The sequence below is a fragment of the Micromonospora sp. NPDC048930 genome (assembly GCF_043197935.1).
GTDB lineage: Bacteria > Actinomycetota > Actinomycetes > Mycobacteriales > Micromonosporaceae > Micromonospora.
In genome coordinates this window covers 1-55892 of record NZ_JBICUB010000005.1, presented here as the reverse complement: position 1 = coordinate 55892, position 55892 = coordinate 1, and the positions used below count along the sequence as shown (strand labels likewise).

Below are 55892 nucleotides of genomic sequence, written 5' to 3'. Positions count from 1 at the left end.
CGTCGGCACGTCGAGCTGGGAATCCCCGGCAGCCGGCGACGGAAAGCCGAACAGCACGTAACGCTGCGGGTCGGTAACCCAGAATTCGAAGGACTTGCCGAACTGGCCGGGAAATGCGGCGGCGTAGGAGACCCGTTCGGCCTTCGCTCCGGTCAACCCGGAGAGGAAGGGGCCGAGCGCCACCAGGCCACCGACCGCGGCCGACCCCGGTGCCGCGAGGCTTCGGCGCAGGGCCAGCGGTCCCGGCAACAGGGGAAGCAAGCCCAGCGCGAGTACGCCGGCCAGGAGGATGTCGTAGGTGTGGCTCATGATCAGGCCGGCGCTGGAGAGGCCCGCGAGCAGACCCATCCGGACGGGGTGCGGGCCCCGCACGGCCAGGGCGATGAGCAGCGCGATGCCCACCGCCATGCAGGGACCCGTCAGCTGGGTGATCCGACCGACGATGGCGGAGAACCAGAACGGGCCGACGAGCGCCGGGGCGGCTGCGGCGCAGGCAGCGACGACCGGCCCGCCGCGCAGGGCGCGGACCGCGGCGTAGACGCCGGCGACCAGCGCGAGTGGCCCGACCAGCACCGACCAGGTGGTCATGGCCGCACTGACGTGGCCGCCCGACAGTTGCGCCGCCTGAGCCCACAGGACGTTGGTGGCGACCGGGTAGAACTCGCAGGTCGGGATCGAATCGATGGACGAGCTGCAGGCCGACGAGATCGTGGCGCTGCCGGTCTCCAGGATGCGGCGGCTGAAGTAACCGTGATGCATGGCGTCCCAGCCGGCCGGCGCGACGAGCCTGCCGAGCATCAGCCAGCCGAAGCCCACATTGATGACGGCGGGAATCGTGATGCCGATGACATCGGCCCGCCGGGGCCGGACGGAAGGCAGCCGGAAGCGTCCCAGGCGGGAGCGGTCCTCGCCGTGTTCGTCGCCGACCAGGCCGCGGGCGACGAGCCGGGAGGCGAGGATCGCCGCCCCGGCCAGGATCACCTCCGCGACGAGGACCGCCATCGCGCTGTGGGGCAGGCCGAGCGCCGGTAGCCATCCCATCGCCATGCTCGCCAGCCCGAGGGTCAGCGCGGGAGCCGCCGTCCAGGCGGCCCAGCGGTAGCGGCCCGGCGGCAGGACGAAGCCGAGCAGCGCCCCAGGGACGACGGCGACGACCAGGGCGACGACACCCGCCAGCATGAAGGTCCTTCCCGGGCCCGCGACGGCCTCATGGCGTCCTGGGCCTCGGCAGTCGAGGCGACTCTGATCTTGCAAAGACAGCCTTCGTACGGTACCGGCCGCCGATCGGCACCGACGACCGCGCGACCCCGTTCAGCCGCGGCTGCTCCAGCCGTAGGCGCAACTCGCGTCCGCAACCGCGGCCGGAGCCCGGTTACTGCCCGGTCCGCCGAACATGGACGGCCGAAAGGTCGTTGCTGATCGATGTCGCAGCCGGTTTCATCTTCCTACCGTCCGCACACGTCGGCGGACGGGCACGGGGAAGGACAACCACTGTGAATCGTGCCCGGCCACATCGTGGCCTCACCGCCGCGCTCGCGTTGACGCTGGGCGTCACCGGGCTCGCGGTCATCAGCACCGGCGGTACCGCCCTCGCGGCACCTCACTACGCGAGCAGCACCCGGACCCAGCTCGGCTGGACCGACTCCGCCACCCCGAAGACGGCGTACGACGAGGCGGACCACCCGCGGGACAACCTGCCGATCGGCACCTGGCCGGACGCCACCGGGGTGCCGCACACCTCGCGGATCTACGCCACCTTCGACCTGTCCGCCTTCAAGGACAAGAAAATCTACGACGGAAAGGTCTACGTCCAGGAGGTCGAGGCGGCCGACTGCACCAAGAAGGCGTTCGAGATCTGGCGTACGGAGCCGGTCGACGGGACGCCCACCTGGCAGCACCCGCCGAAGCCGCTCGCCAAGCTGGACGAGAAGCTGACCGCCAGCCAGTACTGCCCGGGCGGCACCCCCGCCTTCGACGTGGCGTCGGCCGTCCGGGACGCCGTGGCCGAAGGGCAGAGCCGGATCACGTTCGAGATCCGGGTGCCGGAGCGGTACGAGACCGATCCCGCCTACGCCCGCCGGTTCTACTGGTACTACGGCGTCCGGCTCTCGGTGCAGTACAACTCGGTGCCCAGGATCGACAACACCAACCTCTACAACGGCGGCTTCGCCTGCGGCCAGGCCACGCCGTACCGCCGGCTGGGCGGCCTGGCCGACATCCTCCAGGCGCTCGGTCGGGACGCCGACGAGTACGACCAGGGCAACCTGCACACCGAGGTCGCGATCTGGCCGGCGAACGACCCGTCGGCCCGGCAGGTCTTCCAGGGGTCGGAGGGCAGCAACGAGCGGGTCGGCACCGTCAAGCTGCCGAGCGGCACGCTGGTCGACGACACCTCGTACACCTGGCAGGCCCGGATCTCCGACGGCACGGACAGCTCCGAGTGGTCGAAGAAGTGCTCCTTCACCTACGACGCCACGGACCCGTCGATCCCGACGGTCACCTCGCCGAACTATCCGCGCGGCGGTGACGCCCCGGTGGGCGAGCCCGGCATCTTCACCTTCTCCGGAAACGGCGACCCAGACGTCGCCGGCTTCCAATACGGCTGGAACGGCCTGGGGATCTCGGGGATCTGCTCCATCTACGGCGACGTCGGGCAGTACGTCTGCGGCGATCCGCTGGAGCACGCGGTACGCGCCGACGACAACGGCATCGCCACCCTCTCGCTCAGCCCGCCGCGGGTCGGTTGGCAGGCCCTGACGGTCCGTTCGATCGACCTGGCCGGCAACGTGTCGGACACCACCACGTACGAGGTCATCGCCGGGCCGAGCGACCCACGAGTGGAGGTCGTGGGGCCGGAGCCGGAGTGGAACAAGGAGGTGACGCTGAAGTTCACCCCGTACGCCGGGGTCTCCGGGGTCACCGAGTACGAATACACCGTGGACGGCGGGGAGACGAAGCTCCTCAAGGCCGACGCGGACGGCACCGCCCGGTTGACCTTCACCGCCACGAACGTGGACGGGGCGCAGGTCACGGTACGCAGCCACAGCGCCAACGGCTTCGTATCCACCGAGGGCAACTGGATGACCGTCTTCTACCCGTGGCCCGGCGTGAAGTCGGACGTCTACTACTACCCCGAGGACGGCCACGCGGTGGGTGGCGTGGGGGTAGAGGGCACGTTCACCTTCTCGCCCCCGGCCGGCTGGGCCGATGTCGCGGCGTACCGCTACTCCTTCCTCGACGGCGGTGACCTGACCGAGGTGGCGGCCGGCGCCGGCGGCCGGGCGACCATCACCTGGACACCGACCACCAGCGGGTACGTCACGCTGACGGTCTACGCCGTCCGGGCCGACGGCACCATGAGTGACTACGCCAACTGGTACTGGTTCGAGGTCGCCTGACGGGTTCGACACGGGGAGGGCCGGCGGTGTGCGCCGGCCCTCCCCGTCGCGCTTCCCGGCTCAGTCGTGCAGCTCGGTGCGGGCGACCTCGGCGAACGCCGCGGTCAGGTAGCCGGCCAGCGGTCGACCGGTGACGGCCAGCAGGTCGGCGACGAGCAACGGGGCGTGCCGGGCGATCGCGGCCGGATCGGGCGGCGCGTCGTCGTCGCCGGGGTCGTACACGCCCAGGGCGCTGGCCAGCAGCACCAGCAGCACGTGCGGGTCGACGTCCGGCCACCAGGCGGCGGTGGACCGGACACAGCGCTCCAGCACCTGGCGGACGTCGTCACCGGCCAGCCCGTCCGGGTGGGTCTCCTCCAGCAGCAGCCGCACCACCCCGCCAAGCACCAGGCCGGAGCGGTCGGCGGCGGTCAGCCGCGCCACGGTCGGCGGGTAAGCCTCGGCGTCCCGCGCGCCGGCGGCGGTCACCGCCTCCGTGGCAGCCTCGGCGATCTCCCGGGCGGATGCGGGCAGGTGTCGCCAGGTCGTCGTCACCGCGCCAGCATGGCAGACAGGGTGTGCTTGGTCACCCGGCGGCTCTGCCGAGCGCATAACCGCCGGTAATCCGCTCGCGGGTCGTCGTACCCGGCGCAGAGAATCCAGCCATGCTGCGCCGCGCCCTACCCACCCGCCCCGAAGCCCGTCGGATCCTGCTCGGCACCCTGCTGTCGGCCGTCGGGCGCGGCCTCACCCTGCCGTTCCTCTTCATCTACCTCACCGACGTCCGCGGCCTGTCGGACAACCAGGCCGGCCTGGTGATCGGCTGGTTCGGCGCGGTGACGCTCGCCCTGTCCCCGCTGGGCGGCACGCTGATCGACCGGTTCGGCGCCCGTCGGGTGGTGCTGCCCTGCCTGGCGATCGAGGCGATCGGCACGGCCTCGCTCGGGCTGGTCCACTCGGTCGGCACGGCCTTCGCGGTCAGCACGGTCATCGCGATCGGCAGTTCGGCGATCTGGTCCGGCCAGAACACGATCCTCGCCTCGCTGACCGGCGACGAGGAGCGACAGCGGGTGTTCGGCCTGAACTTCGCCCTGCTCAACCTCGGCATCGGGACGGGCGGGCTGATCTCCGGCGCGGTGGTCGACGTGGCCCGTCCGGTCACCTTCCAGGCCATCTATCTGCTGGACGCGCTGAGCTACCTGACGCCGGGCCTGATCCTGCTGACCCTGCCGCACGTCGGGCACCGGCTGGCGCAGGCCCGGGAGGCGGGCGCCGCGCGGGCGGGCGGGGGCTACCTCACCGTGCTGCGGGACCGGCCGTTCCGGCGCCTGGTGATCTTCGGCCTGGTGCTCACCACCTGCGGGTACGCGCAGATCGAGGTGGGTTTCGCGGCGTACTCGGTGCGGGTGGTGGAGGTGACGCCCCGGGTGGTGGCCTGGGCGCTGGCCGGCAACACGGTGATGATCGTGCTCTCCCAGCTGCTGGTGATCCGCCGGATGGAGGGGCGCAGCCGGACCGGGGCGCTCGCCGCGGTGGGCGCGGTTTTCGCCACCGCCTGGCTGGTCCTCGGCGCGGCCGGCGTGATCGGGACGGGCAACGCGCTGCTCGCCGCGCTCGGCGTGGTGGCCTGCTCGGCGATCTTCGGCTTCGGCGAGACGATGCTGTCGCCGGTCATGCCGGCGTTGACCAACGCCCTCGCCACCGACGAGCTGCGGGGCCGTTACAACGCAATGAGCTCGATGATCTTCGGGATCAGCGGGATCATCGGCCCGGTCACCGCCGGCCCGCTGATCGGCGCGGCGCACGGCCGGCTCTGGGTGGCGGTCGTGGTGGGTGGCTGCCTGACCGCCTCGGTGCTGGCCCTGTCGCTGCGCCGGCTGCTCACCGCCGCCCAGGACGGCCGCCCCACCCCGGCCCCCGTCCCGGACCCGCAACCCGTCACCGCCTGACCGCCTCCCGCTGCCGGGGAAGCCACTACATCCATGTTCGAGCGCGGTCCTGGCGGCACGGCGGCGGGCAGGGCGGGGTCCGGGAGACGCGAACGAGCCCCGGAGCGGATGCTCCGGGGCCCGTGGTCGTACCGGGTCCGCGTCAGGCGGCGGGGACCTCGGCGGTGGTCTGGATCCGGTCCAGCGCCGGCGCGGAGACCGGCGACTTCTCGGTCAGGTACGCGGTGAAGGCGTCCAGGTCGATCATGCCGGTGACCACGTTGGTGCCACCGGTGAGGACCTTGAAGCCGTCACCACCGCCGGAGAGGAAGTTGTTCACCGTGACCCGGTAGCTCGCGGTGTCGGTGACCGGGGTGCCGTTGATGGTGAGGCTGCCCCGGACCACCCGGGTGCCGCTGCACGGCGCGTCGGCGGCTGCGGTGGTGCCGTTGGTGTCGACGACGTAGTGCACGGTCGAGGACGCGTACAGCACGCGGGCGACGGTGAACTGCTGCTCCAGCATGCAGTAGAGCTGGGCACCGGTCAGGTCCAGGGTCACCAGGTTGTTGGCGAACGGCTGGACGGCGAACGCCTCGGCGTAGGTGACCGGGCCGGCGTCGAGGTCGGCGCGGACACCACCGGGGTTCATGAACGCGGCGACCGCGTTCTGCTCGTTGTCCGTGGCCGCGAGCTGGGCGTCGGCGATCAGGTTGCCCAGCGGCGACTCACCGGTCTGGTACGTCGGCTTGCCGTTGGCGTCGACCCCGGTCTGGTACAGGTTCTCCTGGGTCTTGGTGATCGCGGCCGTGGTCTCGCCGACCACCTTGTCGGCGACCGGGCCGAGCTCGGTCTTGTAGTGGGTGATCAGGTCGTTGGTTGGCTCGTCCGGCTTGACGTCCCGGGTGACCACGACGTTGTTCGCGGCGGCGCGGATCACGTCACCGGTGCGCCGGTCGACCTGCAGGTCGATGTCGGTGACCAGGCGGCCGAAGGAGCTGGCGCTGGTGACCAGCTTGCCGTTGATGTTGCAGTTGTACGCGGCGTGGGTGTGCCCGCTGACGATCACGTCGATGGCCGGGTCCATCCGGTTGGCGATGTCGACGATCGGGCCGCTGAATCCGACGCAGTCGTTGATGCCGCCGCCGTTCTGCACGCCACCCTCGTGCAGCAGCACGACGATGGCCTGCACGCCCTGGGCCTGCAGGATGCGGGCGTACTTGTTGGCGGTGTCCGCCTCGTCGGCGAAGGACAGCCCGGCGACGCCCTGCTGGCTGACGATCTGCGGGGTGCCCTCCAGGGTCATCCCGATGAAGCCGACCTTGACCCCGTCGACCTTCTTGATGCCGTACGGCGGCAGCAGCGGCTGGCCGGTGGCGGTCTTGAAGGCGTTCGCCGAGAGGTACTGGAACTTGGCGCCCTCGAACGGGGTGCCGTCGGCGCAGCCGTCCACCGGGTGGCAGCCGCCGTTCTGCATCCGCAGCAGCTCAGTGGCGCCCTCGTCGAACTCGTGGTTGCCGACGCTGGTGAACTCGAGCCCGACGAGGTTCATCTCCTCGATGGTGGGCTCGTCGTGGAAGGCCGCGGAGAGCAGCGGGGAGGCGCCGATCAGGTCACCGGCGGCGACCGTGATGGTGCGCTCCCGCTCCTCCTCGGTGGTGCCGCGCAGCTTGTCGAGGTGGGCGGCCAGGTACGCCGCGCCACCGGCGGGCTGCCCGGCGATGGTGCCGCTGGAGCCGGTCGGCGGCTCCAGGTTGCCGTGGAAGTCGTTGATGGCGAGCAGCTTGACGTCGACCGGCTTCGGGCCGGCCTCGGCCTGGTTGGGGTTGACGGCGACCGCGGTGAACGCGGTCGCGGCGAGTGCGGCCAGGCCGACGGCGGCCCGACGCATCCCGGGGACGGACATGAAACTCCTCGTGAGATACCGACGCGTGGCTGTCCGGGCGATGGTTCGCCCGGCGACCTTGTCGTGACAGGGGTCGTCGTGAGGGTGGCTGTCGGGGGAACGCCGCCCCACCGAGAAAGCTTGCCATCCGACACGTGATCGGTCGACCTGGCCAGCACAGCAGAAGGGTGGATATGGCCGGCGACTTGCACCGGTCTGCCCGACGAGTCCGACATGACTGGCAGGTGAATTCCTTCATGGCCACCGTAGGTCGCCCGTCTGCACTAGGAAAGTAGCCATGACGTCGAACGGCACCACCTGGACGGTGGACACGGTGCGGTCCGCCGACGGCACCACGATCGCGTACGAGACCGCCGGGGAGGGGCCGCCGATCGTCCTGGTCGGCGGGGCCTTCAACGACCGGGGCACCGTCCGCCCGCTGGCTGCCGCCCTCACCTCCGACTTCACCGTCTACGGCTACGACCGCCGGGGCCGGGGCGACAGCGGGGACACCGGGCCGTACGCGGTGCAGCGGGAGATCGAGGACGTGGCGGCCCTGATCGAGCGGGCGGGCGGCACCGCCTACCTCTACGGCCTCTCGTCCGGGGCGATCCTGGCCGCCTACGCTGCGGCCGAGGGGCTACCGGTGGCCGGGCTGGCGCTCTTCGAGCCACCGTTCCAGGCGGGCCCGCACGGTGGCCGCAAGCCCGGGCTGGCCGAGCGGCTGACCGAGCTGGTGTCGGCCGGTCGGCGGGGCGACGCGGTGGAGCTGTTCCTGACCGACGCGGTCGGGGTGCCGGCCGAGGCGGTCACCGGCATGCGCGCCGCGCCGGAGTGGGGCTGGATGGAGGGGCTGGCGCACACCCTGGCGTACGACACCACGGTCACCGGCTACGGGGAGTTGCCCGTGGACCGGCTGAACCGGATCACCGCCCCGACCGTCGTGGTGGACAGCACGGGCAGCCCGGAGTGGTTGCGGGACGCGGCCGAGGCGACCGCCGGGGCGGTTCCCGGCGCCACCCACCTCAGCCTGGCGGGTGGCTTCCACGAGGTGCCGCCGGAGGTGCTGGCTCCCGCGCTGCGCGACGCCCTGCTCGGCTAACGCCGCTGCCCGAGGAGCAGGTGTCGATCGAGGTGCCGGCGGAGTTGCGCAGGTATGCCGTGTCGCCGCTGTTGTTCCAGATGCACGAGCCGGAGCCCCGGCGCGGTGGGCCGAGGTGTTGGTGCCCTTGCCGGTGCGGATGTGGACGGTGGCGCCGGCGGCCAGGCGGAAGTGGACGGTGGCGCGGGCGGCCAGGCGGAAGTCGCCGCTGAGCCGGCGTGGCCGCCTGGCCGGCCCGGCGACGGTCAGCGTCCCGCAGACCGGGCGATTTGGCGGCGGCAGGCCGCTGTCCGATATCGACGATCCGGCCGACAATGCGAGGGCCCGTGCCGGACGGTCGCCTGACCAGGCACGGAAGGCCACCGCGGTCGTCCGAAATGGATCGAAGGTGAGAAGTTTTATTTGGTTTGCTGGCTTGACGCCGGGTACGGAGGGGGCGCAAGGGCACCCCAGTGGAAGGAAGAATTCATGCGCGCAGCACGTCTCCGCACCACCTTCGTCGCCCTGGCCGCGAGCGCGGGCCTGGTCCTGGGCGGCGCGGGGGTGGCGCAGGCCGCCCCGGTGAGCCAGCAGGCCCCGACGGTCGCGCCGACGGCGTCGACCCTCAGCACTCCGGTCACCGGCAGCTTCACGGACGCGCTCGGCGGAGCCGGCACCTTCACCGGCACCTTCGCCCCGACCCGGTTCGTCAACCAGAACGGGCAGCTCGCGACAGTCGGCACGCTGACCGGCACCCTGACCAACTCAGTGGGCAGCTCGCTGGGCGCCGTGACCCAGCAGGTCACCGTGCCGGTCCAGGCCAGCGGCACCTGCGACATCCTCAACCTGGATCTCGGCCCGCTGGACCTCAACCTGCTCGGGCTCCAGGTCCACCTGGACGAGGTGGTGCTCGACATCACCGCGCAGCAGGGTCCGGGGAACCTCCTCGGCAACCTGCTCTGCGCGGTCGCCGGCCTGCTCGACAACACGGGCGGCGCCGGCGGCGCCCTGAACGGGCTGGTCGCCCTGCTCAACCGGATCCTCTCCGCGCTCTGACGCCGGAGCGGACCCAGCCGCGTTGGAGAACGGAGACCGCCGGGACCAGCCCCGGCGGTCTCCGTCGCGCCTTCGTGCGGGTTCGGCCCGCACGAGAAAGCTGACCCATCCGGTCAGAACCAGCAGGTCCGCCCGGCGGCATGGCTCACCTGGACGGTGTGCGTGACACAGCCGCCGTCGGCCAGCCGGTGCAGCAGGAACGCGGTGGGCTCGGCGACCATGCCGATCTCCGGATCGTCGGTCATGGTCAGGCTCACCTGCACCCAGGTGCTCGGCGCGGTGGTCAGCACCGTGCCGGCGAAGCTGCTGGTCACCGCCCGGTGCAGGTGGCCGGCAGCGACGCGTACGACATGGGGGTGGCGGCTGATCACGGCGGCGAGCGCGTCGGCGTCGGTCAGCCGGATCGCGTCCATGGCCGGAATGCCGACCGCGACCGGCGGATGGTGCAGGCACACGACGGCGGGCACGTCGGCGCGGCCGGCGAGCACCCCGTCGAGCCAGGAGAGCTGCTCGTCGCCGAGCCGCCCGGCGCCGTCGCCGGGGGAGAGGGAGTCGAGCACCACGACCGTCGCCTCCGGGTGGTCGACGTGGTAGTAGGCCGAGAAGCCGCCGCCCAGGTAGGGGGTGCCGCCGAAGGCATCCAGCAGCGACTCCCGGTCGTCGTGGTTGCCGGCGGCGAGGTGCACCGGCAGCGGGAAGCGCCCGATGATCTCGCGGAGCGCGGCGTACTCGTCGGGACGGCCGCTCTCGACCAGGTCACCGGTGATCACCACGCAGTCGGGGCGGGGACGCAGGGCCAGCACCCGGCCGAGCGCCCGGTAGAGCCCGGTGGCCCGCTCGCCGCCGAGCGGACCGGTGGTCACGTGCGGGTCGCTGAGCTGGGCGATGAGCATCGACGCCTCCTCGGGACCGGGACCCTCACGCTATCGCCGACCGTCCCCACCGCGCGGCCCCGTCGCACCCACAGGCCGCGTCCACACCCTGTGGATAGCACATGTGTACGAAGGTCGGGGGGGCCTCCGCTGAGTACCCTTGATCGCACCCCGCCCCCTCCGACCAGGAACGACGTGGATCACGAGCGAGTCGTCCGAGACGTCACGGTCCGCCTGCCGATGGCGTCGACCGCGCTGGAGGCGTGCCAGTGGACGGTCGCCGCGCTCGCCCGGTACACCCCCGCGACCATCTCGGTCCTGCTCCAGGTCCACGACCGGCTCCGCTGCGTCGCGGCCACCGGCGCCTGGCAGGTCTTCTCGACGGTCCCGCCGAAGACCGGCATCGTGGGCCGGGTGTACGCCTCGGCCGCGCCGGCCAGCGTCCCCGACGTCACCGCCGACCCCGACTACCTTCCGGTCCGCCCCGACGTGACCGCCGAGCTCTGCGTGCCGGTGCTGGACCCGGCGGGCCGGCCGCTGGGCGTGCTCGACCTGCAGTGGAGCGACCCGGTCGAGCTGGAGCGGTGGGAGGAGACCGCGGCCCGGGTGGCCGGCCGGCTGGGCGCCCGGATCGTGGCGCTCGGCGGCCCGCCGGCGGAGAGCCGCAGCGAGAAGCTGCTCCGGCACGCCGCCGCGATGACCGCCGCCCCGACCGACTGGGACCTGATGGCCGCCGCGATCACCGCGGCCCGGGATGTCTCGGGGCTCTCCGCCGCCGTGCTGCTCCTCGCCGGCGGCCATGATTCGGCCTCCGGGCCGCTCGGCGAGGCTCCGGTGGCCGACCGGCGCGAGCCTCGGCTGGGCGCGCCGACCGGCACCCCGGGCGAGCTGGAGTCGCGGGTCCGGGCCGAGCTGACCGAGGCCGGGCCCGCCGCGCTCGGCCGCATGATCGCCCGGGCGCACCGGAACGGCTCGGCGTACACGCTGGGCGAGGCGGGGCATCCGCCGACCGACGACTACCTGCCGCTCGCCCGGGCCGGGGCGCGCACCCTGGTGGCGGTGCCCGTCGGGCCGCCGGACAGCGGTGGCCTGCTGCTGATCGCCGACGAGCGGCTGCTGCGTCCCGACTCGACCACGGTCAACCTGATGGAGCTGCTGGCCGGACAGGCCTGGACCTGCCTCGACCGGCTGCGTACGCTCGCCCGCCTGCGCGAGCAGGCCAGCTCCGACCCGCTCACCGGGCTGCGCCACACCGGCCCGTTCGGCCAGCGGATCGCCAGCGCCACCCCGGGGCGTACCGCCCTGCTGGCGATCGACGTGGACGGCTTCAAGAACGTCAACGACACGTACGGCCACCAGGCCGGCGACCAGCTGCTGGTGGGGCTGGCCCGGGCGCTGGAGGGCGCGCTGCGGCAGGGCGACGAGCTGTACCGGACCGGCGGCGACGAGTTCGTCGCGGTGATCGAGGTGAACCGCCCGGAGGAGGCGGTACGGATCGCGGAGCGGCTGACCGAGGCGGCCCGGCGCACCGGCCGCACCATCAGCGTCGGGGTCGCCCTCCCCCGCCCCGGCGAGTCTGCCGAACGCACCCTGGGCCGCGCCGACCAGGCCCTCTACGCGGTCAAGCGCCAGGGCCGCGACGGCGTCCGCCTGGCCGCCGCCTGACCCCGCCCGCGCCCGCGCCCGCGCCCGCGCGATCTTGCACTTCTGGTTGGGCCTTCGCCCGTTCTGCCCGGCTCCGCCCCCACCACAACTGCAAGATCGCCGGGATGGGGGTCAGGAGGTGAGTTCCTTGGCGAGGAGTTCGGCGATCTGGGCGGTGTTGAGGGCAGCCCCCTTGCGGAGGTTGTCGCCCGTGACGAAGAGGTCGAGGGCGCGCGGGTCGTCGACCGCGCGGCGGATCCGGCCGACCCAGGAGGGGTCGGTGCCCACCGCGTCGATGGGCATCGGGAACTCACCGGCCGCCGGGTCGTCGACCAGGATCACTCCGGGCGCGTTGCGCAGCGCCTCGCGGGCGCCCTCGGCGTCCACCTCGGTGGCGAAGACCGCGTGCACCGCGACCGAGTGACCGGTCACCACCGGCACCCGTACGCAGGTGGCGGAGACCTTGAGGTCGGGCAGCCCGAGGATCTTGCGCGACTCGTTGCGCATCTTCAGCTCCTCGGACGACCAGCCACCGTCGCCGAGCGAGCCCGCCCAGGGCACCACGTTGAGCGCCAGCGGAGCCGGGAACGGGCCCAGCTCGTCACCGACCGCCTGCCGCACGTCGCCGGGACGGGAGCCGAGCACCCGGTCCCCGGCGATCTTGCCGAGCTGGGCGTGCAGCGCGTCCGCGCCGGCCTGCCCCGCCCCGGACGCCGCCTGGTACGACGCCAGCACCAGCTCGCGGAGGCCGTACTCGCGGTGCAGCGGGGCGATCGCCACGATCATCGCCAGGGTGGTGCAGTTGGCGTTGGCGATGATCCCCTTGGGCCGGTTGCGCACCTGCTCGGGGTTGATCTCCGGGACGACCAGCGGGACGTCCCGGTCCATCCGGAACGCGCCGGAGTTGTCCACCACCACCGCGCCCCGGGACACGGCGACCGGCGCCCACGCCACGGAGACCTCGTCCGGCACGTCGAACATCGCCACGTCGACACCGTCGAACGCCTCGGGGGTGAGGGCCTGGACGGTCAGGTCCTCGCCCCGGCACTGCACCTGCCGCCCGGCCGAGCGTTCGGAGGCGAGCAGCCGGATCTCTCCCCAGACGTTGCGCCGGGAGGAGAGGAGCTGGCACATCACCGTGCCGACGGCACCGGTCGCTCCGACCACGGCGAGGGTGGGCAGCGACGACATCCCGGCTACCGCCCGGTGCCCGCGTAGACCACGGCCTCGGTGTCGCCGCCCAGGTCGAAGGCGTCGTGGATGGCCCGGACCGCCTTGTCCAGGTCGGTGTCCCGGCAGACCACCGAGACCCGGATCTCGGAGGTGGAGATCATCTCGATGTTGACCCCGGCCGCGCCGAGGGCTGCGAAGAAGCCGGCCGCGACGCCCGGGTGCGACCGCATGCCGGCGCCGATCAGGGACACCTTGCCCACGTGGTCGTCGTAGAGGAGGCCCTTGAACTTGACCGCATCCTGGATCTTGCTGAGCGCGGCCATGCCGGTCGCGCCGTCGGTCTTGGGCAGCGTGAACGAGATGTCGGTGCGCCCGGTGCCCTCGGTGGACACGTTCTGCACGATCATGTCGATGTTGATCTCGGCACCAGCGACGGTATCGAAGATCTTCGCGGCGGCGCCCGGCTCGTCGGGCACGCCGACAATCGTGATCTTCGCTTCGCTGCGGTCGTGGGCGACCCCGGTGATCAGTGCCTGTTCCACGGGAAGGTCCTCCATCGATCCGGTGACCATGGTGCCGGTGTTGGTCGAGTATGACGAACGGACGTGGATCGGCAACCCCGCGCGCCGGGCGTACTCGACGCTGCGCAGGTGCAGCACCTTGGCGCCGCAGGCGGCCAGCTCCAGCATCTCCTCGTAGGTGATGTTCTTGATGTGCCGGGCGTTCGGCACGATCCGCGGGTCGGCGCTGAAGACGCCGTCCACGTCGGTGTAGATCTCGCAGACGTCCGCGTCGAGCGCGGCGGCGAGCGCCACGGCGGTGGTGTCCGACCCGCCGCGACCCAGGGTCGTGACGTCCTTGGTGTCCTGCGAGACGCCCTGGAAGCCGGCCACGATGACCACCGCGCCCTCGTCCAGCGCGCCCTTGAGGCGGCCCGGGGTGACGTCGATGATGCGCGCCCTGCCGTGCACCGAGGTGGTGATCACGCCGGCCTGCGAGCCGGTGAACGAGCGGGCCTCGTACCCCAGGTTGTGGATGGCCATGGCGAGCAGCGCCATGGAGATCCGCTCGCCCGCGGTGAGCAGCATGTCCAGCTCGCGGCCGGGCGGCAGCGGACTGACCTGGTTGGCCAGGTCGAGCAGCTCGTCGGTGGTGTCCCCCATCGCGGAGACCACCACGACCACGTCGTCGCCGGCCTTGCGGGCGGCCACGATCCGCTCGGCCACCCGCTTGATCCGCTCGGCGTTGGCGACGGAGGACCCGCCGTACTTCTGCACCACGAGTGCCACGACGGTGCACTCCCTCCCAGCGACGACCCTGAGCGTGCCGACGCCGCCGGGTTCCGGTCCGGCGGCGCGTGTCAGACCTCCCAAGGGTATCGGGCGGCGCGCGGCACCGGGTCGGGTGATCCCACCATCCGGCCCAGCGTGGGGCGGCTCACCAGCGGCGGAGCGGCCGGCCACGGCCGCACGACACGCCGCAACGACAGCCGTACGGCGGGCTCCCCGGACCCGTGCGGGCACCGCAGAATGTCCCGGTGCACGCTCACCTTCGCGCGGGCCGGCGCCTGACCGGCACCCTGGCGATCACCCTGTCGGCGCTGCTGACCGCCTGCACCGCCGACCCGCCCACGCCGGCCCCGACCAGCAGCGCCGACCCGGCCCCGGCGGAGGCGGACGCCGCCCGGGACGAGCTGGCCGCGCTGGCCGCCGCCGCCCAGGACCGGCACCTGACCGCCGCGTACACCTTCGCCACGGCGGACGGCCCGGACCGGACGATCACGGTGACCAGCGCGAACGACGGCACCTGGCGGGTGGACGTGCCCGGTTGGGGCCGGGGCGGGACGGTGGACGTCTCGCTCGCCGCCACCGCCGACGGGCTGTTCCAGTGCGCGCTCCCCTCGACCGGGCACGCCGAGCCGGCGAGCTGCGTACGCCTCGGCGAGCAGGACGACAGCGTGCCCCGGCGGCTGGATCCCCGGGTGCAGCACCCGTTCACCGACTGGCTGGAGGTGCTCACCGACCGACGGGCCGCGCTGTCCGTCTCGCCCGCCGAGCCGCCGGCCGGGGCGACCGGTCAGTGCTACGCGGTGGAGTCCACCTCGGCCTCGCTGAACGCCCCGCTGGACGTGGGCATCTACTGCTACCGGCCGGACGGCACCCCGACGGCGGTGCGGGCCGCCTTCGGCACCCTGAGGCTGGCCGGCGAGCCGGGACCGGCCCCGGCCACCGTGCAACTGGCCGGTCCGGTCACCGACGGCGAACCGGTCCGGCAGGAGGCGCCGACGCCGGACGACAGCCCGAGCGCGGGAACGCCGTGACCCTCTTGTCCGTTACGGGTGCTCTTAACCACATCTGACCGACCCGGTGAAGCGAGCGAAAGACCCATCGGGGACGCTGCATCCCATGGCCGATCTCACGCCGCTGCTCGCGTTCCGCTGGAGTCCGCGCGCCTTCGACCCCGACGCCGAACTCACCGGGGACGAGGCGAGCTCCCTGCTGGAGGCCGCCCGCTGGGCGCCCTCGGCCGGGAACGCGCAGCCGTGGCGGTTCGCCCTCGGCCACCGGCAGGACGAGACCTGGAAGCGGATCCTGGTCAGCCTCCCGGAGCACGACCAGCGCTGGACCCGGCACGCCTCCGCCCTGGTCGTCGGCGCGCACACCGGCATCTCCCCGGTCGACACCGAGCGGTCCGCGTACGACCTGGGCCAGGCCATCGCCCACCTCACCGTGCAGGCCACCGCGCTCGGCCTGCACATACGCCAGCTCAGCCACTTCGACCGGGCCGGCCTCGCCACCGAACTGGACCTGGCGGCCGGGATCCGGCCGCTGGTGGTGGCCGCCGTCGGCCGCCTCGGCGACCCCGCCGCCCTCCCACCCGACCTGCACGCCCGGGAGACCGCCCTCCGCCGCCGGCACCCCCTCGCCGCCCTCCTCCTCCCCTGATCGCCCTCGAAGGTCGCGCTCGATCCAGGAAGTAGTGGTGTCAGCGGCGGGCGGAGGCCACTCGGTCCAGGATCGATTGCGATCCTGCGGGACGAGGGCGCGACGCGGAGCGGCCCCGGCACCCGGGAGGGTGACGCCGGTCCCATACTTCGGACCTGCCTTCCCACGCCCGGTCCCGCCACGTAGGGTGACCTTGTCATGTGGCGGGCGTTCCTTCTCCTTGGCTGCCGCGACGAGGCCTGATTGGCCGGCACCTCGTCGCGGAGTTGAACCGCGCCGTCCAGCACATCCGAACTTCCTCTCGGCACCCGGCACCGTCGCCGGGCATCTGCGCCGACACCTTCCGATCTGCTGACGCCACATGTTCCAGGGAGCACTCCGAGATGGCTCAACCTGTCACCGACGCTGAGACCGATCCGATCGCCCGGCAGCGCCCCAGCCGGATGCCGTTCCACCGTTACCTGCCCTACGAGCAGCAGTTCCGCATCGACCTGCCGGACCGCGCCTGGCCGACCCGCCGGGTCGAGACCGCCCCCCGCTGGTGCGCGGTGGACCTGCGCGACGGCAACCAGGCCCTGATCGATCCGATGTCCCCGGAACGCAAGCGCCGCATGTTCCAGCTGCTCGTGCAGATGGGCTACAAGGAGATCGAGGTCGGTTTCCCCTCGGCCAGCCAGACCGACTACGACTTCGTCCGGCAGCTGATCGAACAGGACCTGATCCCCGAAGACGTCACCATCCAGGTGCTCACCCAGTGCCGGGAGCACCTGATCGACCGGACCTTCCAGTCGCTGCGCGGCGCCCGCCGGGCGATCGTGCACTTCTACAACTCCACCTCCACGCTGCAGCGGCGGGTGGTGTTCGGCCTGGACCGCGACGGCATCACCGACATCGCCACCACCGGCGCCCGGCTGTGCCAGAAGTACGCCGAAATCCACACCCCCGACACCGACATCCACTACGAGTACTCCCCGGAGTCCTACACCGGCACCGAACTGGAGTACGCCCTCGACGTGTGCGCCAAGGTCATCGACGTGGTCGACCCCACCCCGGACCGGAAGCTGATCGTCAACCTGCCGGCCACCGTCGAGATGGCCATGCCCAACGTCTACGCCGACTCCATCGAATGGATGCACCGGCACCTGCCCCGCCGCGACAGCCTGGTGCTGAGCCTGCACCCGCACAACGACCGCGGCACCGGCGTGGCCGCCGCCGAGCTGGGCCTACTGGCCGGCGCCGACCGGATCGAGGGCTGCCTGTTCGGCAACGGCGAACGCACCGGCAACGTCGACCTGGTCACCCTGGGCCTGAACCTGTTCTCCCAGGGCATCGACCCCATGATCGACTTCTCCAACATCGACGAGGTCAAGCGCGCCGTCGAATACTGCAACCAGCTGCCGGTGCACGAGCGCCACCCGTACGCGGGCGACCTGGTCTACACCGCCTTCTCCGGCTCGCACCAGGACGCGATCAAGAAGGGCTTCGACGCCCTGCACGCCGAGGCGGCGGCGGCCGGGGTGCCGATCGACGAGTTCACCTGGGCGGTGCCCTACCTGCCGATCGACCCGAAGGACCTGGGCCGCACCTACGAGGCGGTCATCCGGGTCAACTCGCAGTCCGGCAAGGGCGGCGTCGCGTACATCATGAAGTCCGAGCACCAGCTCGACCTGCCGCGCCGGCTCCAGATCGAGTTCTCCGGCGTGGTCCAGCAGGTCACCGACCACGACGGCGGCGAGGTCGAGCCGGGCACCATGTGGGAGATCTTCGCCCGCAACTATCTGGTCGACCACCAGGTCGACCCGGCGGTCACCCTGGCCGGTTACGCCATCGGGACCGTCGACGGCAAGGTCGAGATCGAGGCCCGGGTGGGCTACCGCGGCGAGGTCCACCCGCTCACCGCGGTCGGCAACGGCCCGATCGACGCGTACGTCAACGCGCTGCAGTCCCTGGGCGTGGCGGTACGGGTGCTCGACTACCACGAGCACGCGCTCTCCTCGGGCGGGGACGCGCAGGCCGCCGCGTACGTGGAGTGCGAGGTGGACGGCCGGACGGTGTGGGGCGTCGGGGTGGACGCCAACATCGTCACCGCCTCGATCAAGGCGGTCACCAGCGCGGTCAACCGCGCCCGGAGCTGACCGACGGGGCCGGGTCCCGCCTGGCGGGGCCCGGCCACCCCATCACACCGGGACGACCCCGGCCGACCCGCCATCATCGAGGACCACGGCCTGGGCGACGATCACCCGCTGCCCGTCGAAAGTCGCTGCCGGGGAGCCGTACAGCCGGTAGCCGTCGGCCAGCGCCTCGCTGACCCGGCGGCAGAAGTCGGCGTCGTCCGGCCCGGTGAGCAACCGGTACCGCAGCCGGTCCGGCGTCCCGCTGTCCTGATCACCCATGGCCCGAAGCTAACAGCACCGCCCGTCACCGCTTGTCCGGCGGGGTCGAGGCGGGCAGCGACGGGCAGGGCTGCGCCCCGGGCGCCTTGCGCTGCGGGCGGTGGATCAGCAGTCCGGCCAGTACGGCCCCGGCCAGCAGCAGCCCGGCGCACCAGAGCATCGCCCCGCGGAACGCGCCGGTGAGCGCGGACTTCTGCTCGTACCCGGTGCCGGAGAGGCCGACCAGCAGCGGCAGCGCAGCCACCGCGAGCAGGCCCCCGGCGCGGGAGGCGGCATTGTTGAAGCCGCTGGCCACCCCGGCGAACCGGTCCGCCACCGCCGCCAGCACCGAGGCGGTCAGCGGCGCCACCACCAGGGTCAGGCCCGCGCCGAACAGGACCACCCCGGGCAGCACGTCGGTCCAGTACGACGCGCCCGGGCCGACCCGGCGCAGCAGCAGCAGGCCGGCCGCGGCGACCGCCGGGCCGACGGTGAGCGGCAGCCGGGGGCCGATCCGGGCCGAGAGCGCCCCGGCCCGGGCCGAGCCGACCAGCAGCAGCAGCGTCATCGGCACGGTGGCCAGGCCGGTGAGCAGCGCCGACCAGCCCACCACGTTCTGCAGGTAGACGGCGAGGAAGAAGGTGAACCCGCCGAGCGCCGCGTAGACCACCACGGTGAAGACGTTCAGCACCGAGAAGAGCCGGCTGGTGAAGAGCCCGGTGGGGAGCATGGCGGTGTCCCCGCGCCGCCGCTCGACCAGCACGAAGACCACCACGGCGAGCACCCCGACCAGCAACGCCACCAGCACCGTCGGGGAGCTGACGCCGCGCGCCGGGGCGTCGATCAGGGCGTACGTGATCCCGCCCAGGCCCAGCGCGCCGAGCACCGCCCCGGCCACGTCGAACCGCCGCCCCGCCCCGGTACGCGAGGCGTTGACATCCCGGCTCTCCGGCACCCAGCGCAGCGCGGCGAGCACCACCGCCACGGCCAGCGGCAGGTTGATGAAGAAGATCCACCGCCAGGAGAGGGTGTCGATCAGCCAGCCGCCGAGCAGCGGGCCGAGCGCGGTGGAGACCCCGGAGAGTCCGGACCAGGTGCCGATCGCCTTGCCCCGGTCGTCGGGGTGGAAGCTGGCCTGCAGCACGGAGAGCGAGCCGGGGGTGAGCAGCGCTCCGCCGGCGCCCTGGAGGAACCGCGCCGCGATCAACCAACCCGTGCCCTGGGACAGCCCGCAGAGCACGGACGCCACCGCGAACCAGGCCACCCCGAGCAGGAAGATCCGCCGCCGGCCGAACCGGTCGCCGAGCGCGCCGCCGAGCAGCACGAACGCGGCGAGCATGAGCAGGTAGCCGTTCACCGTCCACTGGAGATCGGCCACGCTCGCCCCGAGTTCCGCGCCGAGCCGGGGCAGCGCCACGTTGACCACCGTGCTGTCCAGGAAGACCATGCCGGAGGCGAGGATCGCGGCGAGCAGGGTGCCTCGGCCGGCGGCGGTGCCGGTACGGAGTGCGGGCGCGGGTGCGGTCATGGGAGTCAACTCTGCCCTGGCTCCACTCCCGACGCCACGAATCACGGCAAACCGCCGCCGGGTACTGTGCGGACTCGCCCGGAGCCCGCAAGCTTAAGAGGTGTCGTCTGTGCGTACGAGATCAGGAGCCCGTGCCGGGTCGGCGGCCGCGCTCACCGCGGCGCTCGCCCTCGGCGCGGCCGGTTGCGTGCCGGTGGTCGACGACCCGGACGCCTCGCCGAGTGCGGCCGGGAACGTCAACCAGCAACTCGGCGAGCTGACCGTCGCGGCCGCCGGGTCGATGAAGGGCTACAGCCGGACCCGCTTCCCGCACTGGCGGGACACCGGCAAGAACTGCGACGTGCGGGACAGCGTGCTGCAGCGGGACGGGGAGAGCATCAAGCTCTCCGGCTGCAACGTGGTCGGCGGCCGCTGGGAGAGCCCGTACGACGGGCTGGTGCTGACCGATCCCGCCGACGTGGACATCGACCACGTGGTGCCGCTGGCCAACGCCTGGCGCTCGGGCGCCGACGAGTGGGACGACTCGAAGCGCGGCGACTTCGCCAACGACCTGACCCGACCCCAGCTGGTGGCGGTTTCCCTCCGCTCCAACCGGGCAAAGGGTGACCAGGATCCGTCCCAGTGGAAGCCGGCGAACAAGTCCTACTGGTGCCAGTACGCCGCGGACTGGGTGACGGTCAAGCACTACTGGCGGCTGACGGTGACCAGTGCCGAGAAGGCCGCCCTGACCGACATGTTGGAGGGTTGCCCATGAACGCGCGCCACCAGGCGAATCATCGGTGCAGGCGGAGCGAGGGGGCCGCATGAGCGAGCAGGCCGTGACCGGAGCCGGCGGTGGGCCGGCCCCGGAGCAGACCCCGGACGCGGCGGGCGGGGACGCGGCGGCGGCCACCGGCGGTGCCGCCGCGACCGGACCGACCTCGGCCGGGATGACGGCGGACGGCACGTCCCCGGCCCCCGCCGACGTCTCGGGGGCGGGCATGTCCGCCGACGCCGTCCCGGGCACTCCCGGCGGAGGCGCGCCGACCGGGCCGCAGCAGCGGACCACCGACATCACGGCCGGTCCGGGCGGGGTGATGACCGACGAGGCCGGTGTGGTGACCGGCGAGCTGACCCTGCGCACCGAGTGGACCGACGGCCAGGTCACCCTGCGCGTGCAGTACAAGGACGCCGACGAGTGGTATGTGGTGACCGGCGGCAGGGCGGCGCTGGCCGACCCGTCCGGGCTCGACGCCGTGCACACCGTCGCGGTCGGCCTGCTCAACCGCCCGGAGGGCTGAGACGCGACGAGGCCCCCTTCCCCGACTCCGGGAAAGGGGGCCTCGTGCCGTGCTCACGGGGTCGGGATCAGCTCACCCGGGTCGCCCGGGGCCGCGCCGTCGTCCGGCCGGACCAGCTCGGGCTCCACCTCGTGCGGCCGGATCCGGCCCGCCGCGATGTCCTCGGCGTAGTGGCAGGCCACCCGGTGGCCGTCGAGCACCTCGCGCAGCGCCGGCCGCTCGTCGGCACAGCGGGTCGGCTGGGCCCACGGGCAGCGGGTGTGGAACCGGCAGCCGGCCGGCGGGTTCGTCGGCGAGGGCAGGTCGCCGGCGAGCAGGATCCGCTCGCGGCGGTCCTCCACCTGCGGGTCCGGCACCGGCACCGCCGACATCAGCGCCTTCGTGTACGGGTGCATCGGCTCCCGGTAGAGGTCGTCGCTGGTCGCCTCCTCCACCAGGCCGCCCAGGTACATCACCCCGACCGTGTCGGCGATGTGCCGGACCACCGCCAGGTCGTGCGCGATGATCAGGTACGTCAGGCCGAGCTCGTTCTGGATGTCCTCCAGCAGGTTCAGCACCTGGGCCTGGATGGACACGTCCAGCGCGGAGACCGGCTCGTCGGCGACGATGAGGTCCGGGTCGAGCACCAGGGCCCGGGCGATGCCGATCCGCTGCCGCTGGCCGCCGGAGAACTCGTGCGGGTACTTGCTCAGCGCCGAGGCGGGCAGGCCGACCGCCGCGAGGGTGTCCCGGAGCTTCTTGGCCGTGGCCGCCTTGTCGCCGGCCAGGCCGTGCGCCTTGAGCCCTTCGACCAGCAGCGACTCCACCGACTGCCGGGGGTCGAGGCTGGACAGCGGGTCCTGGAAGATCATCTGCATCCGGCGGCGGGCCTTGCGCATCGACTCGCCCTTGAGCGAGCGCACGTCGGTGCCGTCGAAGACGATCTCGCCGTCGGTCGGCTCGACCAGCCGCAGCAGGCCCCGGCCGAGGGTCGACTTGCCACAGCCCGACTCGCCCACCAGCCCGTACGTCTCGCCCTTGTTGATCGACAGCGAGACGCCGTCGACGGCGTAGACGTAGCCGACCGTACGGTCGATGAGCACACCGCTCTTGATCGGGAAGTGGACCTTGACGTCGCGCAGTTCGACCAGTGGTCCGGTCCGCTCCTCGGTCACGGGACCGCCACCTCCTCGGTTACGGGGTTGTTGCAGCGCAGGTCGCCGCCGGTCGCGGTGGGTTCGAGCGGAGGCGCGCCCTCCAGGCAGGCGTCCACCACGTTGTCGCAGCGGGGCGCGAACGCGCACCCCTCGGCCCACGGGATGTTGTCGGCCACCGAGCCGCGGATGGCGTGCAGCCGCTCGCCGCGCGGCGAGTCCAGCCGCGGCACCGAGTTGAGCAGCCCGTGGGTGTACGGGTGCCGCGGCCGGGCGAACAGCTCGTGCCGGGCGGCCCGCTCGACCACCTTGCCGCCGTAGAGCACGTTGACCGTGTCACAGAGGCCGGCCACCACGCCCAGGTCGTGCGTGATCATGATCAGCGCGGTGCCGGTCTCGTCGACGAGCTGCTTGAGCAGGGTGAGGATCTGCGCCTGGATGGTCACGTCCAGCGCGGTGGTCGGCTCGTCCGCGATCAGCAGCCGCGGCTTGCAGGCCAGCGCGATGGCGATCAGGGCGCGCTGCCGCATGCCGCCGGAGATCTGGTGCGGGTACTCCTTCAGCCGCCGGTTCGGGTCCGGGATGCCGACCGCGTCGAGCAGCTCCCGGGCCTCCTTCAGCGCCGCCTTCCGGTCCATGCCCCGGTGCCGTTCCAGCACCTCGGCCACCTGGGTCCCGATCGGGACGACCGGGTTCAGCGAGGAGAGCGGGTCCTGGAAGATCATGCCGATGTCCCGGCCGCGCCGGTCCCGCATGTCGTCCGGGCGCAGCGCGAGCAGGTCGGCGCCGTCGAACATCACCTGGCCGGTGACCTTGTTGCCCCGCCGGGGCAGCAGGCCCATGATCGCCAGGCTGGTCACGCTCTTGCCGCAGCCGGACTCGCCGACCAGGCCGACGGTCTGTCCCGGCTCCACGCTGAAGCTGACCTTGTCGACCGCGGTGAACGGCCGCTCACCGCGGCGCTGGAACACCACGCTCAGGTCGCGTACGTCGAGCAGGCTCATCGGGTCACTTCCTCTCGCCGGCGGGTGCCGGCCGTGCTGGTCCAGCCCATCGCCGTCACCGCCGGTTCTTCGGGTCGATCGCCTCGCGCATGCCCTCACCCAGCAGGGTGAAGCCGAGCGCGACCACGATGATCGCGATGGCCGGGTAGTAGGCCAACTCCGGCCGGACGTCGAAGTAGCGCTGACCGTCCACCCCGAGCATCAGGCCCCACTCGGCCCGGTTGATGTCCGGGTCGCCGAGACCGAGGAAGGAGAGCGAGGCGGCCTCCAGGATCGCGGTGGAGAGGGTCAGCGTGGCCTGCACGATCACCGCGGTCATCGCGTTGGGCAGCATGTGCCGCAGCACGATGCTGCGCTGCTTCACGCCGAGCGCCCGCGCGGCCAGCACGTGGTCGCTCTCCCGTTGGGCCAGCATCGACCCGCGCAGCAGCCGGGCGAAGATCGGCACGTTGACGATGGCCACCGCGAAGATGACCGTCCACTGGCTCGACCGGCTGGCCATGGCGACCAGGCTGATCGCCAGCAGCAGGGCCGGCAGGGCCAGCATCACGTCGGTGAGGCGCATCAGGACGTTGTCCACCCAGCCGCCGAAGGCCCCGGACAGCGCGCCGATCAGCACGCCGAGACCCAGCCCGATCAGGGTGGCGACCACGCCGACGAAGAGGGTCTGTCGGCTGCCGTAGATCATCCGGGAGAGGAAGTCCCGGCCGAGCGGGTCCGACCCGAGGGGGAAGTCGCTGCTGGACCCGGGGATGTTGTCGACGGTCAGGTTCTTCGTCAGCTCGTCGAAGCGCTGCGCCGGGTCGTGCGGCGCGAGCAGCGGGGCGAAGATCGCCACCAGGATGAAGAGGCCGACGATGACCGCGCCGACGATGGCCACCGGGTTGCGCCGCAGCCGGCGGAAGGCGTCCCGGAGCAGGCTCACGCCGCCCTTGTCGACGCCGGCCTGCGCCAGCGCGTCGAGCCGGGCGCGCTTCCGCTCGCCGAGCCGGGCGAACGCGCTCGTCGTCACGCCCTCGGGCTTCTCCTCGACGGCGGACGGGTCGACGCCGTCGCGCTGGGCGCCCACGGTGGGGCGGGTGATCGGATCACTCATCGCACACGCACCCTCGGGTCGATGAAGGCGTAGGAGAGGTCGACCAGGAGGTTGACCACCACGAAGACCAGCGCGGCCAGCAGGATCAGCGCCTGGAGCACCGGGTAGTCACGGCCGCCGCTGATCGAGTCGGTGATCAGCGTGCCCAGGCCGCCCCAGTTGTAGACCTTCTCGGTGAGGACCGCGCCGGAGAGCAGCGCGCCGGTCTGCAGGCCGATGGTGGTGACCACCGGCAGCAGGGCGTTGCGCAGGATGTGCCGGCCCCGGATGGTCTTGTGCCGCAGGCCCTTCGCCTCGGCGGTGCGGACGTAGTCCTCGTTGAGCACGTCGAGCACGCTGGCCCGGGTGATCCGCACGATCACCGCGAGGGGAATGGTGGCCAGGGTGAACGCCGGCAGGATCAGGTGCCAGAGCGCGTCGGCGGTGGCGTCGAACTCCCGGGTGAGCAGTCCGTCGAGGACGAAGAAGCCGGTCACGTCGGTGTTGTCCACCCCGGTGCTGATCCGCCCGGAGGGCGGGAACCAGTGGATGTTCTGGGTGAAGACGTCCTTGAGCAGGTAGCCCAGGAAGAAGATGGGGATCGAGATGCCGAGCAGGGTGCCGGCGATGCTGAGGTTGTCCAGCAGCCGGCCCCGGTACCGGGCGGCGATGTAGCCGAGCGGCACGCCGAGCCCGACCGCGATGATCATGGCGGCCACGGCCAGCTCGATGGTGGCCGGGAAGGCGCGGCCGATCACCTCGGTGACCGCGTCGCCGGTCCGGATGGAGTTGCCGAAGTCGCCGGAGAGCACCCGCTGCATGAACTTGCCGTACTGCACCAGGATCGGCTGGTCGTAGCCGAGCGCCTTGATCAGTAGGGCGCGCCGCTCCGGGGTCGCGCGCTCACCGAGCAGGGCCTCGATCGGGCCACCGGGCAGGTTCCGCAACCAGATGAAGATGAGCGCCGACAGCGCTATCAGGGTCACCACCAGCTGCAGCAGGCGGCGCACTATGACTCGCAACATCTCTCACACACCAGATTCTCGGTAACAGCGGGTCGGCCCGGGCCGGGAGAGAGCCCGGCCCGGGCCGATTCCGCGTACGGCGTCAGCGGGTCAGCGACGTCCTCAGCCGACGCTGACGGTGTTGAACCGCTCGTCGGTCAGGGGGCTGGCGACCAGACCCTTGACGTCCTTGGTGACCACGATGGCCGGCGGGGCGTGCCAGATCGGCACGGCCGGCAGCCACTTCGCGGCGATGTCCCGGTTGACCTGCTCCCAGGCGGCCTTCTTGCCGGCCTCGTCGACCGTGCCGTCGGCCTTGGTGATGGCGTCGAACATGTCGGTCATCGCGGCGTCACCGAACTCGACCTTGGCGCGGCCGAAGAAGGTGCCGACGAAGTTGCCCGGGTCGTTGTAGTCACCGGTCCAGCCGAGGATGTGCAGGTCCTGCTTGCCGAACTGCTGCACGTCGTCCTTGTAGCCACCGTTCCACGGGCGGGCCACACCGTTGACCTTGATGCCGACGGCCTGGAGGTCGTTGGCGAGGACGGTGAAGATCTCCTGCGGGTTCGGCATGTACGGCCGGGAGACGTCGGTCGGGTAGTAGAAGTTCAGGGTCAGGTTGGTGACCCCGGCCTCCTTGAGCAGCTGCTTGGCCTTCTCCGGGTTGTACTCGTACTTCTGCACGTCCTGGGCGTAGCCGAGCACGGTGTCCGGCATGAACTCGTCGGCGACCTTGGTGCCACCCGGGCCCTTGGTCTGGACGAGCTGCTGACGGTTGAGGGCGTAGGCGATCGCCTGGCGCACCCGCAGGTCCTTCAGCTTCGGGTTCTTCTGGTTGAAGCCCATGTAGAGGATGTTGAACGCCGGGCGGTCGAGGACCTGGAAGCCGTCCGCGGCGAGCGCCTTGCGGTCGGCCGGGGCCGGGAAGTCGATGCCCTGGACGGTGCCGGCCTTCAGCTCCTGCTTGCGGGTGTTCTCGTCCTTGATGATCTTGATGACGAGCTTGTCGACCTTGGCCTTCTCGCCCCAGTAGTCGGGGTTCCGCTCCAGGGTGATCTCACCCTTGGCCTTGTCCCAACCGGCGAACTTGAACGGGCCGGTGCCGACCGGGTGCTCGTTGGCGAACGCGCTGTACTCGAAGGAGTCGCCGTTCTGCTTGACCGTGTCGGCGTCGTACTGCTTCAGCGCGGTCGGGCTGGCGATGGAGAGCGCGGTCAGCGCGAAGGCACCCGGGAAGGCGCCCTTGTACTGGTTCATCGTGACGACGGCGGTGGCGTCGTCCTTCGCCTCGCACTTGTTGTAGACCGGCTTGCCCATGTCCGGAGCGTCGTTCTTGGCGAAGCCGCCGAAGACGTCCGAGTAGTAGATCATCTGCGACTGGGCGGCCGCGCCCTTCATGTTGTACCAGCGGTCGAAGTTGAAGCAGACCGCGGCGGCGTTGAAGTCGGTGCCGTCGTGGAACTTCACGCCCTTGCGGAGGTGGAAGGTCCAGACCTTGCCGTCGGCGTCGTGCTCCCAGCTCTCCGCCAGCGCACCCTGCAGGTCGGCCGTGCCCGGCTTGTTCTGCACGAGGGTGTCGTACATCTGGCGGATCGGCCGGAAGGACTCACCGTCATCGTTGAAGATCGGGTCGAAGTTCTTCGGGTCACCCGCACCCGCGAAGACGAAGGTGCCGCCGGTCTTGGCCCCACCGCTGTCCTCGTCGCGCTCGCTCTTGGCGCAGCCGGACGCCCCGACCGCCAGAGCGGCAGCGGCCGCGAGGGCCACGGCCGCTTTAAGCCTGCTCGCCTGCATCTCTCACCTCTGTCATGCGCATGTCCCGGCCGAGCTGTGACTCGACCCGTGTGCGGGAGGCTATGACACGACACACAGAAGCGGAACGCCCGTTAGTCAATCGCTATCAAGCCGACACCAAGCCGTCGGGTCTGACAGTGTCAGATCTTCCGACAAACAGGGCTGTCACAGACGTGCGCAGATGGTGGGAAGCGGCATAACACCGCGAATCAGGCGGGCAGCAGCGCGCTCCCCGAGCACGTGGCGAATGGCACCCGTCCCACATTCCGGGAGAAAGACGCTGGCCGGCATCCACCAGGGGTGCCGGCCAGCGGGTCGGTGGCGGTCAGACCGCCCGGCGGCCCTCGAACGCGCGGCCCAGGGTGATCTCGTCGGCGTACTCGAGGTCGCCGCCGACCGGCAGGCCGCTCGCCAGCCGGGTCACCGCGATCCCCATCGGCTTGACCATCAGGGCCAGGTACGTCGCCGTCGCCTCGCCCTCGGTGTTCGGGTCGGTGGCGAGGATCAGCTCGCGGACCGCGCCCCCGCCCAGCCGGGTCATCAGCTCGCGGATCCGCAGGTTGTCCGGGCCGATCCCCTCCAGCGGGTTGATCGCGCCGCCCAGCACGTGGTAGCGACCGCGGAACTCGCCGGTCCGCTCGATCGCCACCACGTCCTTCGGTTCCTCGACGACGCAGAGCACCTCGTCGGTACGCCGGGGGTCACGGCAGATCCGGCACTGCTCCGACTCGGCCACGTTGTAGCAGGTGGTGCAGAAGCGGACCAGCTCCTTCACCTTGCGCAGCGCGCCGGCCAGCCGGTTCACGTCGGCGGGATCCGCCGACAGGACGTGGAAGGCGATCCGCTGGGCGCTCTTCGGGCCCACGCCCGGGAGCCGGCCCAGCTCGTCGATCAGGTCCTGGATGGCACCCTCGTACATCTGCCGGCTCAGAACCCGGGCAGGCCGAGGCCGCCCATCCCGCCCGCGACCGGGCCCATCTTCTTCTCGGTCAGCTCCCGGGCCGCCTCGGCGGCGTTGTGCACGGCCGCGACGACCAGGTCCTCCAGGGTCTCCACGTCCTCCGGGTCGACCGCCTTCGGGTCGATCTTGATCGCCTTCAGCTCACCGGTGCCGGCGACGGTGGCGGTGACCAGGCCACCGCCCGCGGTGCCGGTCAGCTCCGCCTCGGCCAGCTCGGCCTGGGCCTTGGCGATCTGCTGCTGCATCTTCTGCGCCTGCTTCAGCATCTGCTGCATGTTCGGCTGTCCACCTGGGCGCACGGATGGCTCCTTCTCGCACTCGTCTGATCGGCCGCGCCCAGCCTAGTCGGGCGGCGGCCCCCGTCCTCGCCGACCGACGCACGCCTCAGCGCGCGTCGACCTCGTCGATCTTCTCGGCCCCGAACGCCTCGCGGAGCAACTGCACCGCCTGCTCCTCGCTGGACTGCCGGGCGGTCCGCTCGTCGATCACGTCGTCCAGCGGCTCGTCGCCGGGATCGAAGCCCTCGTAGGCCGGGGTAGCCGGCGCCGTCGGACGCCCGCCCGGGCGGATCGGCCCGTCGAAGTCCGGGTCGTAGGGCGGCTCGCCGGCCCAGTCCGCGTCCGCGGTCGGCCGGGCCGCCTGCGCCGCACGGGGGCCCTTGCCCGGTCCGCCGTTGGCGGCGGCCGCCGCGGCCGCCCGGGCCGCCGCGATCGCGCTGCTCTTCGGCGCGCCGTTGACCGCCGCCGCCGGTTGCGGCGGGGCGGCCGGCGGTCCGGCCGGCTTCGGTACGGCGGGAGCCGTGACCGCCGGCGCGCCGGCCGCGTTCGTGGTCGCCGCGCCACCGGGACGCGCCGCCTCCGGCCAGTCGTCCCCGTCCGAGGCGGTCGATTCGACGGCCGGCGGCTCGCCACTCCCGGCACCGCCCGGCTTCGCCGCTTCCGGCCAGTCCTCCTCGTCGTCGGCGCCGGCCGGGTCGCCCCCGGAACCGGCCCCCGGGCCGGCCGGTCGCCGCGCCGGGCCACCGGACCGCTCGGCGGCCCGGGCGGCCCCACCGGAACCGCCCCTGCCCTCGGCGCCGGCCGGGCCGACGGACGACGTGTCCGGGCCGGCCGCCGGTCGGGGCGCGGACGGGCGGGCCGGCCCGCCCAGCGAGACGGCGCCCCGCTCCCCGGCCACCTCGCACCGGATCTGCCAGCGACCGCCCAGTTCCTCGTAGAGCGCATCGGTGAGCACCGCCGCGTGGTCGGCCATCATCTTCGCCAGCACCGTCGACTTCACGGTCAGCACCAGCGTGTCGCCGTCCAGGTCGCGGACCACCGCGTCGCGCATCAGCGCCGCGATCCGCTTGTTGCTCCGGTTGACCTTGCCGACCACCTCGGGCCAGACCCGGCGTACGGCGACCGCGTCGAGCGCGCCGGGCGGGGTGGAGCCGGGCCGGGGCGGCTCGGGGGTGGCCGGGTCCGGCATCACCGCCGAGGACGGCACCGGACGCCGGGCGGGTGCGCCGGACGCCGGCCCGGCCACCGGGGGTGGGCCGCCGGCAGCCTGGTCGGCCGCGGCCGGGCCGGGCTGGGCTGGGCCGGGCGCGGACTGGTCGGCCGGGCGGGCCGAGGCGGAACGGGCACCGGCCGCCGCGGCAGCGGCGCGGGCGGCGGCCGCCCCGGACGGGACAGCGGCAGCCGCCGGCGGGCCGGCGGTCCCCGGGTGGGACGCGGCGGCAGCCGCGGTCGGGGCGGGAGACGCCGGGCGTACCTCCGGGGCGGGGGCGACCGGCGCGGAGCCGGCGGCGGCCGGCGGCAGTTCGCCGCCCCCCAGGGTGAGCCGGCGTTCCATCCGCTCCAGGCGCTGGAGCAGGCCGCCGGTCGTGTCGTCCGCGCCGGGCAGCAGCATCCGGGCGCAGATCAGCTCCAGCAGCAGCCGGGGCGCGGTGGTGCCACGCATCTCGACCAGGCCGTTGTGCACGATGTCGGCGCAGCGGGACAGGGTGGCCGGGCCGAGCCGCTGCGCCTGGGCGGCCATCCGCTCGATCTGGTCGTCCGGGCCGTCGATCAGACCCTTGGCGGCGGCGTCCGGCACCTGCTGCATGACGATCAGGTCGCGCAGCCGCTCCAGCAGGTCCGAGGCGAACCGGCGCGGGTCATGCCCGGCCTCGGCAACCCGGTCCACGGTCGCGTACGCGGCCGCGCCGTCCCCGGCGGCGAGCGCGTCACACATCTCGTCGATCAGCGCGGAGTCGGTGACCCCGAGCAGCGCGGCGGCCCGGGCGTAGCTGACCCCCTCCGGGCCGGCGCCCGCGATCAACTGGTCGAGCACGGAGAGGCTGTCCCGGGCGCTGCCCCCGCCGGCGCGCACCACCAGCGGGAAGACCGCCGGCTCGACCTTGACCCCTTCGGCCTCGGTCAGCTGCTCCAGGTACGGCCGGAGCACCTTCGGCGGGATCAGCCGGAACGGGTAGTGGTGGGTCCGCGACTTGATCGTGCCGAGGACCTTCTCCGGCTCGGTGGTGGCGAAGATGAACTTGACGTACTCCGGGGGCTCCTCGACCAGCTTGAGCAGGGCGTTGAAGCCGGCCGACGAGACCATGTGCGCCTCGTCGATGACGTAGATCTTGAAGCGGCTGCGGGCCGGGGCGAAAAATGCCTTCTCGCGCAGCTCACGGGCGTCGTCGACGCCGCCGTGGCTGGCCGCGTCGATCTCGATGACGTCGATCGAGCCGGCGCCGTCGGTGGCCAGCGAGCGGCACGACTCACACTGGCCGCACGGCTCCGGGGTGGGGCCCTGCTCACAGTTGAGCGAGCGGGCCAGGATCCGGGCGCTGGAGGTCTTGCCGCAGCCGCGCGGGCCGGAGAAGAGGTACGCGTGGTTCAGCCGCCCGCTGCGCAGCGCCTGCGACAGCGGCTCGGTGACGTGCTCCTGGCCGATGACCTCGGCGAACGTACGGGGCCGGTACTTGCGGTAAAGGGCCAGTGCCACCCGTCCCGCCTCCTCTCGACCGAGCCATTCTGCGCCGGTCGGGCACGGGTGACCAACCACCACCCCGTGACCTGACCCGCAGGAACGTTACCGGCACCCGGAGACAGAAAGGCCCCCCGTGCACCCGGCAGAGCTCGCTTATCCTTGCTGCCTTCCGGCCCTGGGGAGGTTCACGAGATACCGCCGCACGGGAGGTGCCACAAGCGTACCCGACTCCGGGCCGATCTTCAGGGGGTGGTGGGGTGGCCGGCCCGCGAGAGACCTGTATCCTGGCTCGCGGAGGATTCGCCTAGAGGCCTAGGGCGCACGCTTGGAAAGCGTGTTGGGTTAACACCCTCACGAGTTCGAATCTCGTATCCTCCGCCGTTGACGCGAAGGGCCGGCCCCGCTCGGGGCCGGCCCTTCGTCGTACCGGTCGTCAGCCGAGGACCGAGACCGAGGAGTTGGCACCGACCGTGCCGCTGATCAGGCGCTGGAACGGCGCCTCCCGGTCCGGCCCGCTGACCAGCCGTACGGAGAGGTAGTCCACGCCGCTGGCCAGGTAGAGCGCGGTCCGCATGCCCGCGCCGGCGACGATCCACTTCCCGCCGCCGTTGGTCCGCTGGAAGGCGCCGCCCTCCAGGCTCACCACCGACGCCCCCACGTGGAAGCCCGCCGAGTTCTGGTCGGTGCCGCTGCTGCCGACCCCCGTCGAGTCGGCGGTGCAGCCGGAGAGCGTGCAGTTGCGGCCGAGGATCTCGAACCCGTTGCCGGCGGTGTCCTGGGCCTCACAGCCCACCACGGTGGCCCGGGAGGAGTCGAGCCGGAACGCGGGCGCCGGGGCCCCCGCCGCGCCGATGCCGTACGCCTTGCTGCCCCAGATCTTGATGTTGCCGCCGCCGAGCAGGTAGCCACCGCCTGCGCAGCCCTGGGCCGAGCAGCCGCTGACGAAGCCGTCGGAGGACTGAAGGTTGTAGGCCCAGCCGTCCGCGTTCTCGACCCGGCAGTCGGTCAGCTTGAACTCCCGCTGACCGCCCGCGTATGTGCCGCCGAGGTAGATCCCGTCGCCGGTGGTCCGGGTGACGAAGACCCGGGTGAACCAGGGTGCCGGGTCCGGCGTGTAGGTGGACGGGGCGGCGTTCATCTGGAAGTTGATCCCGTTTGCGACCAGATTCGCCCCGTCGAGCCCGATGTCGGTCAGGCACTGGCGGGACGAGCCGACGTACGTGCCGGACTGCGGGTTGACGACCAGCCCGGCGCCGCTGAAGCCGGTGCCGGCACGGAGGATCGTGACCAGCGGCCCGGCGCCGATCAGGGCGTGCTTGTCGTCGAGCACCACCGGCGCCTTGACGGTGTAGGTGCCGGGCGCCACGTAGACCGCCTTCTGACTGCTGCTGCCGAGCGCGGTGTTGATGGCGGCCTGGGCACCGACGGTCGGGTCCACCTCGTAGGTGGCGCCGGAGCCGGCGGGGCCCACCCACGGAATCGCGCCGGTCGACGCGAGCGCGGCCGCCTGGGCGGGCGAGATGCCGCCGAGCGCGGGGGCGGCGACGGCGGCGCCGGCGGTGACCGCTGCGGCTCGGAGCAACTGGCGGCGGTCGGAACGCTTGTCCTGCATGCTTCCTCCAGAGGGGTGATGGACCCTCGGCCCCCGTGTCGGGTCGAGGCGCGGCGGGGGCCGCCGCACGGAGGAAGTGGACGCGTCGACGAGCAGTCCGGCGTACGCCGGACCGGGTGCTGTTCAGTCTGTGTCGATCCCCCGTGACGGCGGCGGAGTCCCACCGCATCGGGGAAGATGATTGCATTCGGGGGGCGATCCGTGTGTCCCCAGCCGGCTCCCGGCGAGTTGGTAACGGGGCGGCTCCGCCCGGGCGGGCCCGGCTCCGGGCGGGGTCAGCCCCTGCCGTCCCCGGCCGCAGCAAGGGTCGGGTCGGCCGGTGCTTCCTCCGGCGCGTCACGCCCGCCACCACCGCGCAGCGCCCAGCCGGCCAGCAGCAGCGCGCCAGCGGCCGCGGCGAGCTGGATCACCCGGTGGTCGACCAGGACCAGCAGGCCGGCGCCGGCGAGCACGGCCAGCGTGCCGGGGCCGAAGGTGAGCGTGTTGACGGTGGCGGAGACCCGGCCGACCAGCGCGCCCGGGGTCTCCCGCTGCACGGCCGTCCAGATGATGATCAGCACCAGCGGCACCCCGAACCCGACGGCCAGGGTGCCGGTGAGCACCGGGGCCAGGGCGGGCGCGGCCCGCAGCGCCAGACCGGCGGCGAAGAGCGCGATCGCCGCCGCCGTCACCCGGCGTTCGCCGAACCGGCGCAGCAGCGCCCCGGCGGCCAGGCCGCCGGCCAGGGACCCGACGCCCTGCACGGTGGCGAGCACGCCGTTGAACTCCGGCGGCCGGTGCAGGCCGGCGTCCACCACGGCGTACGCGACGGCCCCGTTGATCCCGGTCAGCAGCATGGTGACGCCCGCGCAGACGACCAGGTGCCGGAGCGGGGCGTGTCGGGCCAGGTGCCCCAGCCCGTCGGCGAGCTGCCGGCCCCACGGGTCGGGCGGCGGCGGTCGCTCCTCGCGTACCCGCAGCAGGCCGAGGACCAGCGCGGCGAGGGCGAAGGTGGCCGCGTCGACCAGCACCACCGGGTGCCCGCCGTACGCGGCGAAGAGACCCGCCCCGGCCAGCGGGGCGAGCAGCTTCATCCCCTCGTTGACGGTCATCCGCAGGCCGTTGAAGTCGCCGAGCAGCTCGCCGGGGACCACGGACGGCACCAGCGCGGACTCGGCGGAGTCGATGAGCACGAAGCTGACCCCGTACGCGACCATCACCACGAAGATCAGCCACACCTCGCCGGCGGTGTCGACCAGGAGGAGTACGGGCAGCAGCGCGGCCATCGCGACGTGCAGGGCGATCAGCAGGGGCCGGCGGCGGCACCGGTCGGCGAGCACCCCGATCAGCGGTCCGACCAGGGTGGGTCCCCAGAGGCCGAGGGTGATCAGCCCGGCGAGGCTGCTCGACCCGGTCAGGTCCTTCACCCAGATCCCGGCGACGAGCAGCATGGCCGCCGTGCCGAACCCGGACACCAGCACGGCCGTCAGGTAGCGGGCCGCGTCGCGGTTGCCCAGGACTCTCGTCGTACCCCAGCTCATGCCGCCACCTCGCTCCGCTCGGCGCCGATTCTGTCCATCCGCGACCCCCAAGTCAATGCTTGGGGGTCGCGTCGTCCGGCGGGTGCGGTTCAATGGCGGCCGTGAGCACCACCGATCCGCGCCTGCGCGCGCTGGCCCATCCGGTACGCCTCCGCATGCTCTCGCTGCTGTGGAGCGCGCCGCTCTCCGCCGCCGCGCTCGCCCGCGAACTGGAGATCTCGCACGCCCTCGCCAGCCAGCACCTGCGCCGGCTGGACGCCGCCGGACTGGTGGAGCTGGCCGACGTACGCAGCCGGCGCGGCGGCCGGGAGCGCCGCTACCGAGCGGTACGCGGGCCCTGGCTCACCGAGCAGCAGGAGGGGCAGGCGCTGCTGGCCGAGTCGCTGGCCCGCAACCTGCTGGACCGGGTGGCCCACCGGGCCCCGGACAGCGCCGGGCTCACGGTCGACGCCGAACTCTGGGTCTCGCCCGAGGACTGGGCGGCGGCCCGCAGCCGGCTGCACGCGATCATGACCGAACTGCACGACGCGGCCCGGCCGCCGCACGCCCCCGGTACGGTCCGGGTGGGCGCGACGGTGATGGCCTTCGAGATGACCGACTCCCCGCCTGTGGAAAACTGACCACCGTCGTACACATGTTCTATCCACAGGCTGTGGACGCCGAGAGGATCGGATGAGTTACCAGCTCAGCGCGGTCGTGGCCGACGTGGAGCTGCTCCGTGAGCAGACCGCCGACCTGGATCACGCGGTCCTCGCGGCGCTCCGCCAGGACTTCGCGCTGCTGCCGGTCACCCCGCAACTGGTCCAGGAGCTGACCGGCGACCTGCCGGACTACGCCACCGGGGAGCCGTCGGCCGAGCAGCCCTTCCAGCTCGTACTCTGGCCGACCCCGTCCGGCGACGACTCCAGATCGCGGCGCGCCGAACTGGAGTTGTCGGACGACGGCTCCAGGTCGCGGCGCGGCGACAGACGCGCCGAACTGGAGTTGTCGGAAGTGCTGGCCCGCTGGTCGCACCAGGGTCCGGTGGCGTACCTGGAGGCCGAGTTCGCGGGCGGGCTGGGCCACCAGGCGGCGGTGGTCTGGCTCGGTGGCGAGGTGAGCTGGGGGCCGTGCTTCGACCGCGCCCTGGACCGGCCACGGGCCGAGTGGCCGATCAACGCGGCGCTCGCCCGGCTGGGCGCCGAGCCCGGCCCCTGGATCGACCCCTTCGCCGAGCTGGGCCTGCACCTGGAACGCGACACGGCCGGCTGGCTGGCGCACGGCCGGCGCGGGCTCTCCGCCGACTACTGGGACGAGCTGGCCGAGGAGTGGGAACTCGACCAATCCGACCCGTACCAGCAACCTCATCGCCCCGGTCCCGTTGGGGACTGGGGGATTGCATGAAACTGCGACAATTCGGCTTCATTGCCGCACTGATGGCGGCTGCCTCGATCGCCGGCAGCGGCGTCCGTCCACAGGGGCCGGACGTGGCGGCCCGCCCGGTCGGGGCCGCCGAGGTCGTCAGCCTGGACGGGCTGCGCAACGCCGAGTTCGGCGCCACCGAGGAGGAACTGACCCGGCGCGGGGTGCTGCGTACGGACGTGGACGCCTGCGGGCCGACGCTGGCCGGGCACGGATCGGTCAGCCCGGTCTTCGTCGACGAGCGCCTCGTCCTGCTCTGGCTCGACGACCCGATGAGCACGCCGGAGGGGATCAGCGTGGGCACGCCCGTCGCCGAGGTCCGGGCGACCTACCCGTCGGCGGCCGAGCTGGCCGCTCCACAGGGGACGTACCGGTTCGACGGGCTGCTCGCCCGCGACGGCGACCGGGCGTACCTCTTCCTGCACGACGGGACGACGGTCCGGAAGATCATCGCCGGGTACGCGGAATGGGCCCGCCGCTTCTTCGAAGAGGGTTACGGCCCCTGCTGACCAGCCGGCCGGCGCGGCTCAGCGCCGACCCGGTGTTCCGAGGATCTGGTCGAGCGCCGCGATGCTCCGCACCGGTACGGCGGCGGGCTCGGCCGTACCGAGCCAGGCCCGGACCGTGCACCGGTCCCGCTCGACGCTGATCGTGCCGTACGTTCCCGTGGGGCCGACGACGAGCAGCACATCAAGGGTCTTGCGGCCGGCGGTGCCGGGGCCGCCGCAGACCGGGGACGTGCTGCCGCCGTTCGCCAGATCCGCGGCGGCCGCGGAGCGGAGCCGGTCAAGGGCGCCGCCGTCCGTCCCCGCCCGGAGCACCGGCTGCGCCACCAGCTTGCCGTCGACGTAACGGCAGCCGCGGGCGACCTGGTACGGGTCCGGCATCAGCGGATCGCCGATCCGACCGGTCCAGGCCGTGCCGATCTGGGGCGGCCGTGCGATGTCCCGCCAGTCGGCCGGGTACGGGCGACAGCCCGGTGCCGGGTACGTCCGCGGGTCGATCACCTGACGCGCCTCGCCGGGATCGTCATCCCGCAACTGCGGGATCATCGCGTACACGCCTTCCCTGGTGTGCGACCCGCTCACCGCCGGCCCGCACCGGTCGACGTCCACCCGGACGACGCCGCCCGGGTGCTCGACCATCAGCACGTAGCGGTGCGTCAGCATCGCGAAGACGCAGGCGCGCGGGCCGGGTCTCCCCTCCGGGAGCGCGTTCAGGCCGGCGACGATGGTCGGCACCTCACGCTCGACGACCCGGGTCCAGCCTGCCTCGTAGTGCACCACGCCGGGCTGGTCGGGACGGGGGTGGTCGACCTTGGGGACCATCTCGCAGACCAGGATGCGGGTGGCATCGGTCGGCAGCAACGGGCCCGGCGTCGAAGCGGTCGCCGGCGGCGGGGGACCGGGCTCCGGGCAGGTGGCCGGGGCGGCCGGCGGAGCGGACTCCCGGCGGTCCGTGACGAGGACCGGCAGGCCGATCGCCAGCAGCACCGCCACTGCGGCGAAGGCGCTGCCCAGCACCGTACGGCGCCGGTGCCGCCGGACCCGCCGCGCCACCTCCGCCAGCCGGTCCTCCGGGCCGGGAAGCTCTGGCACATGGCTGGTGAGCAACCGGCGGATGTCCTCGTCGCCTGCCACGTTCATGCCTCTACCTCCTCGATCCGTGGGTGCAGCTGGGGATTGGCACGCAGTGCCCGGATGGCGCGATGCGCCTGGACGCGGACGGTCGCCGGCGAGCAACCGAGCACCTCGGCGGTCTGCTCGACCGAGAGGTCCTCCGCGTACCGCAGCACCACCACCGCGCGCTGCTGCCGGGACAGGCCGGCGAGCGCCCGCTGCAGCGCGTCCCGGGCGGCCAGCTCCCCCGACACGTCGCCGACGGCCACCGGGTCCGGCATCGACGCGGTCGGCGTCTCGACCCGCCAGCGCCGCCGCCACCACGAGACGTAGGTGGTCATGAGCGCCCGTCGCACGTACGCCTCGGGCGCCCCACCGGCGGCGATCCGGTCCCATCGACGCCAGGCCCGGGCGAGCACGGTCTGCAGCAGGTCTTCCGCGAGGCCGGCGTCCCCGGTCAACAGCCACGCGGACCGCAGCAGCGCGCCCGAGCGTGCCGTGACGAACTCGGCGAACCCCTCCGGCGCTGCCGTCATGTCGCACCTCCCGCTGAGGGAACGCGCCGGGGTGGATCGGGCGTTAACAACGAACCCGGACGAGAATCGACACGACAACGAGTGGTCCTGATGTCAGAGGCGCCGGAACTACACTCCGCCCATGCCTGAGTTTTCCGGATTGCCGGAACTGCCCAGTACGCCTGCGGGGACGGCCGCGCTGTCCGTGGCCACCCGTTACTGCTCGCCTGCGCTGCTCCACCACTCCATCCGGTCATACCTGTGGGGGGTGATGTACGCCCGTGCACACGGAATCGCCTTCGACGACGAGCTGTACTACGTCTCGGCCCTCCTCCACGATGCCGGGCTCACCGAGCCGTTCGACAGTCATTCCCTTCCGTTCGAGGAGGCCGGCGGGAACCTCGCGTGGGTATTCGGAGTCGCCGCCGGCTGGCCCGAGGCCCGCGCGGCCCGCGCGGAACACATCATCGTCACCCACATGCGCGCCGACGTGTCCGCCGCCGACGACGCCGAGTCCCACCTGCTGCAGGTCGCGACGGCCTGGGACGTGGCAGGACGACGTCCTGAGGAATTCTCCGCGGCCCGCAGGAAAAGCGTGCTCGACCGGTATCCGCGACTCGACTTCGCCACCGAGTTCCTGGCCTCGTTCGAGGACCAGGCGGAACGCAAGCCGTCCAGCGCGGCAGCACAGTCAATCGAATCCGGCGGACGCCTCCGGATCGCCGCGCATCCGCTCGACGCCTGATCGTCCCGGCGCTGCACGACGTCAAGGACAACTGCGTACCGCAGGGAACCGTCAGCATCAGGAATCTGCGGGGAACGACTCGCCCGAAACTCAACGAAAGTCAGTGGTGGCTGCTGTCCTTCGGGTCCTGCCCCTGGGCTGTCGCGATACCTAGCGTGGCCGGTACAACCGAGGCGTTGGGAGCACGTTGTGTGGCAGGGCAAAAAGTCGCGGTGGGCTGTGGTAGCACCCCTTACCGCCGGTGTGGTGGTTCTGATGATGCCGGGCACCGCGAGCGCCAAGCAGGAACCTGACGGGGCCGCCATCGAACGAGTGGTGTCCGCCTACGCGGGAAAGGCGGGCTATCGGGGAATCGCCGTGACGATCACCAAAGGCAACCAGGTGTTGTACGCGGGCGGATACGGCCACGACTCCGCTGGCGCCGCGGTGACCGCTGCGACCCCGATGCCGACCGCCTCCGTCAGCAAGTCGTTCACCGCGCTCGCCGTGATGCAACTGGTCGAGGCGGGCAAGGTGACGTTGGAGTCGCCGGTGCGCGACTACCTGCCTGATTTCCGGATCGCCGACCCCCGAGGATCGCAGATCACGGTACGCCAGCTGCTGAACCAGAGCTCAGGGATCACCGATGGCACGTTCCCGGAAAAGAGCCTGCCTCAGCCCGACTCGCTCGCTGACGCCGTGATCCGAGCCCGGACCGCGAAATTGTCCGCCGCGCCGGGCACGGAGCACAGGTACACGAACACCAACTACCACCTTGCCGCTCGACTGGTGGAGGTCGTCGCGGGCGAGCCGTTCACGGACTATCTACGGCGCCATGTCTTCGAGCCGATCGGCATGGGTGCGACCACCACGATCAACCAAACGCCACGAGATCTGCCGCGCGACGTGCGTAAGGGATATGTCTACGCCTACGGCGCGTCGATTCCCGCCGCCGAGCCGAAGCGATTCGTCAACGGATCCGACGGCGTCGTCACCACGGCGTCGGACCTGGCGAAATGGCTGATCGTGCAGAGCAACGCCGGCGTGGCCGCGAACGGAACACGCCTGGTCTCGGCCACGGGCATCACTGCCATGCACACCTCGTCGGACTCACGCTGGACGTACGGGATGGGCTGGGACACCGACCAGAAAGGCCGGGTCAATCACAACGGCGTGTGGTTCACCTACACCGCCGACGCACTGTTGCTCCCGGGCGGCTACGGCATCGCGGTGATCGGCAACAGCGGAATCGGCCTCGCCAACGAAGGCATCACCCCGCTCGCGGACGAGCTGGCCATCCTCGTGACCGGGAGCGAGCCCTCATCCGGCGCACCGGTACGGCTAATCGTTGACCTGGCGCTGGCCAGCCTCACCCTGCTCAGCCTTCTGCTCGGCATCCGCAACCTGCGACGCGCCCGGATCTGGGCAGACCGTTTCGCCACCCGGCCGTCGTGGCGGTTGGCCCTACGGCTGTTGCCCCGGCTCGCCCCCCTCGCCCTGCTGGTAGCCCTTCCGGACCTCCTCGGTCGGGTCGTCGGCGGCGGGCGGGACATCACGTTCACCCAGCTTTGTTACTACTCGATTGCCCTGGTCGGCTGGACGGCCGTCGCGGCCGTGATGAACGCCGGCGTGCTGACCGCCCGCGTCGTCGCGCTGTCCCGGCTACGTCGGCCGGCCGGAGACGCGCCGGCAACGGACGCATCACCCCAGCCCGGTCGCGAGCTGAGGGCGGAAGCCAACTGAGACCACAAGGCGGAACGCCCGGCCGATCCTCACGGATCGACCGGGCGTTCTCGTATTCACGAGCGGTGGCGGCGGGATTTGAACCCGCGGAGGGCGTAAACCCTCACACGCTTTCGAGGCGTGCTCCTTAGGCCACTCGGACACACCACCGCCGAGTAGGGTACAGGACCACGGGTACGGACTCCCAACCGGTATCCCCCGGTCCGGCCTGGCAGGATCTTTGGCATGAGTACGCACATCGGCGCTGAGCCGGGAGAGATCGCCGAGCGGGTCCTGATGCCGGGCGACCCGCTGCGGGCCAAGTGGATCGCGGAGACCTACCTCGAGGACGCCCGCTGCTACACGACGGTCCGCGGCATGCTGGGCTTCACCGGCCGCTGGAACGGCGTCGAGGTCTCCGTCCAGGGCTCCGGCATGGGCATGCCCTCCGCCTCCATCTACGCCCACGAGCTGATCAACGAGTACGGCGTGAAGACGTTGATCCGGGTCGGCTCCTGCGGTGCCCTCAGTGAGGACCTCCAGCTGCGGGACGTGATCGCCGCGATCGGCTCGTCCACCGACTCGAACATGAACCGGATGCGGTTCGACGGTCTGATCGACTACGCGCCGGTGGCCGACTTCGGGCTGCTGCGTACCTCGGTCGAGGTGGCCGAGCGGCGCGGCATCACGATGCACGTGGGACCGATCCTGGCGGCGGACGCCTTCTACACCGACCGGCCGGACCTCTACGACACGCTCGCCGACTACGGCGTGCTCGCGGTGGAGATGGAGTCGGCGGCGCTCTACACGATCGCCGCCCGGTTCAAGGCTCGCGCGCTGACCATCCTGACCGTCAGCGACCACATCAAGACCGGCGAGAAGACCACCTCCGCCGAGCGCGAGCAGACCTTCAGCCAGATGGTCGAGGTCGCCCTCGACACCGTCATCGCCTGACCGTCCGAGCCTTCGACCGCCCCGCCGCCGGCTGGTGGCGGGGCGGTCTGCGTTCTGGATCACAAAAATAAATACGACCGGTCGTGCTTTTTTGGTTACGCTGCCCGCATGACGTCCGACGGCCGCCTGGCGCGCGGCGACCGCACCCGCACGGCGGTGCTCGACACCGCCGTGGCGCTGGCCACCGAGGTGGGCCTGGACGGGCTCTCCCTCGGCCAGCTCGCCGACCGGCTCGGGGTCAGCAAGTCCGGCCTCTTCGCGCACTGGCGCTCCAAGGAGGCCCTCCAGCTCGCCACGGTCGAGCGGGCCGTGGCGCAGTGGCAGGAGCTGATCGTCGCGCCGGCCCTGCGCGCCCCGCGCGGCGTCCGGCGGCTGCGGGCCCTGCACGAGGCCCGGATCGACTTCTACGCCGCCCGGGTGCTCCCCGGCGGCTGCTTCTTCGCCAACACCGAGTTCGAGTACAACGCCCGTCCCGGCCCGGTGCGGGACCGGCTCGCCGAGGCGTTCGGCGACTGGACCGCGTTCCTCGAACGGCTCGTCCGGGAGGCGGTCGAGCTCGGCGAACTCCCCGCCGACCTGGACGTCCCGCAACTGGCGTACGAGATCGACGCGCTCGGGATCAGCGCGGCGATGCGGTCCCAGCTGCTGGATCCGGAGGCCACCTACCGGCACGCCCGCCAGGGCCTGCTGCACCGCCTCCGGGCGCTGTGCCCCGACCCGACCCTGCTAACGGAAGGTCCGTCATGAGCCACGCCACCGTCGACCGGCCGGTCGTCGAGTTCGGTCACGTCGAGCACGTCACGGTGCACTTCGACGACCTCGACGCCCTCGGCATCCTGCACAACGCCCGGTACGCGGTGCTGCTGGAACGGGCGCTCACCCCGTACTGGGCCGACCGGGGGCACGGCTTCCGGGGCCGGGACAGCTCACCCGACGTGTTCCACGCGGTCCGCGAGTTCACCATCCGCTACCGCGCCCCGATCGCCACCACCGGCCCGGTGGCGGTGCACTTCTGGCTGGAGCACTTCGGCACCAGCAGCGCCGAGTACGCCTTCCAGTTCCGCTCGGTCGACGGCGACACCGTCTACGCCGAGGGCACCCGGGCGATCGTCCGCCTCGACCCGCTGACCCTGCGCCCCGCCCCGTGGACCGACGCCGCCCGCGCGGTCGCCGAAACCCTCCTCCGCCCCGCCCCGGCCGCCGCCTGAGCCCGGATCGTGCGCGCTGTTTCCCGGAAATAGTGGCCATTCCGTCCAGGGAAGCCACTATTTCCGGGAAACAGTGCCCGACCCGACCCGGGCGCCCCGGCACCGGGCGCGGGTGGTCAGCGGAAGAAGGCGCGGAGCAGGGCGGCGCTCTCCGTCTCCAGCACGCCGCCGTACACCTCGGGGCGGTGGGTGAGGCGGCGGTCGCGCAGCACGTCCCAGAGCGAGCCGACGGCGCCCGTCTTCGGTTCCCAGGCGCCGAAGACCACCGTCGAGACCCGGGCCAGCGCGATCGCCCCCGCGCACATCGTGCACGGTTCCAGCGTCACCACCAGGGTGCAGCCCTCCAGCCGCCACCGGCCCAGCCGCTCCGCGGCCCGGCGCAGCGCCAGCACCTCGGCGTGCGCGGTCGGGTCCCCGCTGAGCTCCCGCTCGTTGCGCCCGATCGCCAGCTCCGCGCCGTCCGGGCCGTACAGGACCGCGCCGACCGGCACATCCTCGGCCGCAGCGTCGCCGTCCTCGGGCGGGACGGTGTCCGGGCCGGTCACCGCGATCTCCAGGGCACGGCGCATCCACAGCTCGTGCCGCTGCCGACGGCCCACCCCACCCGGGTCGGCCAGCCCCTCGTCCGCGCCCGGCCCGACCCGGCCCGGGCGGCCCGGGGTCGGCTGCCCCGGGCGTACGGTCTCCAGCGCCGGGTCGGTGGCGTCGGCGGGCTCGCCGCCGCCGGTCCAGGGCCGCCCGGCCGGCTCAGACCTCACGCAGCTCCTCGACCTCGTCCGCGCAGCCGAGCACCTGGCAGATCTCGGCGGTCACGTCGGCCGGCATCATGCCCTCGTGCCCGCAGAGGGCGAGCAGCTTCTGCGCCGAGATGCCCAGGTCGGCGAGGATGTCCGCGTCGCCGACCGGGTCGGCCTCCGGGTCCACGGCCGGCTGCTCGGTCTCCTCGTCGCCACCGGCGGCGGCGCGCGGCTCCTCGGTGTCCTCCAGCCCGGTGACCGAGGTCTTCAGGTCGCCGACGAGCAGGGCGCCGAGCCGCGACTCCTCGGCGTACGCCGAGTCGGAGCCGAAGATCCGCAGGTCCTCACCCTCGTCCAGGCGCAGGATCACCAGGTAGGTGTCGTCGGCCTCGACGAAGAGCAGGGAGAGGTCGGCGTCCGGCTCGACGTCGCGCAGCCGGTCGGCGACCTCCTCGATGTCGGTGACGCCGCGCAGGCTCACCTCCTCGGCGGTCCAGCCGCCCTCGACGCGTGCCACGGCAGCAGCGAAGTACGACACGGTCCCCCCAATTTGGCCTCGGCAGCACGCCGACTCGTCACGCGTGCACGTTAACCGGTCGGGTCGGCGGGCGACCGGTCAACGCCCCGAAGGGCCGGCCGTTCCCTGCAGAAAGTCGGTCAGCCGGCGATGCGCCGGCGGGTGGCGATGAGTTGGCGCAGACGCTCGGTGCGGACCCGCTGCGGCCGCTCGCGCTGACGTACCGCACGGGCACCGGCCAACTCGGCGAGGAGTTGCAGGCGGCGGCGGCTGCGCTCGGGGTCGAGCCGTGGCGGGGTGGTCCAGGCCATACGGCGAGCGTGAACCGTCACCGCGCGTACGTCAAGAGGTGTTCGCTGCGCAGGCGCACCCTCACTCCCGGTCACCAAAGCGGCCAGTCTCCGCTCTGCGCCCAGCGGACCGCGACGATCGCTGCGGCGATGCTCCAGCCACCCGCGGTGACGATCGCCACCCCGGTCGCCACGCCCCGGTCGCCGTACCGGACCAGCGCGACGGCGGCCAGCCAGGCCAGCCCGCCGGCGATCAGCGTCCACCACGCGTAGCTGGGCACGTCGTGGCCGAGCAGGCCGAACAGCAGCAGCCAGGCGAAGGCCGTGACCGCGCCGGCCGCGACGCCGCCGCCGGTCACCGGGTACGGCTCGCGCCAGACGGGCCGCATCGGCGCCCCGGCCGGGAAGAGCCCGGACGGCGTACGCGGCGCCGGGCGGCCGGGGCCCGTCTCCCCGGGTACGGCGTGCCACCCGTCCATCGCCCTGCTCCCTTCACGGATCGTGCACCCGCCGACGTCACACAGCGCGACCGGGACGCTCAGCGGTCGTCCCCACCGTACTGGTCTGCCAGGATGACCGGATGCGCTCGCGATCGATCGGCCGTCGTCCGCGTACGGCGTACCCGATCCTGCTGCTGCTCGTGCCGGCCCTGGCCGCCGGGTGCGCCCCCGACACCCGGCCCGCGACCGCCCCGGACAGCTCCTGGCAGGGGCCGAGCCCGATGGCCACCGCGGCGCAGCCCGCCGCCACGCCGACCTCCGCCGCCCCCTCGTCGACCCGTACGCCCCTGCGACACGTCTTCCCGGTGAAGGCGAGCAACGTCGCCTACCACCCGACCCACTCCGGCTACCCGGGGACGGACATCTTCGCCGACTGCGGCGAGCCGGTCGTGGCGGTCACCGACGGCCGGATCCTCGAGGTGAGCCGGGTGGACCGGTTCTCGAAGAGCGGACCGCTCGGCCCGTACAACGGGGGGCTGTCGGTGTCCCTGCTCGGCGACGACGGGGTCCGCTACTACGGGTCGCACCTGAGCGCGATCGCCACCGGCATCGACGCGGGCGTACGCGTCCAGGCCGGCCAGCAGCTCGGCAGGGTCGGCCGCACCGGCAACGCCAACAACGTCTGCCACCTGCACTTCGGGCTCTCCCCGAGGTGCACCGGCCACGACGACTGGTGGATCCGCCGGGGCGTGATCTGGCCCGCCCCGTACCTGGACTCGTGGCGCAAGGGCGGCAACCGCGGACCGGCCACCGAGGTGGCCGCCTGGCAGCGGAAGCACGGCTGCCCGAAGGCCCCCACCACCACCGGCGACGCCGGCTGACCGGCGTCCACTCCCGACACCGCAGGCGACACTCGGCGGCTGGCGACGCGGGCGCGTAGGTTGCAGGGCATGAGTGCCCGGGATCCCATCGCCGACCTGCGCCGGATCGCGTTCCTGCTGGAGAAGGCGAACGAGGCCACCTACCGGGTCCGGGCGTTCCGGTCGGCGGCCACCGCGCTCGCCGCGCTGCCCGCCGGGGAGGTGGCCGAACGCGCCCGCGCCGGGAAGCTCACCGAGCTGGCCGGGGTCGGCGACGTCACCGCCCGGTGCGTGACCGAGTCGCTGGCCGGCGAGGAGCCGGTCTACCTGCGCCGGCTGGTCGCCACCGAGGGCACCGACCTGGACGCGGCCGCGGCGAAGCTGCGGGACGCGCTGCGGGGCGACTGCCACACCCACTCCGACTGGTCCGACGGCGGATCACCGATCGAGGAGATGGCCCTGGCCGCGGTCGAGCTGGGCCACGAGTACCTGGTGCTGACCGACCACTCGCCCCGGCTGAAGGTGGCCCGGGGGCTGACCGCGGAGCGGCTGCGCCGGCAGCTCGACCACGTGGCGGCGGTGAACGAGGCGCTCCCGAAGGGCTTCCGCATCCTCACCGGGATCGAGGTGGACATCCTCGCCGACGGCTCGCTGGACCAGGACGAGGAGCTGCTCGCCCGGCTCGACGTGGTGGTCGGCTCGGTGCACAGCGGCCTGAACGACGAACGGGCGAAGATGACCCGGCGGATGCTCACCGCGATCGCCAACCCGCACCTGGACATCCTCGGCCACTGCACCGGTCGGATGGTGTCGTCCCGGCCGGCGGGGGTGACGGGCCCGGGCGACCGCGGCCACCGGGCGCGCACCCGGGCCGAGAGCGACTTCGACGCGGACGCCGTCTTCGCGGCCTGCGCGGAGCACGGCGTCGCCGTCGAGATCAACTCCCGGCCGGAGCGGCAGGACCCGCCGAAGCGGCTGATCCGCCGCGCGCTGGAGGCCGGCTGCCGGTTCGCCATCAACACCGACGCCCACGCCCCTGGCCAGCTCGACTGGCAGCGGTTCGGCTGCGAACGCGCGGCGCTGTGCGGCGTACCGGCCAGCCGGGTGGTCAACACCTGGAAGGCGGACCGCCTGGTCAAGTGGGCGGCCACCCGCCGCTGACCGGCCGGCAGGCTCGACCGCCGGTCAGCGCCGGGCGGGCTCGGCGGTCCGCAGGGCGGGCTCGCCCACGGCGGTGCGGGGCCGGCGTCGGCCGAGCACGCCCTGCGCGACCGCGACGCCGAGGAGCACGATCAGCGCGCCCACCGGCTGGTGCCAGTTCATCCGCTCACCGAGCACCACCGCGCCGACCAGCACCGCGAAGATCGGGATCAGGTACGTGACGGTGGACGCCGTGCTCGCCCCGGCCACCCGGATGTTGCGCAGGTTGATCACGAAGGCCAGCCCGGTGCCGAGCGCGCCGAGCGCCAGCACGCTGGACACCACCGGCAGGGAGAGCCCGGTCGGCACCGGCGGCGCTCCCGCCACCAGCGGCGCGACCACCGCGAGCTGCGCCGTGGCGACCAGCAGCTGGGCCGCCGACAGCGACAGCCCGGAGTACGCGCTCCCCGCGATGAACTTCTTCTGGTACGGGATGGCCACCCCGTAGCAGGCCGCCGCGCCCAGGCACATGAGCTGGCCGGTGAAGTGCGAGCCGCCGACGCCCTCCCAGACGCCGAGCACCACCAGCACGCCGGCGAAGCCCAGCGCCAGCCCGACCGCCCGGCGCACGGTCAGCCGCTCGGTGCGGAAGACCAGCACCGCCAACGGCAGCACGATCAGCGGCGTGGTGGCGTTCCAGATGCCGGCGAGCATCGACTCCACCCGCTGCTCGCCGAAGCCGAAGAGGGTGAACGGCAGGGCGACGCCGAACGCGGCGACCACCAGCAGGTGCGCCCAGACGCGGGGCTCGCGGGGCAGCCGGTCGCGCAGCACGGCCAGCACCACCAGCAGGGTCGCCGCGCCGGTGGCGACCCGGTAAAGGGTGAGGTGCAGCGGGTGCAGCTCGGTTACCCCGACCTTGATGAACAGGAAGCTGGAGCCCCAGATCACGCCGAGCGCCAGGAACCCGGGCAGCCAGCTCCGCAGGGCCGCCCGGTCAGGAGTCAAGTCCGCCGTCACCCCTGACACTCTGCCGCAGGGGTACGACGAAGTCCCGCGAAAATCGGACGCCGTGTCGACCGCCACAGCACCCGCCATATCGTGCGGACGCGCGGTCGACTTCGATCCGGCCGACCTACTGGCGTGAACCGGGCAAACACGGTCGACAACGGGGTGGCGGGGTCACGTAGGGTCGCATCCGTGGGACGAATCGATGACCTCGCCAACCGGTACGTGGCCGACTGGGCGCCGCTGAGCCCGACCGGCGCCACCTACGTCGGCATCGCCGGCTACGACGACCAGCTCGACGACCTCTCCCCCGAGGGGTACGCGGCCCGCGCCGATCTGACCCGACGCGCCCTGGCCGACCTCGACGTGACCGAGCCGGACACGGAGGCCGAGCGGACCGCCAAGGAGGCCATGCAGGAGCGCCTCGGCCTGGAGCTCGCCCGGCACGAGGCCGGCGAGACCGCCAGCGAGGTCAACGTGATCGCCAGTGGCCTGCACGACCTCCGCATGGTCTTCGACCTCATGCCGACCGAGGGCGACGACGCCAAGGCCAACATCGCCGCCCGGCTCAACCGCTTCCCGGCGGCCCTGGAGGGCTACAAGCGGACGCTGCGCGAGGCGGCCGCGGCCGGGAAGGTCAGCTCGCGGGTGCAGCTGGTCGAGGTCGCCAAGCAGTGCGACATCTGGACCGACCCGAACGCGGACAACTTCTTCCACGGCCTGGTCGAGCGGCTCGGGGCCGACGGCGCGCTCGGCGCCGAGCTGCGCAAGGGCGCCGCCGCCGCGACCGGGGCCACCGCCGAGTTCGGGCAGTTCCTCCGCGACGAGCTGGCCCCGCAGGGCCGGGAGAAGCAGGCCGCCGGCCGGGAGCGGTACGAGCTGGCCTCGCAGTACTTCCTCGGCGCCAAGGTCGACCTCGACGAGACGTACGCCTGGGGTTTCGCGGAGCTGGCCCGCCTGGAGGCCGAGATGCGAACCGTTGCCCAGCGCATCGCGGGACCGGGTGCCAGTGTCGATGACGCCGTCAGCGCGCTCGACGCCGACCCGGCCCGCACCATCCAGGGCAAGGAGGCGTTCCGGGACTGGATGCAGGCACTGGCCGACAAGGCGATCAGCGAGCTGCACGGCACCCACTTCGACATCCCGGAGCAGGTCCGCCGGATCGAGTGCTGCCTCGCCCCGACCAGCGACGGCGCCATCTACTACACCGGCCCGAGCGAGGACTTCTCCCGTCCCGGCCGGATGTGGTGGGCGGTGCCGCAGGGCATCACCGACTTCTCCACCTGGCGCGAGGTGACCACCGTCTACCACGAGGGCGTGCCCGGTCACCACCTCCAGGTCGCCCAGACCGCCGTCCGCGCCGAACTGCTCAACCGCTGGCAGCGGCTGCTCTGCTGGGTCTCCGGGCACGGCGAGGGCTGGGCGCTCTACTCCGAGCGGCTGATGGACGATCTGGGCTACCTGGAGGATCCGGGCGACAAGCTCGGCATGCTCGACGGGCAGGCGTTCCGCGCCGCCCGCGTGATCGTCGACATCGGCATGCACCTGGAGCTGGAGATCCCGAAGGACAACCCGTTCGGCTTCCACCCGGGCGAGCGCTGGACGCCCGAGCTGGGCTGGGAGTTCATGCGGGCGCACTGCCGGGTGCCGGACGAGAACCTGCGCTTCGAGCTGAACCGCTACCTGGGCTGGCCGGGACAGGCCCCCTCGTACAAGGTGGGGGAGCGGATCTGGCTCCAGGCCCGGGACGAGGCGAAGGCCCGCAAGGGCGCCGACTTCGACCTCAAGGAGTTCCACCGCCAGGCGCTCGACCTGGGCGCGCTGGGCCTGGACCCGCTGCGCCGGGCGCTGGCCCGCCTCTGAGGACAACGCGAACGGCCGGGACGTCGGAGGTCACCCTCCGGCTCCCGGCCGTTTTCGTGCCCGGCGGATCAGGCCAGGTCGAGCTTGAGCTTCGGCGTGGCGGTGAGCGTCTTCGAGTTCTCGTACGCCAGGTCGATCACCGGGTCGGTGAAGGTGATCGGCAGCGGCGAGGTGATCGGGATGCCGTCGGGGAACGGCAGGTCCGGGGTCAGCGTGATCTTGATGCCGAGCAGGTACCCGACGAAGCGGGTGGCGTAGAAGGCGACGTCACCCTGCACCGTGAGCCGGTCGGTGACGTACCGCTGCTGCTTGCCCGCCGGTCCGGTGGCCAGCAGGGCGAAGTCGTCCGTCACCGCCTGGTCCATGGTGAACTTCAGGCACTTGAGCGTGCCGTCGCGGGTCGGCAGCTCGACGATCCCCTCAAACCGCAGCCCGGTCATGGTCACCTTGGAGCCGGTGAGCTTGGACGGCGGGTCGGCGACCGTCGGCTGGCTCGGCTCCGCGGCGACCCGGGGCAGTGGCTTGCCCGCCTCGACCGGCTTCGGCTTGGTCGGTCGCGGCCTGGCGCAGCCGGTGCCGCCCGGCTTGGTCGAGGGCTTCGCGGAGGTGCTGGCGCTCGGCCCCGGGGCCGCGCCGGTGGCGCTCGCGGTCGGGGTGGCGCCGGTCGTCAGGGGCTCGGCGGCGGCCGGCGCGGCCGAGCCGCTCGGCGCCGGGGTGGGCGACGCTTCGGCGCTGCCCGAGTCGCCGCCGGTGAACAGGCCGGTGATGCCGTCGATGATGTCGGTCAGGAGGTTCCCGTCCGAGCTCTCCTCCGGCGTGGGGCTCGGGCTGGCCGAGGCCGAGCCAGACGCCGAACCGGACGGGCTCGGGGTGGCGGAGGCGGTGGTGGTCGGGCAGGCGGCCGGGGCCGCGAGCGCGGGCTGCTCACCCCGGAGCGCGAAGAGGCCCGCCGCCGAGACGCAGGCGAGCACCAGCAGGATCGAGTACAGCTTCGGGTCGCGGTGCCCGCCCTCCGGGCCGTCTGGGCGGACGGCCGGCAGCACCTGGGTGGTGTCACCGGCCGGGGCCGGCTCGCGCAGCGGGTTCCGCGGCTCGGGCAGCGTGTCGGTGAGGACGCCGGTGGCCTCGTCCTCGCGCTGCCGGGGCAGCAGGTCGTTGACGAGGGCCGGTTCGGCCTCGCCCGCGTCCTCCTCCACGGCCGGCCCGGTCTCGGCGACCGGCTCCCCGGCCGGGGCCGCCTTCTTGGCCGGCACCCAGGCGAAGCCGAGCGCGCTGCCGATCATGCCGAACAGCAGGCCGATGAAGAACCCGCCGAGGTTGACCCCGATCAGCGAGTAGAGCGCGGTGATCGCCGCGACGATCGCGTAGAACATCCGCTGGGCCGGGCTGAACCAGAGCAGCATCCCGCAGGCGACCAGGATGACCGGGATCAGCCAGGACAGGAAGCCGGTCGGCCCCATCTGGAAGGTGAGGCCGTTCAGGCTCATCTGCGTGGTGCCGAAGATCTCCAGGCCGGCCAGCGCGGTGAAGAGCCCACCCCAGAACGGCCGCGCCCGCCGCCAGCGGCGGAACCCACGCCACGCCTGCCCGAGCCGACCGGGCCGGGCGTGCTGCGTCTCGGCGGTTGTCACGTACTCCTCCTGGCGTTGCGGTCGGGGTGAGACAAGGTCGAGGCCCGCGGAGGGCGCCCTCCGCGGGCCTCGACATCAGATCAGAAGCATTCTTTGGCGGTCGGACCCACGTTCACCTTGAGCTTGAGGCCGTTCAGCGTGAAGGTGCCGGCGCTGGTGGAGCGGGCCACCTGCTTCAGGTCGGTGATGGTCACGTGGTCGGCGCTCTGACCGAAGGACTTCGCCTGGGCGTCCGGGTTGAGGTCGGTCGCGTCGCGACCGATCTTGATGTTGGTGAACTCCGCGTTGCCCTCGAGGGAGTCCATGTCGATCAGCAGACCGCTGGCCTTGGCCGGGTTACCGCCGCCACCGGCGTTGATGGTCAGCACGATCGGCACGCCGGGGATGCTGGCGTTGACCGACTGGCAGAGGTCGTAGAGGTCGGCGTCGGCGATCTCCGACACGGCGACCGGGTGCAGGGTGCCGTCCTTCTCCCGGGCCACGCCGCCGTACTGCTTGAAGCCGTCACCCTCGAGCTTCGAGGCGCCGACCTTGAAGGTCTGGCCGGAGACGGCGAACGAGGCGGCGATGGCGCCGTTCGCCATGCCGAGCACGATGCCGCCGGCCACGACGGTCGCCGGCACCATCATCGCGGCGAAGCGACGCCAGCGGGTGCCGCCACTCACCTGGCGGTCTTCCGATTCACTCACAGGTCCTCCTCGACGGGGGTGCGTCACCGACCGCGGGGCGCGACTCGGGACGGGGAAAGCTGCTTCGGCGGCGCGGCGACCGTTGTGCCGACGGGGACCGCGCAGTACGCGGATTGGATGCTCTCGCGAAGCGACACACCTCACAAGCCCCTTGCTACTGGCGGGTAACACACTCGTGATATCAAGATCGCCGAGGGTTACCAACGGTTAACATCCCGACAGCAAGGGGTCCTGGGCAAAACGGATCGATTACGACAGGAAGACCGACACGTTTCACCTGTGGTAGCCGTCACGGATGTACATCACAGTTCCGTAACGGAGACCTGACAAGCCGCTGAGGGTGACGTCACGCTCACCCGTCCGGCCGACCCCGCTGACCGGTCGGCCGGGCCGTCACCCCCGAGCGTCCAACCAGGACCCCAGCAGGTGATGGTCGATCGAGTCGATCCGACCGAGGGAACGCCCCTCCGCCACCCGGGCCCGCAACTCCGCCCGGGTGAACCAGCGCGCGTCCACCAGTTCCTCGCCGTCCACCCGCACCTCGGTCGAGACCGCCGTCGCCCGGAAGCCCACCATCAGGCCCGCCGGGAACGGCCACGCCTGCGAACCCTGGTACGCCATCCCGGACACCGTCACGCCGGCCTCCTCGGCCAACTCCCGGCGTACCGCGTCCTCCAGGCTCTCGCCGACCTCCACGAAGCCGGCCAGCGTCGACCAGGACCCCTCCGGCGCGCCCCGGTGCCGGGCCAGCAGGCAGCGCCCGGGCTCGCCGGGCGCCTCTACCAGCATGATGACCGCCGGCTCGATCCGGGGAAAGAGCAGCCGGCCGCAGCCGGGCCCGGTGCAGGAGCGGGTGTGCCCGCCGTCCCGCGCCGCCGTGGCGGCCCCGCAGGAGCCGCAGTACCGCTGCCCCCGGTGCCAGTGCAGCAACCCCTTGGCGTACGCCTGGACGGCCGCGTCGGCCGCCGCCAGCCCGCCCACCAGGCCCCGTACGTCCACCGCCTCGGCAGCTCCGGCCAGCGCCAGCGCCTCCGGCTGGGCCAGGCCCGACAGGTCCACGGCGAAGACGGCCCGGCCGGCGTCCAGGCCGAGGAAGACCGTCTCGTCGGCGCCGGCGAGGAGAGCGCGCGCCTCGACCGCGGCCCGGCGCACCGGAACCCGCTCCGCCGACACCAGGCAGCGGTCCTGCCAGAACGGCAGCAGCACGCTCTCCCGGTCGGTCAGCCGCGCGGCGACCCACCCCGGATCGGTACGCAGCCCACCCGCCCGGTCCAACCATCCGCCGCTGTACGCCAGGCCCCGCTCATCGGTTCGCACCCGGACACCGTCCCACGACCCGCGCGCGGGTGGCGGCCCGGCCCCGGTGATCACCGTGACACCGCGCCGACCCGGGGACACGCTGCGCCGACGACGCCGGGACGGACACTCCCGGCCCGCTCGCGCGTTGGTTACCGTAGGTGTCTCCCGGGTGGGGGAGCGGTCCCCACGTGGTACTTCCGATCGAGGTTGCTGTGACGCTGTACGGGGAAAAACTCCCGCCCGCCGACGACCGGCCCACGGTGAAGGTCACCGCGGTGAGCTGGCCGGCCGACGAGCCGGAACCCGTCGCACCGGGTCCGGCCCGGCCCGACCGCCCCGCCTGGTTCCGGCGGGGACGGACGCTGCTCGCCGGCGGGATCGCCGCGGCCGTGGTCGTCGCCGGGGTGGGGGCCGGCACCTGGGCGTACGCCGGGGACGTGCCCCGGGGCACCATGGTGCTCGGCGCGGAGCTGGGCGGCCGGAGCAAGGCCGACGCGGCCCGGGCCCTGCGGGCCGAGCTGGACCGCCGCTCGGCGGCGTTGAGCGCCCCGCTGAAGGTCACGGTCGGCGAGCGGAGCGTCGAGCTGAAGCCCGCCGACGTCGGCCTCGCGGTCGACGTCGACGCCACCGTGGCGGCGGCCGCCGCGGTCGAGGCGCACGTGGTCAGCCGGCTCGTCGGCTCCCGCCGCACCATCAACCCGGTGGTGACCCTCGACGCCGACCGGCTGGACGCGGCGCTGCGCCGGGCGATGGGCTCCCAGGGCCGGGAGATGACGATGCCGGCGATCATCTTCTCCGGCACCACTCCGAAGCCCGTCTACCCGAAGCCGGCGCTCACCGTGGACCAGACCGGCGCGGCCGAGGCGGTCAAGGCGGCCTGGCTCGCTGCCTCGCCGGTGACCGTGCCGCTGGCCGAGAAGTGGCCCGCGACCAGCCGTGAGGAGGTCGACCGGTTGGTGGCCGAGCTGGCCCAGCCGGCCGTGGCGGCCCCGGTGACGCTCTCCACCGGCCAGGGCTCGATCAGCATCCCGCCTGCCGCGATCGCCCGCAGCCTGCGGTTCTCCGCCGACGAGGCGGGCAAGCTGACCCCCCGGATCGACGTCAACCGGCTGCGCGCCGCCCTCGGCGACCGGCTCGCGAAGATCGAGGTGGAGCCGAAGGACGCGGGCCTGACCATCGCCGGCGGCAAGCCGAAGGTGGTGCCCGGCCGCCCCGGCCGGCAGCTCGACGCCACCACCCTGGGTCGGGACCTGCTCGCCGTGCTGCCCAAGGCGGACGGTCGCACCGTCACCGCCGAGCTGAAGCCGGCCGAGCCGAAGCTGACCGAGGCGAAGCTGGCCGAGCTGGGCATCAAGGAGCGGGTCTCCACCTTCACCACCCGGTTCCCCGGCGGCCTCTCCTCGCCGCGCAGCCAGAACATCGTGCAGGCGGCCAAGGACGTCGACGGCACGATCGTGCAGCCCGGCGAGACGTTCTCGCTGAACGGGCACACGGGCGAGCGCGGCTACGACCAGGGCTACCAGGACGCGCCGACGATCGTGAACGGCAAGCTCGTCCCCGGTGTGGGCGGCGGCGTCTCGCAGTTCACCACGACGCTCTTCAACGCCACCTACTACGCCGGCCTGGAGGACGTCGAGCACAAGCCGCACTCGTTCTACTTCAGCCGCTACCCCGCGGTGATCGAGTCGACGATCTTCTGGCCGGACCTCGACTTCAAGTTCCGCAACAACACGAAGTACGGCGTGCTCATCGACACCTCGTACACCTCCAGCACGATCACCGTGTCGATCTGGAGCACGAAGATCTACGACAGCGTCAAGACCGAGTACGGCCCGCGCCGGGACATCACCCAGCCGAAGACCATCTACCTCGAGCCCGGCCCCGACTGCATCTCGGCCGCCGGCAGCGAGGGCTTCGCCCAGGACGCCTACCGGGTCATCCGGAAGGACGGCAAGGTCGTCAAGCGGGAGAAGTTCAGCTGGCGCTACGACCCCGAGCCGCGCTTCATCTGCGGCCCCGAGCCGTCCTGACCGCCGTCGAGGGCAGGCAGCAGGAAGCCCCGGCGGCCACGTGGCCGCCGGGGCTTCCTTTCGTCGTACGCCCTCAGGGACGCGCCTCGGCCAGCCCCTGCCGTACGCCCTCGGCGTCCCGGTCGGTGCCGTAGACCGGGGTGTCCGGCTGCTGGCGCCAGCTCTCGTCGAGGGTGCCGGCGTCGACCGGGTCGAAACCCAGCTCGTCCACCAGCGCCATGACCACCCGCTTGGCGTCGGCGTCGTCGCCGGCCACCGGCAGGCCGATCCGGTCCGGGGCGTCGGCCGGCCGGCCGTTGTCCATCAGGTGGGCGGCCTGGATGTTGTTGAAGGCCTTGACGACGCGGGCGCCCTTGAGGTGGTCCGCGGTCCACCGGCTGGAGCTGAGGCTCCGGTCGAGCAGCTCGGGGACGTCGCCATCGCGCTGCGGGTAGTAGTTGTCGGCGTCGATCACGAGCTTGCCGTCGAAGAGCGCCGCCGGCAGCTCCGGTACGACCTTCAGCGGGACGGCGAGGACCACCAGTTGGGCCTCCTGGGCCGCGTCCTCCAGCGTGCCGGCCGTCGCACCGGTCTCGGCCGCCAGGTCCCGCAGGCTCTGTGGCCCGCGCGAGTTGGCCACCGTCACGTCGTGGCCCAGTGCGCGCAGTCGACGGGTGAGGGTGCCGCCGATGTGCCCGGATCCGATGATGCCGATCTTCATGCCCACTCCTGCCTCCGCCAATCCCTGGCGGTCAGTTCCGGCCGAACCATCAAGCAGGTACCCCGACCGGTCCACCCCGATCGTCAGCGAGGCGTACCGCATGTCACGTTTCCCCATGCCGGCTGACGCTTCGCCGCCCGGCGGTCCCGCCCCGACGTTACGAGAACCGGCCAGCGGTACGTGGCCATTCGCGAAAGGCGGACGCAGCGATGCACAAACGCAGTCAGGGTCACCCCGATTGGGGTGACCCTGACTGGAAAGATTGTCCGGCGGTGTCCTACTCTCCCACACCCTCCCGAGTGCAGTACCATCGGCGCTGGAGGGCTTAGCTTCCGGGTTCGGAATG

Annotated in this window: 51 protein-coding genes, 2 tRNA genes, 1 rRNA gene and 1 other RNA gene (1 of these 55 running past the window's edge); 23 read left to right on the top strand and 32 right to left on the bottom strand. The window is 72.4% G+C overall.

Features of this window, described 5'->3' with window-relative positions; translation table 11 throughout:
* A protein-coding gene (locus tag ACGFI9_RS14950; RefSeq protein ID WP_393178529.1) for a DUF6541 family protein crosses the window boundary here: on the bottom strand, window positions 1-1179 show its 5' portion. Its footprint begins 840 nt before the window's first position; only the first 1179 of its 2019 coding nucleotides appear in the window; its start codon is at window positions 1177-1179; its stop codon lies off the left edge, out of view.
* A 314-nt stretch (window positions 1180-1493) separates the two neighbouring features.
* Here ACGFI9_RS14950 and ACGFI9_RS14945 point away from each other — a divergent pair, with 314 nt between their 5' ends.
* A complete protein-coding gene (locus tag ACGFI9_RS14945; RefSeq protein ID WP_393178528.1) occupies window positions 1494-3398 on the top strand; it encodes a hypothetical protein in 1905 nt (634 codons plus the stop codon).
* 60 nt (window positions 3399-3458) lie between these two features.
* Here the strand turns inward: ACGFI9_RS14945 and ACGFI9_RS14940 are convergent, their stop codons facing one another.
* Window positions 3459-3932: a hypothetical protein gene (locus ACGFI9_RS14940; RefSeq protein ID WP_393178527.1), complete on the bottom strand. Its 474-nt coding sequence runs from the start codon at window positions 3930-3932 to the stop codon at window positions 3459-3461.
* A 110-nt stretch (window positions 3933-4042) separates the two neighbouring features.
* Between ACGFI9_RS14940 and ACGFI9_RS14935 the strand changes: the two genes are divergently transcribed.
* The gene (locus tag ACGFI9_RS14935) at window positions 4043-5326 is read left to right on the top strand and encodes an MFS transporter (RefSeq protein ID WP_393178526.1); all 1284 of its coding nucleotides are present in this window, start codon (window positions 4043-4045) and stop codon (window positions 5324-5326) included.
* 142 nt (window positions 5327-5468) lie between these two features.
* Here the strand turns inward: ACGFI9_RS14935 and ACGFI9_RS14930 are convergent, their stop codons facing one another.
* Window positions 5469-7208: a bifunctional metallophosphatase/5'-nucleotidase gene (locus ACGFI9_RS14930; RefSeq protein ID WP_393178525.1), complete on the bottom strand. Its 1740-nt coding sequence runs from the start codon at window positions 7206-7208 to the stop codon at window positions 5469-5471.
* Window positions 7209-7485: 277 nt separating this feature from the next.
* Here ACGFI9_RS14930 and ACGFI9_RS14925 point away from each other — a divergent pair, with 277 nt between their 5' ends.
* Together ACGFI9_RS14925 and ACGFI9_RS14920 are read left to right on the top strand one after the other, a co-directional pair.
* Window positions 7486-8289 carry an alpha/beta fold hydrolase gene (locus ACGFI9_RS14925; RefSeq protein WP_393178524.1) on the top strand — a complete coding sequence of 268 codons (804 nt, stop codon included), beginning with the start codon at window positions 7486-7488 and terminating at the stop codon, window positions 8287-8289.
* A 468-nt stretch (window positions 8290-8757) separates the two neighbouring features.
* Window positions 8758-9324, top strand: coding sequence for a hypothetical protein (locus ACGFI9_RS14920; RefSeq protein ID WP_393178523.1), 567 nt, complete (start codon window positions 8758-8760; stop codon window positions 9322-9324).
* A gap of 113 nt (window positions 9325-9437) precedes the next feature.
* Here the strand turns inward: ACGFI9_RS14920 and ACGFI9_RS14915 are convergent, their stop codons facing one another.
* Window positions 9438-10217: a phosphodiesterase gene (locus ACGFI9_RS14915; protein WP_393178522.1), complete on the bottom strand. Its 780-nt coding sequence runs from the start codon at window positions 10215-10217 to the stop codon at window positions 9438-9440.
* A gap of 174 nt (window positions 10218-10391) precedes the next feature.
* On the opposite strand from ACGFI9_RS14915, the gene ACGFI9_RS14910 reads away from it, so the two are divergent.
* Complete coding sequence (locus tag ACGFI9_RS14910; RefSeq protein WP_393178521.1) at window positions 10392-11861, top strand: diguanylate cyclase domain-containing protein; 1470 nt, start codon at window positions 10392-10394, stop codon at window positions 11859-11861.
* 111 nt (window positions 11862-11972) lie between these two features.
* Here ACGFI9_RS14910 and ACGFI9_RS14905 read toward each other — a convergent pair whose 3' ends face one another.
* Complete coding sequence (locus ACGFI9_RS14905) at window positions 11973-13031, bottom strand: aspartate-semialdehyde dehydrogenase (protein WP_393178520.1); 1059 nt, start codon at window positions 13029-13031, stop codon at window positions 11973-11975.
* Window positions 13032-13036: 5 nt separating this feature from the next.
* On the bottom strand, window positions 13037-14302 hold the full coding sequence (locus tag ACGFI9_RS14900; protein WP_393178519.1) for an aspartate kinase: 1266 nt from the start codon (window positions 14300-14302) through the stop codon (window positions 13037-13039).
* Between the two features lie 248 nt (window positions 14303-14550).
* On the opposite strand from ACGFI9_RS14900, the gene ACGFI9_RS14895 reads away from it, so the two are divergent.
* The 3 genes from ACGFI9_RS14895 (at window position 14551) to leuA (ending at window position 18093) form a co-directional block, all read left to right on the top strand.
* The gene (locus tag ACGFI9_RS14895; RefSeq protein ID WP_393178518.1) at window positions 14551-15333 is read left to right on the top strand and encodes a hypothetical protein; all 783 of its coding nucleotides are present in this window, start codon (window positions 14551-14553) and stop codon (window positions 15331-15333) included.
* Between the two features lie 85 nt (window positions 15334-15418).
* Window positions 15419-15958 (top strand): nitroreductase family protein, encoded by a 540-nt coding sequence (locus ACGFI9_RS14890; protein ID WP_393178517.1) that lies wholly within the window; start codon window positions 15419-15421, stop codon window positions 15956-15958.
* A 383-nt stretch (window positions 15959-16341) separates the two neighbouring features.
* Window positions 16342-18093 (top strand): 2-isopropylmalate synthase, encoded by a 1752-nt coding sequence (leuA, locus tag ACGFI9_RS14885; RefSeq protein ID WP_393178516.1) that lies wholly within the window; start codon window positions 16342-16344, stop codon window positions 18091-18093.
* A gap of 42 nt (window positions 18094-18135) precedes the next feature.
* Here leuA and ACGFI9_RS14880 read toward each other — a convergent pair whose 3' ends face one another.
* Window positions 18136-18351, bottom strand: a complete 216-nt coding sequence (locus tag ACGFI9_RS14880) for a DUF1737 domain-containing protein (protein ID WP_393178515.1) — start codon at window positions 18349-18351, stop codon at window positions 18136-18138.
* 25 nt (window positions 18352-18376) lie between these two features.
* A complete protein-coding gene (locus tag ACGFI9_RS14875) occupies window positions 18377-19858 on the bottom strand; it encodes an MFS transporter (protein ID WP_393178514.1) in 1482 nt (493 codons plus the stop codon).
* Between the two features lie 109 nt (window positions 19859-19967).
* On the opposite strand from ACGFI9_RS14875, the gene ACGFI9_RS14870 reads away from it, so the two are divergent.
* Together ACGFI9_RS14870 and ACGFI9_RS14865 are read left to right on the top strand one after the other, a co-directional pair.
* Entirely contained in the window at window positions 19968-20612 is a 645-nt protein-coding gene (locus ACGFI9_RS14870) for an HNH endonuclease family protein (protein WP_393178513.1), read from the top strand.
* 49 nt (window positions 20613-20661) lie between these two features.
* Window positions 20662-21138, top strand: coding sequence for a hypothetical protein (locus tag ACGFI9_RS14865; protein WP_393178512.1), 477 nt, complete (start codon window positions 20662-20664; stop codon window positions 21136-21138).
* A gap of 53 nt (window positions 21139-21191) precedes the next feature.
* On the opposite strand, the gene ACGFI9_RS14860 is transcribed toward ACGFI9_RS14865, so the two are convergent.
* The 9 genes from ACGFI9_RS14860 to ffs all read right to left on the bottom strand — a co-directional run bounded on the left by ACGFI9_RS14860 (window position 21192) and on the right by ffs (window position 31279).
* The gene (locus ACGFI9_RS14860; protein WP_393178511.1) at window positions 21192-22292 is read right to left on the bottom strand and encodes an ABC transporter ATP-binding protein; all 1101 of its coding nucleotides are present in this window, start codon (window positions 22290-22292) and stop codon (window positions 21192-21194) included.
* Entirely contained in the window at window positions 22289-23275 is a 987-nt protein-coding gene (locus ACGFI9_RS14855) for an ABC transporter ATP-binding protein (RefSeq protein ID WP_393178510.1), read from the bottom strand. The genes ACGFI9_RS14860 and ACGFI9_RS14855 overlap by 4 nt, the downstream gene beginning before the upstream one ends.
* A gap of 55 nt (window positions 23276-23330) precedes the next feature.
* Window positions 23331-24371 (bottom strand): ABC transporter permease, encoded by a 1041-nt coding sequence (locus ACGFI9_RS14850; RefSeq protein ID WP_393178509.1) that lies wholly within the window; start codon window positions 24369-24371, stop codon window positions 23331-23333.
* Window positions 24368-25375, bottom strand: a complete 1008-nt coding sequence (locus ACGFI9_RS14845) for an ABC transporter permease (RefSeq protein WP_393178508.1) — start codon at window positions 25373-25375, stop codon at window positions 24368-24370. Before ACGFI9_RS14845 ends, ACGFI9_RS14850 begins: the two co-directional genes overlap by 4 nt.
* A 102-nt stretch (window positions 25376-25477) precedes the next feature.
* Window positions 25478-27148 (bottom strand): ABC transporter substrate-binding protein, encoded by a 1671-nt coding sequence (locus tag ACGFI9_RS14840; RefSeq protein ID WP_393178507.1) that lies wholly within the window; start codon window positions 27146-27148, stop codon window positions 25478-25480.
* A gap of 325 nt (window positions 27149-27473) precedes the next feature.
* Window positions 27474-28067, bottom strand: coding sequence for a recombination mediator RecR (gene recR / locus ACGFI9_RS14835; protein WP_151462313.1), 594 nt, complete (start codon window positions 28065-28067; stop codon window positions 27474-27476).
* Window positions 28068-28075: 8 nt separating this feature from the next.
* On the bottom strand, window positions 28076-28384 hold the full coding sequence (locus ACGFI9_RS14830) for a YbaB/EbfC family nucleoid-associated protein (RefSeq protein WP_030502117.1): 309 nt from the start codon (window positions 28382-28384) through the stop codon (window positions 28076-28078).
* Window positions 28385-28493: 109 nt separating this feature from the next.
* Window positions 28494-31082, bottom strand: a complete 2589-nt coding sequence (locus tag ACGFI9_RS14825) for a DNA polymerase III subunit gamma and tau (RefSeq protein WP_393178506.1) — start codon at window positions 31080-31082, stop codon at window positions 28494-28496.
* Between the two features lie 107 nt (window positions 31083-31189).
* Window positions 31190-31279, bottom strand: an RNA gene (gene ffs, locus ACGFI9_RS14820) — signal recognition particle sRNA small type.
* Between the two features lie 81 nt (window positions 31280-31360).
* On the opposite strand from ffs, the gene ACGFI9_RS14815 reads away from it, so the two are divergent.
* Window positions 31361-31445: transfer RNA gene (locus ACGFI9_RS14815), tRNA-Ser, on the top strand.
* A 55-nt stretch (window positions 31446-31500) separates the two neighbouring features.
* Here ACGFI9_RS14815 and ACGFI9_RS14810 read toward each other — a convergent pair.
* Both ACGFI9_RS14810 and ACGFI9_RS14805 read right to left on the bottom strand, forming a co-directional pair.
* Window positions 31501-32679, bottom strand: a complete 1179-nt coding sequence (locus tag ACGFI9_RS14810) for a glycosyl hydrolase family 28-related protein (protein ID WP_393178505.1) — start codon at window positions 32677-32679, stop codon at window positions 31501-31503.
* A 275-nt stretch (window positions 32680-32954) separates the two neighbouring features.
* Window positions 32955-34199: an MFS transporter gene (locus ACGFI9_RS14805; RefSeq protein WP_393178504.1), complete on the bottom strand. Its 1245-nt coding sequence runs from the start codon at window positions 34197-34199 to the stop codon at window positions 32955-32957.
* 101 nt (window positions 34200-34300) lie between these two features.
* Here ACGFI9_RS14805 and ACGFI9_RS14800 point away from each other — a divergent pair, with 101 nt between their 5' ends.
* The 3 genes from ACGFI9_RS14800 to ACGFI9_RS14790 are packed head-to-tail and all read left to right on the top strand — an operon-like array spanning window position 34301 to window position 36109.
* Window positions 34301-34819, top strand: a complete 519-nt coding sequence (locus tag ACGFI9_RS14800) for an ArsR/SmtB family transcription factor (protein ID WP_393178503.1) — start codon at window positions 34301-34303, stop codon at window positions 34817-34819.
* A 52-nt stretch (window positions 34820-34871) separates the two neighbouring features.
* Entirely contained in the window at window positions 34872-35582 is a 711-nt protein-coding gene (locus tag ACGFI9_RS14795) for a hypothetical protein (RefSeq protein ID WP_393178502.1), read from the top strand.
* 32 nt (window positions 35583-35614) lie between these two features.
* On the top strand, window positions 35615-36109 hold the full coding sequence (locus tag ACGFI9_RS14790; protein ID WP_393178891.1) for a hypothetical protein: 495 nt from the start codon (window positions 35615-35617) through the stop codon (window positions 36107-36109).
* An 18-nt stretch (window positions 36110-36127) separates the two neighbouring features.
* Here ACGFI9_RS14790 and ACGFI9_RS14785 read toward each other — a convergent pair whose 3' ends face one another.
* Both ACGFI9_RS14785 and ACGFI9_RS14780 read right to left on the bottom strand, forming a co-directional pair.
* On the bottom strand, window positions 36128-37246 hold the full coding sequence (locus ACGFI9_RS14785) for a hypothetical protein (protein ID WP_393178501.1): 1119 nt from the start codon (window positions 37244-37246) through the stop codon (window positions 36128-36130).
* Window positions 37243-37755 carry a SigE family RNA polymerase sigma factor gene (locus ACGFI9_RS14780; RefSeq protein WP_393178500.1) on the bottom strand — a complete coding sequence of 171 codons (513 nt, stop codon included), beginning with the start codon at window positions 37753-37755 and terminating at the stop codon, window positions 37243-37245. Before ACGFI9_RS14780 ends, ACGFI9_RS14785 begins: the two co-directional genes overlap by 4 nt.
* Before the next feature lie 121 nt (window positions 37756-37876).
* Between ACGFI9_RS14780 and ACGFI9_RS14775 the strand changes: the two genes are divergently transcribed.
* Entirely contained in the window at window positions 37877-38479 is a 603-nt protein-coding gene (locus ACGFI9_RS14775; protein ID WP_393178499.1) for an HD domain-containing protein, read from the top strand.
* 255 nt (window positions 38480-38734) lie between these two features.
* A complete protein-coding gene (locus tag ACGFI9_RS14770) occupies window positions 38735-40201 on the top strand; it encodes a serine hydrolase domain-containing protein (RefSeq protein WP_393178890.1) in 1467 nt (488 codons plus the stop codon).
* Window positions 40202-40264: 63 nt separating this feature from the next.
* Here ACGFI9_RS14770 and ACGFI9_RS14765 read toward each other — a convergent pair.
* A tRNA-Ser gene (locus ACGFI9_RS14765) sits at window positions 40265-40351 on the bottom strand.
* A 75-nt stretch (window positions 40352-40426) separates the two neighbouring features.
* Between ACGFI9_RS14765 and deoD the strand changes: the two genes are divergently transcribed.
* From deoD to ACGFI9_RS14750, 3 genes are all read left to right on the top strand, one after another.
* Window positions 40427-41134: a purine-nucleoside phosphorylase gene (gene deoD, locus ACGFI9_RS14760; RefSeq protein WP_393178498.1), complete on the top strand. Its 708-nt coding sequence runs from the start codon at window positions 40427-40429 to the stop codon at window positions 41132-41134.
* Window positions 41135-41242: 108 nt separating this feature from the next.
* Window positions 41243-41881, top strand: coding sequence for a TetR/AcrR family transcriptional regulator (locus ACGFI9_RS14755; RefSeq protein ID WP_393178497.1), 639 nt, complete (start codon window positions 41243-41245; stop codon window positions 41879-41881).
* On the top strand, window positions 41878-42342 hold the full coding sequence (locus tag ACGFI9_RS14750; protein ID WP_393178496.1) for an acyl-CoA thioesterase: 465 nt from the start codon (window positions 41878-41880) through the stop codon (window positions 42340-42342). The genes ACGFI9_RS14755 and ACGFI9_RS14750 overlap by 4 nt, the downstream gene beginning before the upstream one ends.
* A 116-nt stretch (window positions 42343-42458) precedes the next feature.
* Here the strand turns inward: ACGFI9_RS14750 and ACGFI9_RS14745 are convergent, their stop codons facing one another.
* The 4 genes from ACGFI9_RS14745 to ACGFI9_RS14730 form a co-directional block, all read right to left on the bottom strand.
* Window positions 42459-42911, bottom strand: a complete 453-nt coding sequence (locus tag ACGFI9_RS14745; protein WP_393178889.1) for a nucleoside deaminase — start codon at window positions 42909-42911, stop codon at window positions 42459-42461.
* Window positions 42912-43089: 178 nt separating this feature from the next.
* The gene (locus ACGFI9_RS14740) at window positions 43090-43617 is read right to left on the bottom strand and encodes a tRNA adenosine deaminase-associated protein (protein WP_393178495.1); all 528 of its coding nucleotides are present in this window, start codon (window positions 43615-43617) and stop codon (window positions 43090-43092) included.
* A 119-nt stretch (window positions 43618-43736) separates the two neighbouring features.
* Complete coding sequence (locus ACGFI9_RS14735) at window positions 43737-43907, bottom strand: hypothetical protein (protein ID WP_387143178.1); 171 nt, start codon at window positions 43905-43907, stop codon at window positions 43737-43739.
* A gap of 71 nt (window positions 43908-43978) precedes the next feature.
* Window positions 43979-44365: a hypothetical protein gene (locus ACGFI9_RS14730; protein WP_393178494.1), complete on the bottom strand. Its 387-nt coding sequence runs from the start codon at window positions 44363-44365 to the stop codon at window positions 43979-43981.
* 101 nt (window positions 44366-44466) lie between these two features.
* Between ACGFI9_RS14730 and ACGFI9_RS14725 the strand changes: the two genes are divergently transcribed.
* Both ACGFI9_RS14725 and ACGFI9_RS14720 read left to right on the top strand, forming a co-directional pair.
* Window positions 44467-45207, top strand: coding sequence for a M23 family metallopeptidase (locus tag ACGFI9_RS14725; RefSeq protein WP_393178493.1), 741 nt, complete (start codon window positions 44467-44469; stop codon window positions 45205-45207).
* A gap of 69 nt (window positions 45208-45276) precedes the next feature.
* The gene (locus ACGFI9_RS14720) at window positions 45277-46347 is read left to right on the top strand and encodes a PHP domain-containing protein (RefSeq protein ID WP_393178492.1); all 1071 of its coding nucleotides are present in this window, start codon (window positions 45277-45279) and stop codon (window positions 46345-46347) included.
* Between the two features lie 24 nt (window positions 46348-46371).
* On the opposite strand, the gene ACGFI9_RS14715 is transcribed toward ACGFI9_RS14720, so the two are convergent.
* The gene (locus tag ACGFI9_RS14715) at window positions 46372-47346 is read right to left on the bottom strand and encodes a DMT family transporter (protein WP_393178491.1); all 975 of its coding nucleotides are present in this window, start codon (window positions 47344-47346) and stop codon (window positions 46372-46374) included.
* A 180-nt stretch (window positions 47347-47526) separates the two neighbouring features.
* Between ACGFI9_RS14715 and ACGFI9_RS14710 the strand changes: the two genes are divergently transcribed.
* Window positions 47527-49197, top strand: a complete 1671-nt coding sequence (locus tag ACGFI9_RS14710; protein ID WP_393178490.1) for a DUF885 domain-containing protein — start codon at window positions 47527-47529, stop codon at window positions 49195-49197.
* Window positions 49198-49265: 68 nt separating this feature from the next.
* Here ACGFI9_RS14710 and ACGFI9_RS14705 read toward each other — a convergent pair whose 3' ends face one another.
* The 3 genes from ACGFI9_RS14705 to nudC form a co-directional block, all read right to left on the bottom strand.
* Entirely contained in the window at window positions 49266-50828 is a 1563-nt protein-coding gene (locus tag ACGFI9_RS14705; protein WP_393178489.1) for a DUF6114 domain-containing protein, read from the bottom strand.
* 80 nt (window positions 50829-50908) lie between these two features.
* Window positions 50909-51457, bottom strand: coding sequence for a DUF6230 family protein (locus tag ACGFI9_RS14700; protein ID WP_393178888.1), 549 nt, complete (start codon window positions 51455-51457; stop codon window positions 50909-50911).
* A gap of 453 nt (window positions 51458-51910) precedes the next feature.
* Window positions 51911-52834 (bottom strand): NAD(+) diphosphatase, encoded by a 924-nt coding sequence (nudC, locus tag ACGFI9_RS14695; protein WP_393178488.1) that lies wholly within the window; start codon window positions 52832-52834, stop codon window positions 51911-51913.
* Window positions 52835-53028: 194 nt separating this feature from the next.
* On the opposite strand from nudC, the gene ACGFI9_RS14690 reads away from it, so the two are divergent.
* Entirely contained in the window at window positions 53029-54846 is a 1818-nt protein-coding gene (locus ACGFI9_RS14690; protein WP_393178487.1) for a VanW family protein, read from the top strand.
* A gap of 73 nt (window positions 54847-54919) precedes the next feature.
* On the opposite strand, the gene ACGFI9_RS14685 is transcribed toward ACGFI9_RS14690, so the two are convergent.
* Together ACGFI9_RS14685 and rrf are read right to left on the bottom strand one after the other, a co-directional pair.
* Window positions 54920-55546: an NADPH-dependent F420 reductase gene (locus ACGFI9_RS14685; protein ID WP_393178486.1), complete on the bottom strand. Its 627-nt coding sequence runs from the start codon at window positions 55544-55546 to the stop codon at window positions 54920-54922.
* A 264-nt stretch (window positions 55547-55810) separates the two neighbouring features.
* Window positions 55811-55892: ribosomal RNA gene (gene rrf, locus ACGFI9_RS14680) — 5S ribosomal RNA — on the bottom strand; the annotation flags it as partial.

Excerpts from the sequence above, each read along its gene's own strand:
- recR (WP_151462313.1), bottom strand. The coding sequence starts at position 28,067 with ATGTACGAGGGTGCCATCCAGGACCTGATCGACGAGCTGGGCCGGCTC.
- ACGFI9_RS14850 (WP_393178509.1), bottom strand. The coding sequence starts at position 24,371 with ATGAGTGATCCGATCACCCGCCCCACCGTGGGCGCCCAGCGCGACGGC.
- ACGFI9_RS14775 (WP_393178499.1), top strand. The coding sequence starts at position 37,877 with ATGCCTGAGTTTTCCGGATTGCCGGAACTGCCCAGTACGCCTGCGGGG.
- ACGFI9_RS14840 (WP_393178507.1), bottom strand. The coding sequence starts at position 27,148 with ATGCAGGCGAGCAGGCTTAAAGCGGCCGTGGCCCTCGCGGCCGCTGCC.
- ACGFI9_RS14880 (WP_393178515.1), bottom strand. The coding sequence starts at position 18,351 with ATGGGTGATCAGGACAGCGGGACGCCGGACCGGCTGCGGTACCGGTTG.
- ACGFI9_RS14685 (WP_393178486.1), bottom strand. The coding sequence starts at position 55,546 with ATGAAGATCGGCATCATCGGATCCGGGCACATCGGCGGCACCCTCACC.
- ACGFI9_RS14780 (WP_393178500.1), bottom strand. The coding sequence starts at position 37,755 with ATGACGGCAGCGCCGGAGGGGTTCGCCGAGTTCGTCACGGCACGCTCG.
- ACGFI9_RS14890 (WP_393178517.1), top strand. The coding sequence starts at position 15,419 with ATGGCCGATCTCACGCCGCTGCTCGCGTTCCGCTGGAGTCCGCGCGCC.
- ACGFI9_RS14790 (WP_393178891.1), top strand. The coding sequence starts at position 35,615 with ATGGCGGCTGCCTCGATCGCCGGCAGCGGCGTCCGTCCACAGGGGCCG.
- ACGFI9_RS14905 (WP_393178520.1), bottom strand. The coding sequence starts at position 13,031 with ATGTCGTCGCTGCCCACCCTCGCCGTGGTCGGAGCGACCGGTGCCGTC.
- leuA (WP_393178516.1), top strand. The coding sequence starts at position 16,342 with ATGGCTCAACCTGTCACCGACGCTGAGACCGATCCGATCGCCCGGCAG.
- ACGFI9_RS14830 (WP_030502117.1), bottom strand. The coding sequence starts at position 28,384 with ATGCAGCAGATGCTGAAGCAGGCGCAGAAGATGCAGCAGCAGATCGCC.
- ACGFI9_RS14810 (WP_393178505.1), bottom strand. The coding sequence starts at position 32,679 with ATGCAGGACAAGCGTTCCGACCGCCGCCAGTTGCTCCGAGCCGCAGCG.
- ACGFI9_RS14805 (WP_393178504.1), bottom strand. The coding sequence starts at position 34,199 with ATGAGCTGGGGTACGACGAGAGTCCTGGGCAACCGCGACGCGGCCCGC.
- ACGFI9_RS14735 (WP_387143178.1), bottom strand. The coding sequence starts at position 43,907 with ATGGCCTGGACCACCCCGCCACGGCTCGACCCCGAGCGCAGCCGCCGC.
- ACGFI9_RS14865 (WP_393178512.1), top strand. The coding sequence starts at position 20,662 with ATGAGCGAGCAGGCCGTGACCGGAGCCGGCGGTGGGCCGGCCCCGGAG.
- ACGFI9_RS14855 (WP_393178510.1), bottom strand. The coding sequence starts at position 23,275 with ATGAGCCTGCTCGACGTACGCGACCTGAGCGTGGTGTTCCAGCGCCGC.
- ACGFI9_RS14750 (WP_393178496.1), top strand. The coding sequence starts at position 41,878 with ATGAGCCACGCCACCGTCGACCGGCCGGTCGTCGAGTTCGGTCACGTC.
- ACGFI9_RS14745 (WP_393178889.1), bottom strand. The coding sequence starts at position 42,911 with ATGCGCCGTGCCCTGGAGATCGCGGTGACCGGCCCGGACACCGTCCCG.
- ACGFI9_RS14700 (WP_393178888.1), bottom strand. The coding sequence starts at position 51,457 with ATGATGGTGCCGGCGACCGTCGTGGCCGGCGGCATCGTGCTCGGCATG.
- ACGFI9_RS14725 (WP_393178493.1), top strand. The coding sequence starts at position 44,467 with ATGCGCTCGCGATCGATCGGCCGTCGTCCGCGTACGGCGTACCCGATC.
- ACGFI9_RS14755 (WP_393178497.1), top strand. The coding sequence starts at position 41,243 with ATGACGTCCGACGGCCGCCTGGCGCGCGGCGACCGCACCCGCACGGCG.
- ACGFI9_RS14875 (WP_393178514.1), bottom strand. The coding sequence starts at position 19,858 with ATGACCGCACCCGCGCCCGCACTCCGTACCGGCACCGCCGCCGGCCGA.
- ACGFI9_RS14720 (WP_393178492.1), top strand. The coding sequence starts at position 45,277 with ATGAGTGCCCGGGATCCCATCGCCGACCTGCGCCGGATCGCGTTCCTG.
- ACGFI9_RS14770 (WP_393178890.1), top strand. The coding sequence starts at position 38,735 with ATGATGCCGGGCACCGCGAGCGCCAAGCAGGAACCTGACGGGGCCGCC.
- ACGFI9_RS14785 (WP_393178501.1), bottom strand. The coding sequence starts at position 37,246 with ATGAACGTGGCAGGCGACGAGGACATCCGCCGGTTGCTCACCAGCCAT.
- ACGFI9_RS14730 (WP_393178494.1), bottom strand. The coding sequence starts at position 44,365 with ATGGACGGGTGGCACGCCGTACCCGGGGAGACGGGCCCCGGCCGCCCG.
- ACGFI9_RS14925 (WP_393178524.1), top strand. The coding sequence starts at position 7,486 with ATGACGTCGAACGGCACCACCTGGACGGTGGACACGGTGCGGTCCGCC.
- ACGFI9_RS14920 (WP_393178523.1), top strand. The coding sequence starts at position 8,758 with ATGCGCGCAGCACGTCTCCGCACCACCTTCGTCGCCCTGGCCGCGAGC.
- ACGFI9_RS14795 (WP_393178502.1), top strand. The coding sequence starts at position 34,872 with ATGAGTTACCAGCTCAGCGCGGTCGTGGCCGACGTGGAGCTGCTCCGT.
- ACGFI9_RS14845 (WP_393178508.1), bottom strand. The coding sequence starts at position 25,375 with ATGTTGCGAGTCATAGTGCGCCGCCTGCTGCAGCTGGTGGTGACCCTG.
- ACGFI9_RS14935 (WP_393178526.1), top strand. The coding sequence starts at position 4,043 with ATGCTGCGCCGCGCCCTACCCACCCGCCCCGAAGCCCGTCGGATCCTG.
- ACGFI9_RS14930 (WP_393178525.1), bottom strand. The coding sequence starts at position 7,208 with ATGTCCGTCCCCGGGATGCGTCGGGCCGCCGTCGGCCTGGCCGCACTC.
- deoD (WP_393178498.1), top strand. The coding sequence starts at position 40,427 with ATGAGTACGCACATCGGCGCTGAGCCGGGAGAGATCGCCGAGCGGGTC.
- ACGFI9_RS14915 (WP_393178522.1), bottom strand. The coding sequence starts at position 10,217 with ATGCTCATCGCCCAGCTCAGCGACCCGCACGTGACCACCGGTCCGCTC.